The sequence below is a fragment of the Hydrogenovibrio sp. SC-1 genome (genome assembly GCF_002848135.1).
Classification (GTDB): domain Bacteria; phylum Pseudomonadota; class Gammaproteobacteria; order Thiomicrospirales; family Thiomicrospiraceae; genus Hydrogenovibrio.
The window spans coordinates 1-57,671 of record NZ_PKGB01000004.1; the positions used below are offsets into that span (position 1 = coordinate 1).

Sequence of the window (57,671 nt, forward strand, 5' to 3'; positions counted from 1 at the left end):
CTGGAACCGTGGTGATTGGTCAGCATGTTACGGTAAGTGCAGCGGCAGTGACTCACGGAAATCTAATCGTAAAGGTGACTGAGCGTTCAGCCGTTTCACAACCTAATCCTATGGCTGGTGGGGATACCGCTTTGACGGAAGAATCCGATATCTCGATTGAAGAAAGCGGCAATGGACGTATGTTTAAGTTCCCGAAAGGGGTGTCTTTAGACGATATTGTTCAGGCCGTGAATAAAGTGGGCGCTGCACCTGGTGACTTAGTGGCCATTCTGGAAGCGCTAAAACGTTCCGGTGCTTTACGTGCCGATCTAATGGTTATTTAGAGGGCAAGAAGATGTCGAGCCTTGACTTACAAACGCCAAAACTTGAAGCCTATCAACAGATTTATGGTAGTGGTAGTGCCTTTAGTGATTTAAAGAAAACGGCGCGTGAAGATCAGCAAGCGGCTCTGCGTCCGGTTGCTGAGCAATTTGAGGCCATGTTTTTAAATCAAATTTTAAAACAAGCGCGTCAAGTTAAATTTGATGATGGCTTTATGGACGGTGAAGGTACTGAGTTTTATAAAGACTGGTATGACAAACAGTTGTCGCAAGGTTTGTCCACTAAAGGTTCTTTAGGTTTGGCCGATAAAATTGTAGAGCAGCTGTCTCAAAAGTTGCCAACCATGACTGCTGAGCAGTATCATGAACAATTGATGAATAAAAATAAGCAGCAAACCGAACTTGAAAAACCGCCTGCAAAACAATATACAACAGCAGAGCGTTTAGCTTTAAGAGCAATCCAATAAAATGATTGGAATGACTGGATCAGAAAAAGGAGCCTGCTATGGCTGACATGTTAACGATTGGAACCAATGCAACTAACACCTTTAAACGCGCACTCGATGTGACAAGTCATAACGTCGCTAATATTGGTACAGAAGGTTATAACCGTCAGAGAGCTGAAATTTTAAGTGATGCGCCAGGTAATGCCAGTGTCGGTTTTCATGGAGGCGGCTCAAGAATTGGTACCGTTCAGAGAATGTATGCTGATTTTATCCAGTCCCAGCTTGTGGATGCTAATAGTCAAAGAAGTCGTTACAGCGAGCAATTGAGTGTGGCCAAACAGCTGGAAGGGGTGGTTGCAGGTAACGATGCGGGTATTCAAGACTTTATGCAGCGTTTATTTGACTCATTTCACAATTTAGCCAATAATCCGACTTCTTCAACGGCGCGTCAGCAAGTTATCAGTGAATCAAATAACATGGAAAGCATGCTTTCCAATATGAGTGGCGTACTGAGTGAAACGCAAATTCAAACCAATGCCCAGATTGAAAATATTGTGCTGCAAGTTAATGAGCAACTGACGTCGATACAAGCGATAAACCAAGAAGTCGCCAATTCAACAAACTATGGTGGGCAACCACCAAATGATTTGTTAGACCAACGAGATGAAGCCATAAAGCAATTTGGTGCTTTAATGGACATAAAAACGTTCAAACAGCCTGATGGCCGAATTGAAATTTATACGGCTGATGGGCGATACCCACTATTAAACGATAATGTCAGAACCAACTTGTCAGCATCTTATAGCGATTATAAGAATGAGCAAAAAATGGAGGTCTATATTGACCTGAGCGGCAATCAAAAAATGATCTCTGACAGTGTTCAGGGAGGACAGTTAGGTGGTTTATTGGACTTCCGTAACAATATGTTAGATAAATCTATGAATGAGTTGGGGGTTGCCCTCAACGGCTTAGTCGCATCGGTTAACTGGCAACACTATCAAGGTTTTGACTTGAATGGCGATCCTGGACAGGATTTCTATCAGCCCTTAACGGTGAACGCTAATGAACGGCTGACGAATACAGGGGTAGAAGATGGTACCAATATTAAAGTCAGCTTTAATCCGCTTTATAACCCAAGCACACCTGTACAAGGAACCAATCCACCCTTTGATCCAGCTGCTGTTGCGCCAGCAGCCAATGCGCAGCCTCCGACTTATGGTGATAAGCAAACCAATTTTCAAACGGCTATGGCAGAAATTGGGAATTTTAAAGCTCGGGAATATGAACTGACTTTTATAGCGGTAAGTAACAGTTATGAAGTTCGCGATTACAAAACGGGTGAAGTGCTTAATGATGCGGCAGGTAACCCAATATCCGTAAGTTTAGGCGCACCCGATAACGGAGTGAAAAATATTGATGGGTTGCAATTTGATTTTTCTGTAGCACTGGTGCCAGATGATGGTGACCAATTTATCGTTAAACCGCATCAGGAAATATTGAATAATTTTAATACGATTTTGGATGCGCCTGAAAAGCTAGCGAGTAGAGGGCAATCATCTCAAGATACTAATAATGATGGTGTCTTAACGGATGAAGTCCCAGCCGCCGCTGCGTATGGTGACAATGTGAATATGGCCAATATCGCTAGCTTGCAGTCAAAGAAAATCTTATACTCCGATCAAAACGGCAATCCGTCGGAAACTATTTTGGGTGGCTATTCAAAAATGGCGACCAATGTCGGGATGTATGTAAGTGGTACACAAATTCAATTAACGGCACAAGAAAATGTATTTAATCAGGTTAATGACAGACGAGAAGCTTATTCTGGAGTAAACTTAGATGAAGAAGCGGCAAATTTATTAAGATTTCAGCAGGCATATCAAGCGTCTGCTCAGATTATTCAGACATCACAATCTTTATTTCAAAGTTTGTTAGGTGCCGTTAGGTTATAAGGCATAGGGGGTATATATCATGAGAGTTTCTAGTAATCAATCTCAGTTTCAAAGCTTTAGTGCAATCAACAAGCATCAATTAGCGATTATGGACGTACAGGAAAAGATGTCTACAGGAAAGCGTGTTAACCGTCCTAGTGATGACCCTATCGCAACGAATCAAATTCATTCACTTAATAAGTCGATTAATACGCTGGCGCAGTATGAAAAAAATGGACAGTTTGCTAAATCCCAGCTGGTTCAAGAAGAAACGGCCATTGCCGGAACCATTGACAGTATTCAGCGTGCGCGAGAACTTGCAATTCTAATGAAAAACGATACCTATGGTACGAATGATCGAAAAGCAACAGCATTAGAAATCGGTCAGATTATTGAACAAGTTAAAAATACCATGAATTATACGAATTCTGAAGGTGAGAAACTGTTTGCGGGTAACAGTGTCAATGCAGCGGAGGCCTTTGTTCCTGACCCTAATAACCCTGGATATTATGCCTATATTGGGAGTAATAACTCTACAGTCGGTGCAGCAACACCTGCAATCGATTCTCAAGCGAACTTTGGTGCACGTTTTGTACAGATTGGGTTTGACGCTAATAACCAGTTAGATGCTGGGGACTTGGGAGACTCCAGTCGTGTCAGAATTACCGATAACGGAGATAGGGTTTTTCAAGTACCTGGCGCAACGACACAGTTTGTTGATGACCCAGCTGGCGCGCCACCCGTCGCACTAACGCCGCAACCAGATGCAAATATCCTCAATATTTTGGTTGAGTTTCAAAAAACATTACAAGCGGGTCAAGCACCATCTGATAATTTGGTGACGGATATGGATAAATCACTAACACAGTTATCGGATATTCGTGCTGAAATTGGCGGACGTCAAAATCGTATTCAGGCGCAATATGATGCAGGACAGACTTTTAAAGTCACCCTTGAGGAACGCAAAATGAATATTGAACAAATGGACTTGGTACAAGGCATTTCAACTTTAACTCAGCATCAAAATGCCTTGCAGGTTGCTCAGCAAATCTTTTCAAAAGTTCAAAGCAATTCTTTATTTGATTTCATCAGATAAGCATGAATAGATCGCCTTAGAGGCTTTGGCCTCTAAGTTGCTTTAGTCAAAATATCCCAACCGTTTTTTGACAGGAGTAAGCGTGTCTTTATACAAAACAGCTTTTTATGTGGTAACGGCTGCATTGATTTTGATGGCGGTGAATAGTGCAGCCATGATGGAGGTGCAGCGCTGGGTAACGCAAATGTCAGCCAACTATTACCAACCACAAAGTGCGACAGAAAAACCCAATAGGACGCAATTGCTTCAAGCACCAAGGATGATACAAGCCGGGTCTAGTCGGCAGCTAGGAACCCAACAAAAACACAATGAATCTCAGTCGACCAAACAGATTTCTAAGCAGCCATCAACACCGCAAAAAGTTTCAACAGAACGTTTGGACTTGGTCGAACCAGTTGTCAAAACGGCTGTTTATTTCACTCCTCCATCACATCAAAAAACGGTACCATTAACGTTATCAATTCGTCAGCAACCTGATAAAAAAACACCCACACCTTCTAAAGTTGACATCGAAGATAACGATGCTCCTGTGGCTTTGCCTGAATTGGTTTTATATCCAGACGAAATCGTCATCGCATTTCCAAAAAAAATAGCTTCAACTGAAAATATTCAAAAAGTCGTTAGTCGGGTATTATTATCGAATACGCCTCTTGCAGAAGCAGATTTACTAAAAACCCAACCAATTGATTTAAAGCAGCGTCCTTATTTTTTTCGTCGGGTCTTGGATCAAAATAAAGCGCCTGTTCGTTATCCTCTGCAAGCCTTTAAGTATGCTGATTATTTAATGGAACATCATGTTGAAGAACACCAGGATGAAGCTGGCAAGTTTATTACGTTGCATATCCCGCTTGTTGAATATGGCATTACGGGGCCCGCTAAAAATTACCAGGCCTGGGTAGAAAATTATGCAAAAGAGTATCAAATTCCACCGTCTTTGGTGTACGCAGTTATGGAAACCGAGAGTGCATTTAATCCCAATGCCGTCAGCCGCTCCAATGCGATTGGTCTAATGCAGTTAAAAGCGGATGCAGCGGGTAAAGATGTTTATCAGTACGTTGACGCCAAACCTGGCCAACCGAGTTTGTCCGAGTTGTTTGATTCAAAAAGTAATATTCGTATGGGAACCGCATATCTTGGGCTGCTTACGCACGACTATTTAGCGGATATTAAAGATGATCGAATTAAGCAAATGGTGACCATTTCATCTTATAACGGTGGCTTAAGCACTGTGCTTGAATTATTTGGCAAAACCCCTAAAACGGCAACGCAACAACTGAACCGAATGAGTCCAAAGCAAGTTTATCGAAAGTTACGATTTGAGCATCAATCAGATGAGACTCGGCATTATTTAGAAAAAGTGTTAAAGGCGGAAACAAAATATCGTGATTTACTAAAGGCGGCTTAATTCGTCATTGGTTTGGTTAATGAGCGATTGAATTCGTTGATAGGTCGTTTTCGGGGCTTGTTGATGCAATGCGTTTAAAGACGCAACCAAACTGCGGGTATCATCTAATGCATTATGCTCGTGAACCTCTAGAGCCAAATTAAACTGCTGAAAAAGCTCGCCACTGGTGACGCTTGTATTGACGCCAAACGGTTCAAAGACCTCAATTAGATCATAAGATTGAATCCAGTCAGGACTGAGCCGATTGAGTGTGGCGGTTTCTTGTAAAACATGCAGGTCATTACCCCAACTTGCCATTGCAATTTTACCGTTTCGGGTAAAGCTGGCGAGCTGTTGAAAAAAGTCTTTGGGCGTGAGGCCATTATCAACATCCGCTTGTGAAATACCAGTCAGGTCTTGAATATAGTCTGACAGTTTCGGGTTTTTGTTGGGTTTTATAAAATGGTTCAAGTCTGTTTCAACCGATAAACCCTGTTCGGTGATTTGAATGCAAGAAGCCGAAAATTGAATCAGTTCCCGTGCCTCCCAGGGTAAACCCCAACCTCGGTGCTGAGATCCTTCCCAGGCCGTAAATTCTGTATCGTAAATAATTAATCGCATAATAAGCGTATTATAAAGCTCGGTTTCCATTTAATTTTCAACACTATAACCGATTCAGGCATGGTTTGAGTTAAAAAAGCTGCTTTTTATGGGTTATGAAATAACGGTTTTGGCCGATTAAATAAATATAAGTTACGCAGTGTAAAGGCGTTTCAATCAGTGGTATGATTATTCCACAAATTTTTTGCATCAATTTGCGCCAGTGTTAGTGCATGACTGTGTACTCAATAAGTAATGAGTTTGTACTCATCACCAGTGGAACAGTTTTCTTTATTATGACCGTAAGTTAATGTTTTCTTATGCAGCGGGTTTTGGTGAGTGTCGTTTGGCTAAGCCAGGATGTTAGATAGCTAATTGGGTTTGAACTCTAGTCAAGAATCAATGTTCTGTGGCAAGGCATGAATGAATTTATAGAGATGAAAAAGAATACGTAGAATGTTAGCCAATCTAATAACCATCATCATGCACTTCAAACAAGGAATAACTGGATGATTCCCTACGGTAAACAGTTAATCAGTGAAGATGATATTGACGCTGTTAAAGCGGTTTTAAAATCTGACTATTTAACTCAAGGCGAACAGGTGCCAGCGTTTGAGCAGGCGATTGCACAAGAGTGTAAAGCACGCTATGCCGTTGCAGTCAATAGTGCGACTTCAGCCTTGCATATTGCTTGTCTTGCCTTAGGTGTTTCGAATGGCGATTGGGTTTGGACTTCACCGAATACCTTTGTCGCTTCGGCGAATTGTGCACGGTATTGTGGCGCTGAAGTTGATTTTGTTGATATTGATCCGCAAACGTACAATATGTCGGTTTCGGCTTTAAAAGAGAAATTGCTTGTCGCAGAGCAACATGGTAAGTTGCCGAAGGTCGTGATCCCCGTCCATTTTGCTGGACAGCCCTGTGATATGAAAGCAATTTATCAGCTTTCCCAACAATTTGGTTTTGCGATTATCGAAGATGCAGCACATGCCATTGGTGCCCAATATCAAGACCAACCAGTCGGTAGTTGTCGCTATTCTGATGTTACGGTTTTCAGCTTTCATCCCGTTAAAATTATCACCACCGCAGAAGGCGGTGTAGCGATGACAAATCAACCAGGCCTGGCAGAAAAAATGAAATTGTTACGCAGCCATGGTGTGACGAGAGAACCCCAATTAATGTATGACTGCCCCAGCGTCGATGCGGAAAGAGGTGCTTGGTTTTACCAGCAGGTTGATTTAGGGTTTAATTATCGAATGACAGATCTACAAGCAGCTCTAGGCTTGAGCCAGTTAAAGCAATTAGAGGCTTTTGTCGAAAAACGTCATCAGTTAGCACAGGTTTACCATCAGAGTTTAAAAAATTTTCCACTTAAGTTGCCTTTTCAGTCAGAGGGAAATCGTTCTTCTTATCACCTATTTCCAATTCAGTTGGAAACGGAAGTTGTTTCGCGCCAGCAATTTTTTGATCGTCTGAGAGAGAAGGGTTTGGGGGTTAATGTTCACTATATTCCCGTTCATACTCAGCCCTATTATCAACAACGAGGATTTCGAGTAGGAGATTATCCGGTTGCAGAGGCGTATTATCGTAAAGCGATCAGCATTCCATTGCACCAGGGCATGACAATTGCTAATCAGGCGACGGTTATTAAAGCTATCAAAGAGAGTTTAATATGAAAATTTGTGTTATCCCTGCTCGAGGAGGCAGTAAACGCATCCCACGAAAAAACATACGTCCTTTTTTAGGAAAACCTGTTATTGCATATCCTATTGAAGCCGCCATTGCTTCTAGCTTATTTGATGCGGTGGTGGTGTCCACTAATGATTCGGAAATTGCTGATATTGCTAAACAATATGGTGCGGAGGTGCCGTTTATGCGTCCAGAGGCGCTATCAGATGACCACACGGCTACGGCACCTGTACTGATTCATGCAATTGAGTGGTATGAAAATAAAGGTTATTCGGTTGAAGAAATGACTTGTCTATATCCGTCAACGCCTTTTATAAATCAAAATTTATTGCAAGACGGTTATAGACTATGGAAAGACGTTCAGTCGCCTTATTGCTTTGCAGTGAGTGAGTTTCATTCAGCTCCCCAAAGGGCTTTAAAGTTAAGTGATCAAGGTCGTGCAGTGAGCTTATACCCTGAGTTTCAGCAAACCCGAACTCAAGATCTCCCACCCACTTTTTTTGATGCGGGCATGTTTTATTTCTGCGATGCTCAAATCTATAAAAGTGGTGTGTCAATACATTCAGATTCTGCCGTACCATTTGTGTTACCAAGACATTTAGCGCATGATATAGATACTCTTGAAGATTGGGACTTTGCCGAAAGATTTTATAAATTTTTACATATGAAGTAAGTTGTCTCCGACTACCTTAACTTACTAATACAAGTAAACTCAAAGGATATTGGAAAAATATGATTGCACAAAAATATCAAGCATTATTAGCAGTGATGCAGCAGAATAATGTCTTATATCGTCCCTCGGCATTTTGGGCCGAGGCTTCATTGGAACTGGTTAAAGAGTTTGAAGCCAATGGCATTGAAAATTTTCGGCGGTTAATGGCGTCACTTTTATTTTTCGTACCGACTTACGGTTTTCCGGGTAATGCCTTATCAGAGGAAATTGTGCAGCAGCTTGAAACCGCGTTAGAGCAGGTAAATGCTTCTGAAAAACAACAGGAGATTGTGAGTCAGTTCACATCAGGTTATGTGGCGGCGTTAGCCGATTATCGTGTGTTTATGGCAACGAATGGACCCCGACCATCAATCGAAGGATGTGTGGATCTACGCAGTTTTTCAGAAAGCCAGGTAGGGAATCCCGTTGAACAGTTTGAATTTGACAATCATTTCTATAGTCGTTCGGCTTTAAATTATTTGTTAGGACTGTCTTTTTTACAGCAATATGTTCCATTACATACGATAAATACGGTACTGGAAATTGGCGGTGGATTCGGTACGTTGGGTGAAATTGTGTTAAAAACTTTCAATAGTGCACAGTATATTGATGTGGATATTCCACCAACGTCAATGGTTTCAGAGTATTATTTGCAAAAGGTCTTTGGCGCAGACCAAGTGAGTACCTATGAAGATACAGCCACATTAACCGATATTGCCGTCAATTCGCTTCAAAAAGCTAGTGTGTTAAATTCCTGGCAAATTGAGCAGTTGTCAGGGGATGTTGATTTATTCGTCAATTTCATTTCATTTCAAGAAATGGAACCTGAGATTGTTCAGAACTATTTAGCGCATGTCAAACGCTTAAATGCAAAATGGTTGTTATTACGCAATATGCGCGAAGGTAAACAATTACGATCTCAACATCGTTTTGGTGTTGAGACACCAATCTTAACGGAAGATTATATCCGTATGGTCGGTGGCTATGAACTAGTCGACAGTAATGTTATGCCATTTGGTTATAAAACGGTCGATCATTTTCATTCTGAGATTCTGCTTTTTAAACGGTGTGACGCTTAACCTTTAGTATTTTAAAGATTGTTTCAGAGTTTTTTCAACCCTTTTGCAGAGGGCTGATTGAAGCTATTATCTGGCTTAAGCACTTTTACAGAAAAGAAAACTGGTCCTCTTAGTACACTATCAATCCGTCGAACTCTTAGCTTTCAATTTTTTTACCAACTTTTATTAATCCTTTGCAAAGGAAGTTACAGAAATTAAAGAATCATTGAGTTCATCAGTGACGTTTAATGAGACTTGTATATACAGGCAATGATTATTTACGAATAATTCCGATTATTAAGCATATGATTGAATGCTTCTAACAATAATGTGTAAAACCAAATACAGTTTATTGTTGGATTCCTTTTTCAAAGCATTTCGTTTTAGAGGCGGCTCTGCTAATGCTATTTAGTAAAAAAGGTTCAGTTGAAGATTGGAAAAAGCCAAAACTGATGTATAAAATGCTAAAACAAGAAAGGGATATTGAATGAAAGTCGTGTTCCGAACTGATGCTTCAATTCAAATCGGCACAGGGCATGTTATGCGCTGTATGACTTTGGCCAAAGCATTGTCTGAAAAGGGAGCAGAAGTTCAGTTTATTTGTCGGAACCATATAGGCAATTTAATCGAAAAAATTCAAAACGAAGGCTTTAAAGTTTATACACTAAATACCAGCTATGATGAAGTTCTATGTCATTCCGTGCAAGGCGAGTCAATGAAGTCATTACCGTGTGGAGCAGAACAACTTTGTCATTATTTTCAAACCAACGAATCTCCAGTTCCCAAGCTCAGTCACTCTGATTGGCTTGGCGCCACACAACAAGAAGATGCAATAGAGTGTCATTCGATATTACAACAAATACATCCAGATTGGTTAGTTGTAGATCATTATTCAATTGATGCATCATGGCAGAAAATCTTAAAGAATTTATATCGAAAACTCATGGTCATTGATGATTTAGGAGATAGACGACATATTTCTGATTTATTACTGGATCAGAATTATGGTTCAACTGTCGATAAGTACCAAAAGCTTGTGCCCAAAAACTGTAAAATCCTAGCAGGAGCACAATATGCATTGTTAAGACCAGAGTTTGCAAAGTGGCGACATTTCAGCTTGGAACGTAGAAAAAATAATCAGAAGGTTAAAGGTATTTTAATCACGCTAGGAGGAGTCGATTCAGGTAACATTACTGGGCAAGTTCTTCAACAATTGTCTAAAGCAGAGTTGGACTCCGGTATTGAAGTAACAATTGTTATGGGGTTAACTTCACCTCACTTAAAAGCCATCGAACAACAAGCTGAAAGCCTGAATTTCAAAACCAGTGTTAGAATCAATGTCAACAATATAGCTGAGCTTATGGCTAATGCAGACTTGGCTATTGGCGCAGCTGGGGCTACAACTTGGGAGCGTTGTTGTCTAGGCGTTCCTACTATTCAATTGGTAATAGCTGAAAATCAGCGCCAGGTGGCCGAACGTTTGGCGATTGACGGTGTTGTTAAGTCGATTTATCAACCGAAAGAACTGGTTTCGTTGTTATCGACCGCACTGGATTGGATGCCTTCGTTAGGCCAGATAGCAAGTGGTGTTTGTGATGGACATGGTTGTGATCGCGTGATAAATACAATGTGCTCGTAAAATCAAGTATACATCTAAAGTGATTCAGAGCTTTGAATGAGAGCAGAAACGAATAGCTAATATGATAGTGATTAGTGAATTTACGTAATAAAATGAAGCGCGTTCTGAGTGAGAATTAACGATTTTCTAACTGATCTAAGGAAATCTTACCTACGAAAATTTTGCACAAGTAAAATTAAATTGTTTATGGGTAAAGGATATAACCTGTATTGAAATTGTGAATGTTTTTTATTTGTAATCAAGGCTTGTTATTGTGATATGAGAGAATGTAGGCTGATATTTCTTTTTCATTTTTTTAGCGGAATGAAGTGGTACAGAATAATTGGAAAAGATAAGTAGTTTGCGCTGAATAAAGTATTGTTGGAATGTATTTATGTGTTTTATAATCGTAAAAATTGGCAATAAATATTGGGTTATATTCAATCCAATAGAGTATGCAAAATCATTTGCATAGCGTGCCAAGAATTTGGGAGGGAAGATTAATAATGAGTATTAATGTATTAGGTGGGTCAACGACCGAAGAAAAAAATAACAAGACGCACTTGGTAAAAACCTTGCGTAGTAGTGCTATTCCAGATAGCGAATTATTAGATAATTTGGGTTTGTTTTTAACTCGCCAGAGTTTATCTCGAATTAATTTTATGCAAGAGCTATATTCTAAAATCATACAAACTCACGGTTCAATTATGGAATTCGGTGTACGTTGGGGGCAAAATTTAGCTTTATTTTCCGCATTGCGAGGCATTCATGAGCCGTTTAACTATAATCGACAAATTATCGGTTTTGATACCTTTAGTGGTTTTACTTCGGTGGATGAAAAAGATGGCGAGTCAGTAAAAGCAGGCGATTACGGGGTCAGTGATAATTGGAAACAAACACTCGAGAGTATTCTAACTTTTCATGAGAATAATTCACCGATTGCGCACAAAAAGAAAGTCCACCTAGTAGAAGGTGACGCGACTCAAACATTACCTGATTATTTAAATTGTCATCCAGAAACCATTGTTGCTCTAGCATATTTTGATTTTGATATATATCAGCCGACTAAAGTTTGTTTAGAGGCTCTATTACCACATTTAACCAAAGGTTCGGTTGTCGCATTCGATGAGTTAAATTGTGCTGAATTTCCAGGAGAGACATTAGCAGTTAAAGAAGTCTTGGGGTTGTCTCGTTATGCTATTAAACGCTCGCAACATAGTCCGCTGACATCTTATATTATTATTGATTAATTATTAAAAGAAGGTGTGAATATGGGTTTGACATACCAAACAGAATTGGGGTTTTATACGCTTTGTGATAAGCCTACGCAAGCAGAGCTAGATGAATATTATGCGCAGAAATATTTTCAACAACTGAAAAGTAAAACCTATTCTGCTAGCTATAGCGATCAAGAGTTAAATTTATTTGAACAAAAATTAGAACAGCGCTATGCAGCCATTTGTGAGAAACGAGATACAAAGACATATGAGCGTTTTCTAGATGTTGGTTGTGGTGAAGGTTTTGCTTTAAATTTTTTTGAACAGCGCGGATATCAGGTTAAAGGCTTAGATTATAGCAGTGCTGGTATTAAGCAACATCACCCAAAACTACTAGATAAGTTGGTCGAAGGTGATGTTTTTAAGTCATTACAAAATGAGCTAGAGTTAAAAAATAAATATGAAATAGTTTGGCTGCAGAATGTCTTGGAACATGTTTTAGAGCCAGTTGATTTGTTAGAGGATTTAAAGGGATTGCTATCAAAAAATGGCGTATTAGTTATAACTGTACCTAATGACTTCTCAGAGTTACAAACATATGCCTTAAATAATAGTTATGTAGATAGCGAGTATTGGGTGGCTATACCAGATCATATCAGTTACTTTAATACATTGAATATTAATGAAGTAATTGAAAAAACGGGTTGGAAAATGCTCGATAAACTAGCTGATTTCCCTATAGATTGGTTCATATTTAATAACCACTCAAATTATATAAAAAATAAATCTGTTGGAAAAGAAGGGCATTTTGCACGTTTAACTATTGAAAATTTAATTTCAAAAAACGGCAGTGATAAAGCAAATGCTTTTTATCGAAGTTTAGCTGATTTAGGAATGGGTAGGAATACAACCGTTATTGTAGGTTTGTAATGTTTTATTAATCAATTTTTGAGGGGGCGGTGTGTTAAAAAACAGAAATTTATTAATAACTAGTGTCTCCAAAAAGGTTGGATTAGTTAAAGCATTTATTAAAGAGGCAAAAAAAGAAAATATAAAAGTTTTTGGGGCAGATGTTACTAAAGATGCTGTTGCCTTGTATTTTTGTGATAACTTTTTTATTTTACCGCATAGAAACGATGCTGATTTTTTATGTGATTTAGTTAGAAACTGTAAAAAGAGAAGAATTAAATTTATTTTGCCTACTAGTGATGGTGATTTAATTTTTTTTGCAAAAAATAGAACGATATTGAGTGAAAATAATATTGAAGTTTTAATGAGTGGAAACACATCCATTAATATTTGCACATCAAAATTAGCTTTTAATCAACACTGCAAGCAGAATGGCCTTCCTATACCTTATAGCTATGATAGCTTAAACTTAGTTAAATACCCGGTAATAATAAAAGAAGAGTTTTCTCAAGCTAGTAAGGGTGTTTATATTGCAGAGAATAAGGATCAAGCCATTGAAATAATTAAAGTCCTACCTGTTGAAAAGTACTTGATTCAGGAATTTGTTTTAGGGCAAGAATATTCAATTGATGCGTTTTTCGATAATGAAGGATGCGTAAAAGCAGTCTTACCAAGAAGTCGGGATTTGGTTGTTGGTGGTGAATCAGTGATTACAACAAGTGTTGATTTACCAGAACTGGAGATTCTAGTTAAGGATTTAGGTGAAACTTTAAATCTTTTTGGACATATTGTTGTTCAGGCATTTTTCCATGATGGAGTTGTTAGCCTTGTAGAAGCTAATCTTAGATTTGGTGGTGCATCAGGTCTTGCTTTTGTCACTGGTGTAAATTCTCCGAAGTGGCTAGTAGAATATATGGTCGGAAAAAAATCATATTCAGTAAGTGATATTAAGTATAACGTTAAAATGTTTAAATATAGTTCTGAATATATTTTAGGGGCTGATATTGATTAATGCTGTTATTTTTGATTTGGATGATACATTATATTTGGAGTCAGAATATGTGTTGAGTGGTTTCAATGCAGTAGCAGAATATTTGTCTGTTAAATACGGAATAAGCAAATATGAAATATATATTTTTTTGAAAAATCAATTTTTAACACATGGTAGAGAGAAAATATTCAATTACCTATACCATTATTTACTAGCTAAAATAATACCTGATAATGAAGCTGGTTTGGTTGAAGAATTGGTAACTGTTTATAGAAATCATGAGCCAACTATAGTTCTGGAAAAAAATATAGTCACAGGTTTGTTGGAGTTAAGAAATAACTATGACTTAAAGCTAGGTTTGTTGACTGATGGGTTGCCTTTGATGCAAAAAAAGAAGGTATTGGCCTTAGGTATAGAAGATTATTTTGATGAAATCGTATATTCATGGGAGATAGGTTGTCCTAAGCCCCATGTGGATGGTATCAATTACCTGCTTGCTAAGCTTGGAACGACGAGTAAAAACACTATTATGGTTGGTGACAACCCGAGTCATGATATTGAGCCAGCAGTAACTTTATCTATGCCGAGTATAAGGGTATTGACAGGTAGGTTTAAGTGCGTAGCTTCTAATGCTTGTTATGGAGCTGATGTTGAATTAAGTTCAATGAGTCAAGTTTTTATTGAGATTAAAAAATGCTTAAAATAAATGATCGTTTGATTAGCAGTACTAACCCTCCATATGTTATTGCAGAATTATCAGCAAATCATAATGGTAATATTGAGCGAGCTATTGCTATTATTGATGCCGCTAAGCGTAGTGGGGCTGATGCAGTCAAATTACAAACTTATCGCCCTGATACTATCACTTTGGATAGTAATGCTCCTGAGTTTATTATCGAAGGAGGTCTTTGGGATGGTAAAAGTTTGTACGATCTTTATGAATGGGCTCATACACCTTGGGAATGGCATAGGCCTTTATTTGAGTATGCTAGAAAAATTGGTATTACAATTTTTAGTTCTCCTTTTGATAATACAGCAGTTGATTTACTTGAGGACTTAAATACACCAGCTTATAAAATCGCAAGTTGCGAAGCCATTGATTTACCATTAATTAAGTATGTGGCTCAAACGGGTAAGCCGATGATTATTTCTACCGGCATGGCAAATGCAGAAGAAATTCAAGAAGCTATTGACTCGGCTAGAGAAGGTGGTTGTACTCAATTGGCAATTTTACACTGTGTTAGTGGTTACCCCGCACCACCTGAAGATTATAATTTATTAACAATACAAGACATGAAAAATCGTTTCGACTTACCCGTAGGCCTATCTGATCATACCTTAGATAACACTACAGCAATTACCAGTGTTGCATTAGGTGCCTGTATTATTGAAAAGCACGTTACTCTGGATCGAAATGGCGGAGGTCCAGATGATAGCTTTTCACTAGAGGAACCAGAGCTTAATGCTTTATGTACTGATGTTTATACAGCGTGGAAAGCATTAGGACAAGTTGATTATGGGCTAAAATCTAGCGAGCAAGGAAGTGTTAAGTTTCGTCGTTCCCTATACTTTGTAAATGATATTAAGCCTGGTGAAGTGGTTTGTGCCAAGCATATCAAAAGCATAAGACCTGGTTATGGTCTAGCGCCGAAATTTTATGATGATGTGATTGGCAAAGTTGCAAAAATTGAGAGAAAGTCTGGTGACCCAGTAAATATTGAAGCTTTTAAGTGATTAGTTTTTGAGAAATATCCTAGATACAAACATTTTCGATATTGCACTTCATGACCGACTGTAATTGCATTAAAAAATTGTTGTACTGTTACATGAGAGGCGCTTGATAATATTTTGATTTCCCATCCCCATAATTTACCGATACTAGATCGGCTTATGATAGCTACTCTTCTTGATGCCAGTCATTTCGAAAAAAAATTTAAATAACAATTTCTATGTCGATACTTTCATTATCATTAAAACTTTGGATATTTGGCTAAATTATGATGGGGAATACTAGTATTCGTAACTGAGAAATAGGTTAATCAGCAGGCAAATAAAAGTGCTCAGTAAAGCTTGATCAGTTTGACGAAATATAAAAAAGATTTAAAGGAATTTGCCATGCAAAAAATGGAACATTTGGAGTTAACACAAAATAAATTTGGTGAAAGTTACTTTCCAGAGGTCAATCGACTGTCCTTTGAAAAAAACGCCTCAGATGATGTTTTAACACCTCATTATGAATCCTTATTAAACGAGGAAGAGGCATTATTTATTGTTGTTGGGTCAGATTCGGGCTTGTTATATCAATATATTCAAGAACATATACGTCACAAACATAGTCAGTTTGTATTTATTGATTTTGATGAGGTGATTGAGGCGGCCCAGTTGGCAGGTGATGACAAAGAAGTTTGGGAGGGTCAGGTTCGTCTAGTCAATCAAAACTTTGAGTTTATACGCTTAACCGCCGAATTTAATAGCTATATTATGCGACGTCGGATTCATCTAATTAAGTCCCTCGCTGTGATGGATTCAGAGCCGAATACGCCTTACGCGGATCTTTGGGAACAGATGGAAGTTAAGTTTGTTAGTTATTTGCGTTCGGAATTTAATGTTCAAAGTAATAAGGTCTTTGAAGAACAGCGTTTACTCAATGCGGTCGATAACTGGATGCCAGCTGTTGAAATTGAAAAGAGTCTAGAGGGGCGCGAAGCCATTATTTTGGGAGGTGGGCCGACACTAGATGATGCCATTGATTGGGTGAGAAAAAATCAGGATAAATTGATTGTATTTGCTGCAGCAAGGATTGCAAAACGCCTTGAAAGAGAAGGCATCTTGGTAGATTTCTTTGTGACAGTTGATCCTTTTCCTTGGAACTTTGATAATTCAAAAGCGGTATTAGGTGCTTCGGACTACAGCATTTTAGCGCATAGCTTCCATGCCCAGCATCGTTTGTTAAGTCAGTGGAATGGGTTAGCAATTTATATGGGTGAGAAATATGCATGGAGTGATGAGAATGCTAAGACGAACATTGACACTCTTGGACCAACGGTGACCAACTCTGCCTTGCATTTAGCCTGTAGCCTGGGGGCAACTCGGGTGTTTTTTTCTGGTGTAGATTTTTGCTATGCAGGCGGTTTGACGCATGAGTCCAGTAGTGATGAAGCCAAGCATTCCGATACGGTATCTCATTATGGTAAAGCACGCCTATTGGATAATGCGGGTCAATTAACTGAAACAGGGGATGATTTTTTCTCGGCAAAGCAGGCGATGGAAAATATGATTAGCTATTACTTGTTGCATAAGCCGATCGAGTTTATTAGTTTGGGATTGCATTCCGCCAAAATGGACAATGTTGTCTTTATCGACTGTAATGAGGTTGAATTGCATTCAGAGTCCAAACAGGCGTTAATGACCGAAATAAAACTCAATATTACGCTGACTTCCCAAGAAAAATTTTCACTGGCTCAAGACACTCAAAAACTGCTGAAAAAGCAACATAACCGTTTTAAAAAATTATATAAGCAGGCTAAAGAAACGCGTATGTTAGCCAGTAAAATATATGATGCAAAAACAGGTCTGCCAAATGAAAAAAATGCGGTAAAACTTAAAAAATACCGTAAAAAAATTGATTATTTAGTTGGCCGAGATGGCGATATGTTAGCCAGTTTTCAATCGGCTTTTTTTGCTGATGTTTTTAAGCCAATTGATGATGAAGGAGCGATGACTGAGGCAGAAGTGGTGCAACAGCTGGAAGCCTTTTTTGGTGGTGTAGAAAAGGTCAGTGAGCATTTAGTGAGCTTATTAAAGCAAGGATTGGAAAGAGCCGAGCTTCGTTCAGATGAACTCAATACTCAAAGCTGGCCTTCACAGTGTATTGATCGTTGGCGCAAATGGGATGAATTTGGTCGTGCTCTTCAATGGAAGGCATGGCATCCAGTTGAATTACCAGATGCTGAAGAAGCTATTTTGCAAGGTGCGATTCAACAATTCCAATCCGAATATGAAAAAACGGATCATATTTATACTCAGATGTTACAAAAAAATGTGTCCAATGTATCGGCATTAATGGCACGGGCGAATAATGCATTTGCGCTAAAAAATTGCGAAGAAATTCAAAAATTGATAGAACACGTTGAAACCCTTGATTCAGCACAAGCGGAACAGAAGGAGAGCTTTTTAACTTTATTAAGAGGAATGGTTGAAGAATTGAATAACGACCCTGTTACTGCATTTAATCTTTATGAAACCATTTCAGCGCCTGTGTTAAAGCATATGGCATTGAAAAAAATGCTTCCTATTGCTATGGATTTAAAGGATTTTGATGCCGCATTAATTGTACTGGAACGTTTATGCGGCATTTCTATTGATTATATGGTGTCCTATGCCGATATGTTGAAATTACTAGGGAATACGGCGGCAGCCATTGAAGTATTAAAAATGTACCTAGATAACCAACCTAATCGTTTGTCGGTTAAAAACAAGCTAGCGCAATATTATATTGATGACTCGAATTTTTCTGAAGCTAAGTTGGTTTTAGAGGGGGTGTTGGCAGAAAATGCCGAAAACCGAACTGCTCAACATTTATTGAACACGATTACTGAGGTTTAAATGACTATTGGTTTAAAACTTGAATCTGTTGATTGTGTGTGGGACAAGGGTGCTCATAATGCGTTCACAGATCTAATTTTGTTTGATGGATACTGGTACTGCGCCTTTAGACAAGCACAACACCATATGTCATTGGATGGTCAGATTGTAATTCTATGCCGTCAAAATGACCAGGCCTGGGTAAAATCTGCAGAAATAAGTTGGGCAGGAGGAGATTTACGTGATCCTAAGTTTGTGGTCACACCACAAGGGCAATTAGTGCTGATGGCCGGTGTCCGATGGGCTGTGCCAACCTCTCCAAGTTCAGTGCTTTGTTCAGTGACCTGGCAGCTTAAAAAGGGCGCCGTATCGGATCCTTTTGTCACTGATCAAGATGAAGGTACTTGGCGTTGGAGTGGCAGTGCTAATCCAAACCATATTTTTAGTATTGGTTATGCGGGTAAAGATATGGATGGGTGTTTGTATCTTTCAGAAGACGGAAAATATTGGCAGCCCCATCTCAAACCGTTCTTTCCAAATCCTGATTGTTTTAGTAATGAAGCGTCTTTAGTTTTTGCGCCGGATGCGACTGGCTACTGTTTACTGAGACGGGATGGTGAAGAGTGTCCAGGCCTGTTCGGTCAAGCCAAACCGCCTTACCAAGTTTGGCAATGGCAACCTTTATCGGTGAGAATTGGTGGGCCGAAACTAATTCAATTAAGCTCCGGAGAGTTGATTGCGGCTTTTCGTGTATTTGAGGAAAAACAACCGAAGGTGATGATTTATGAAATCGAAACCGAATCGGCACGACTTAACCATTTAATCACCTTGCCATCGGAAGGCGATTGTAGCTACCCAGGCCTGGTTGAAAAAGATGAACACCTCTGGGTCAGTTATTATTCTTCTCATGAAGGCAAGGCTGCGATTTACTTAGCAAAATTGTCGAGAACTTGACCGAATTATCGCCAATGATTTTATTTGATGGTTTAGGCCGCAGCTAAGCTTTGTAATGTTTGATTAGCCCAACCATTGGCATTCATATAATCGGTTGAAATAACCATGATATCAGCCCCTTCAAAACCAGATAAAATCATGTGGGTATTGCCTTGTTCCAAGGCTCGAGCAATCAACAAAGCTTGCCCCATGACGCCTTTCTGATCAGTTAATGCTTCTTTGATTCTATCCGTCAGAGGCAGTTGATCGACAATATCAGCCATCGGCGTTTTTAAAAAGGCATTTAGGGTCGAAAACAGTCCAACCATAAAGAAACGTTCTTTAAGCACGCCTTGACCAATGCTAGTCGCGAGGGATTCTAAAAACTTAGCACGAACCAAAGCGGTCACTAGGAGTTCGGTTGGCACTTCATCCACTTCTGACAGCATGAGCATATTCACCCAAAACTTAAGTCGTTTCAGTCCCATGAAATTAACAGCTTGTTTTAAGCTATCAATTACTTGAGGCAAATTATTTTGAGGATGATTGATCGCCGAAAGTAATTTATGGGTGAGACCGACATCACTACCAATGGTTTTCGCTAATACGTCAAATTCAATATCAGGGTCATTGACTTCGGCTAGCAATTTAAGCATTGCCAGCTTATTACCAGCTACTTCTTTTTGGGATGAGAGTATGGGGTTGGTGAAAAAATAGCCTTGGAAGTACTGAGCGCCTTTGTCTTTTAATACACTGTAGGTTTCTTCCGTATCTACGCCTGTCACGATGACTTTGAGATTTTGCTGGTGCAGCTTGTCAAACAGTTCGTCCAAGGATTGATCGCTGATATCCATGACTTTGAATTTCACCAACTTGGCAATCGATAACAGCTTGTCATGTTCGGTGCTGGGTTGATAATCCTGCAGTGCGATTTGCACACCTTGTTGCACCATCTCTTTGATCGCCATTAACGCCGTTTTATCTTTCAAGATGCTAATGTCAACTTCGACAATCAGTTTTGATAAGGGTTCTATTGGTGGTAATAATGCCAGTTTCAGTAGTGGAATAGGGACTTGGTAAAAAACCGGTTTGTTGGCCGTAAGGACTTCAAATCCAATATTTTGTTGGATCTGTTGCCATTGATCTTGAATGGCACTTTCCCATTGTTCCGTTGACAGCGTCTTACCTGGGAGGGCTTCAACCTTAAGTTGGTATGCATAGAGGCTTTTTGTTGCATCCAGTACAGGCTGTTTATTGATAAGCAGAGGTAGTGACATGGCGTTTATTCCTATTAAAGCGTTTCAGAGTACAAAAGCATGACAACCCTTGCAGTATTTGCTATTTTTTATGGTTGTCATGAACCACACAGTATTATCTTTTATTGCATTATAGGGTAAAAAATGCATTGAGAGTAGTCTTCATCTAACCGATGCTAATCAGTAATTTTTATCAATATGAATAGTTTTTTTTAAAGTCCTAATTTGTCCAGCAAAAATGGGATAAGCTCGGCTTCGGCAATGTCTTGTGAATCACTGTCACGACGATGTTTATACTCAATTTCACCTTTATCCAAACCGCGTTCACCAATGACAATCCGGTGCGGAATCCCGATTAACTCCATATCGTTAAACATCACGCCAGGACGCTCTTTACGATCGTCTAACAGAACATCAACTCCTTTTGACTTTAAATCCTTGTACAAGGCTAAAGTCGCTGCTTCAACGCGAGGGGATTTATGCATTTGCATCGGCACAATACAGACCTGGAAAGGGGCGATGGCTTCAGGCCAAATAATGCCTTTTTCATCATGGTTCTGCTCGATGGCAGCAGCCACCACACGAGTAACGCCGATGCCATAGCAGCCCATTTCTAAAATTTGCGCACGGCTGTTTTCGTTTAAAACGTTTGCGTTTAAGGCTTTTGAATATTTATTGCCAAGCTGGAAAATATGGCCAACTTCAATGCCGCGGCGAATTTCAAGAGTGCCTTTCCCACAAGGACTTGGATCACCTTTAACTACGTTACGAAGATCTGCAACTTCTGTGATATGCGCATCGCGTTCCCAGTTAGCCCCTTGATAATGAAAGCCATCCTTATTGGCACCACAAATAAAGTCCGTTAGGTGTGCTGCAGAACGATCTACTATCACAGGGATATTTTTTTCAACTAAGTCAATAGGGCCAATTGAACCTGTATGGCAGCCTAATGTATCCATGATTTCGGCATCGGTTGCCATTTCGAGTGGAGACGCAATCTGAGGCAGTTTCTCAGCTTTAATTTCGTTTAACTGGTGATCACCACGAAGCACCAAGGCAATAATGGGTGCCTCAGGCTGAGCGCCTTTGACAATCAGCGTCTTTGCCACTTGAGTTGGCGAAACGCTTAAAAATTGACACACTTCATCAATGCTATGTTGATTCGGGGTCGCAATTTCGGTTAAGTCTTGACTGGCCTTCGCGCGGGGAGCACTCGGTGCCATGGCTTCCGCTAATTCGACATTGGCGGCATAATCCGATTCGGTTGAGAAAGCTATATCATCCTCACCAGAATCCGCCAGCACGTGAAATTCATGAGACCCCTCTCCGCCAATTGAACCGGTATCGGCCTGAACGGCTCTAAAATTCAAACCAATACGGCTGAAAATGCGGTGATAAGTCTCAAACATTACATCATAGGTTTGTTGCAAACTGTCCGTATCCATATGGAATGAATAGGCATCTTTCATAATAAATTCTCGAGAGCGCATCACGCCGAAACGCGGGCGAATTTCATCACGGAATTTGGTTTGAATTTGATAAAAATTCGCAGGGAGCTGTTTATAACTGCGAATTTCTTTACGAACTAAGTCGGTAATGATTTCTTCGTGGGTCGGGCCTAACGCAAAGTCCCGTTGATGCCGATCTTTAAAACGCAATAATTCAGGGCCATAATCGTCTGCTCGCCCCGATTCATCCCACAACTCCATCGGTTGAACCACTGGCATCAAACACTCTTGTGCGCCTGCAGCATCCATTTCTTCACGAATAATGGCTTCAACTTTACGTAAAACCTTGACGCCTAAGGGCAACCAGTTATAAAGCCCACCAGCCAGCGGGCGAATAATGCCCGCTCTCAACATCAATTGGTGACTAATGACAACCGCATCAGCAGGGGTTTCACGAGTGGTAGCAAGCAGTAAGGAAGAGGTTTTCATAGCAAACAGGTGGCCTTTCAAAAAATGAGAATTCAAAAGACGCTATTTTAGCATGAAATTTCCTTCAGGTTTGCGGATGGCTGTAATGTCTTAATTAATCAACCAGCCAGTGCCCGACATAGGAGAAGATGCCAATCATAATGCCTGTGACAAACTGAGCATGGACGAGATAGGAAAACTGTTTTAATTGGCGGGGAGAAAAGCGCCAGCGTAAGAAAAACCCAAAAAGTCCTTGCCAAATTAATAATCCCAAAACGACTTGAAATAATAGTATTTCGAGATGCCAACCCACCAAGGCAATATGTAACAAGATGACAGCTAAGGTTGCGATGCCAACATAAGCATGGGTTTTGTTTAATGGAATCAGCACCGTGCGAATAAGCGAGTTGGAGAGGTCGTTAATAGAGCCTGGAATCAGTCTTTGGGCAAAGCTACCTTTTGCGGACATGAGTTTTAATAGGGTTCGAGCATAAATAAACACTAATAACCAAAGCGCCACTTCTCCTATTTCTTCACCGACTTCATTTAAAAAAGTTTCAGGATGATCAGGGTGTGAATATCCTTGCATTGTCCAATAATAGCCAATGGCAATTAAAAAGGTGATAAAGGTGTAAACGACAAGTTTATGAAGCGATGACATGGGTATTCTTTAATTGCGCTTCAAATTCTATCTGAGGTTGCGGTTTACCAAAATAATAACCTTGGTAGTTTTGGCAGCCCATTCGAGCCAAAGTTTGTTGGTGTTCACTGGTTTCAACCCCTTCGGCAATAACACTCAAATTTAAACTATCGGATAAGGCAATAATGGTTTGGGCAATGGCCTTATCATTTTCATCAACCAGTAGGTCACGAATAAACCCTTGATCGATTTTTAGTTGATCTAACGGAAGTCGTTTTAAATAGGTCAACGAAGAATAACCCGTGCCGAAATCATCTAACGAGAAGCTAACGCCTTTGGCTTTTAAAGCGGTCATTTTGCTAATGGCCTCATCTACCGATGAAAGAAACAGGCTTTCGGTTAACTCCAGTTTTAAGTGGTGGCTGAATTCAGGTTCAAGTAACTCGCTTACTTGAGACTCGAACTCAGCAAGGTGGAATTGTTTTGCGCTGACATTGACGGCAAGCGTTAAGTGATTTAAATCAGGATTACTTGACCATTGTTTTAGAATGTCACAAGCTTGGGTGAGTACCCAATGACCAATAGGAACAATCAGCCCCGTTTCTTCAGCTAAAGGGATAAAGCTGATAGGGGAGATTAGACCCTTTTCGGGGTGTCGCCAACGAATAAGTGCTTCCGCGCCAATAATTTTTGCTTGTGAATTCACTTGCGGTTGTAAGAACAGTTCAAATTCTTGGCGATTAATGGCTTGTCTTAAAGCGCTTTCAAGCTCGGTTCGGGCACTTAGCAAACTTTGCATTTCCGGATCAAAGAAACGTAGGTTATTTCGTCCATTCTCTTTGGCTTGATACATGGCTAGTTCGGCATGTTTAAAGACTTCTTCTTGAGTGTTTGGACCGCCATTAAACAAGGTGATCCCTAAACTACAACTGGTTTGGTATTCATGTTCGCCAATATAAAAGGCTTGCTGAATCAAGCGGAGTAGCTTTCGCCCAAACTTTTCGGCGAGTTCCAGTGCGGAAGCTTGGGTATGATTGAGCATCGATATTAAGACGACAAATTCATCTCCACCAAATCGGCCTAAGGTGGCATCTTCTGGCAAAATAGTATGAATACGTTCCGCAAGTAGCTTTAATAAAGCATCGCCCACTTCATAGCCTTGGGTGTCGTTGAGTTGTTTGAAATTATCTAAATCAATTAAAATTAACGCGCCAATAGTTCCTTGGGATTTGCAGCTATCGATCGCATTGGTCAATTGCGTTTGCATCAGTCGCCGGTTAGGTAGTTGAGTTAACACATCATATTGTGCTAAATATTCGGCTTCAGATTTGGCTTCTTTGAACTCAGTAATGTCCAGACAATGACCAATAAATCCTGAAAACTGGCCGCTACTATCATAGTGTGGACTGGCTTCTTCCAATATTGAGCGTATTTGTCCATCATGGCGCTTCATGCGATAAACCAAACTAAACTTTTCGTGTTTGCTATAGGCTTGGGAAAGGGTTTGCTGGTAAAAACTTCGATCTTCGTTGTCGATATTTGAGGGTTTGTCTTGGGCAAGGGCTTGTTCAAGCGATAGGTCAACAAATTCTAACCAAGGCTGGTTAAAGAAGGTGTAGCGCCTTGAAGCATCTGCTAACCAAATCATGACTTGACCGTTATTGGTAACAGACCGATAGAGCGCTTCATTTTCTAATAAAGCTTTTTCTTGCCGGTCATGTTCAGATTTGAGCTTCGATTCTCTACGCCAACCAAAAGTAAGCCCCATGACACCGATAATCCATACTGCAAGATGAGACAGTTGCATTTCAAATTTACGCTGGGTTTCTCGCTCTAAAAAAGGAGCCATTGGCACAAAAGTACTGATGCCACCACGGATTTGCCCCACTTGATAACCTTGGTGAGCATGGCACTTCATACAGGTCTTTTCAACCATTAGTGGCCGAATCAAGCGCATATACGGTTGACCCTGTATTAAGCTAATTTCTTGAATGGGTTCTGCATTTTGTTCAAATTGTTTTAGAGCCGTGATTTCCCAGGCATCAGCTTTATTGTGTGGGTTTAACAAATTTAAACTGGTGAGGTGGGTTTTAATGCCATATTCATCGCCAAATTGCGATTGCATATCTCTTAACATATAGGCAGGGTTGACTAGGGTTAATTTTTTACCACTGGTGGTAACCACATCCCGTTCAGGGATATCAAGGTAGGGGTTGGGTGGGGTCTTATCTGTCGGTGGGACATAGACGCCGCCGTGAGATGCCCCCCATTTTCTAAAGCTAACGTCCTTATTGACCGTCGCTAGAGCTGCAGAGCTAGCAGCTTGCCAAGTAGCATGCTCTAAACCATGGAGATTATAAAACCAAGACCCTAGAATCAGACCGCTCCAAAGCGCCACAATGAGGCTATATTTTTTGACTAAGGATCTAGGCAAGCGACCTTCAATTTGCCAGTGCATACCAATTCCTTTCAAGCGCTGCTCTGTTGGCAGTTGCATTGATAATATCTAACATTGATATGGGGTATCGGTAAGGGCTACTGATACTTTTCTTTGCACTTTTCAATGGCTTGCCAGTAGGCCGCATTATTATTGGTAGGCTTATCACTGTTGTCCCAAAGGGCGCTGGCTTTCTCTTTACAGTCTCTGAATTCGGAATTTACACAGCCTGAAAGCCACAGAAAACTACTGAGTAGGGCGAATAACCCCAATTTGCTTAAACTTTTCATAAAACCTCACTGTCAATTGCGGGCGCTAAAAATAAAAGGCATCCTTTGCAAATGTCAGAGTGCTGTCGGGCGTTATGGAATTGAATTTTCTATAGCCTGACTTTTTTAAGTGCAAGTTTAGCAAATTCTCATAAAAAGCAAAGCATTTATCTCATCATAACTTCCAGAATGCTTGTGATTCAGATGACATCGCTTCATAATGACCGGGGTTTTCAGCTATTTGTTCAGGAGTCGTCATGCATCAAGCACAGTCAGAATCACTAGATTGGACACAACGCTATACTGATTTTTTATCAAATCAACCTTCACGTGAGCCGAGGATCGTTTATCAACGAGATCGTGCAAGAGTTATTCACTCGGCTTCTTTTCGACGATTGCAAGCAAAAACGCAAATTTTTGGATTGAACGAGTCGGATTTTTATCGCACCCGTTTAACCCACTCTATGGAAGTCGCACAGATTGGTTCTGGGTTGGTTGAACAATTGATTACGGTTGGACAGGGGAAAGCCTATTTGGATTGGCTCCCGTCATTCTATTTGATTGAAGCGATTTGTTTGGCGCATGATTTAGGCCATCCACCTTATGGCCATGGCGGCGAGGTTGCACTCAATTATATGATGCGAAATCATGGCGGCTTTGAAGGTAATGCACAAACATTACGGATTTTGGTGCGGTTAGGAGAATATACACCCAAAAATGGTATTGATCTATCACGACGCGCCACTTTAGGCGTCTTAAAATATCCTGCAATTTATGATGATGTGGTCTCTCATAACATCGAATATCAACCATACTTGGCAACTCCTGATGCATTCGATTTTAAAACCCTAGATATGAGTCGTTGGCATCCACCCAAAGCCAGTGTCTACCAGGAAGAAAAAGCACAGTTTGATTGGGTGTTAGCTATATTTTCTGAAGCCGATAGAAAGCGCTTTACCCAACTACAAGCACCGAAAAGTGGCTTTCCAAAAACGCAATATAAAGCGCTTGATACCACCTTGATGGAATTGGCCGATGATATTGCCTATGGCATTCACGATTTAGAGGATGCGGTGGCAATGGGGATGGTGTCGAGAGATTTATGGCAAACCGAAGTGATGGAGCAACCTGAGTTTAAAACCTATGCGCTTTGGGATGAGACGATGACGCAACGCTTGTTTAGTGATCGCTCTAAAGACCGTAAACACGCCATTAGCAAGATGGTCGGTATTATGGTCGAAAGCATTTATATGGATGAAAACAGCGCATTTGAACATCCTTTGTTGCGTTATCAGGCGCGGTTGGGGAAGGCAGAAATGGCCGTTTTGGAGTTGCTAAAACGTTTCGTTTATCAACATGTGATTACCCTGCCAGAAGTGAAAGGAATGGAATATAAAGGGCAATTGATTGTATTGGATTTGTTTAAATCCCTAAGAGCCAATCCGCAAGCTTTATTGCCGAGAAATACTTTTGAGCGGTTTGATAAAGCAGAATCGGAAAGAGCGCAACATCGTATTTTATCCGATTATATTGCAGGCATGACCAATACCTATGCCTCACGATTGTATGAAAAGTTTTTTACTGCGTCTCAAGGTTCGATTTTTGATCGTATTTGATGGATTGGAATGGCTTTAAGTGATTTGGGTAAATAGTATTTAGCCGCTACAGCAGGGCGATTAGGCGTGCTAAAATGACCAGGCCTGGTGGTTTTGGGTGGTTTTTTTTGTTTTTGCTTTTGGACGTTTAGTGCCCACAGTCGATGGATGTTGACCAGGTCGCTATCGGTTTGTAATTCGGAAAGAGCCGAGATGTTTTCGGCACGATACTCATCATTGCCAATTGCAATACATAAATTCCTAAGCCATTTTAAATAGCCGATGCGCCGGATAGGGGACCCCGCCATTTCGGTTAAAAATTGCGCTTCGTCCCATTGGAGTAACGTCAGCAAGTCAATTTCGTCAAGGGGCGCTTTGGCTTTAAAGGCAGATTCCTGAGTGGATTCGGTAAAACGATTCCAAGGGCAGACTAACTGACAATCATCGCAGCCATAAATTCGATTACCAATCAACGGACGCAGAGCTTCTTCAATCACACCATCATATTCAATGGTTAAATAAGAAATACATCGTCGCGCATCAACCACCGCATTATCGACAATGGCTTGGGTTGGACATTCGTCCATACAAGCGGTACAGGGACCACAGCCTTGACGCGTGAAAGGAGGGTCAGCAGGTAGCGATAAGTTGGTGTAGAGTTCGCCTAAAAAAAACCAAGAGCCCGCACGAGGATGGATTAACAGACTGTTTTTGCCAATAAACCCCAGCCCGGCTTTTTCAGCAACAGGTCTTTCAAGTACGGGAGCCGAATCGCTAAAGGCACGATAATGAAAAGGTGACGTTGCTAATGGTGAGATTTCTTCAACGGCGGTTTCAATTTTTTGTGCCAGTTGTGCCAACCGTTTGCGCATTAGCTTATGATAGTCTTTGTGTAATGCATAACGCGAAATATAGGCTTTGTCAGGCGATTGTAATTGTGAAACGGCAGAATGTGCGTCGCCATCAAAATAATTCATGCGAACTGAAATTAAACTAAGCGTACCGGGTTCTAGTTGTTCTGGACGACTTCGCTTACGCCCGTGTTTCGCCATATAATCCATTTCACCGTGGTATTGATGAGATAGCCAATCTTCAAACAGAGGCTCATAATGCGATAAGTCAATGTCGGAAATGCCAATATCTGCAAACCCGAGTGAGCGTCCCCATTGTTTGATTTGTTGTGTCAGCTGGTATAAAACCGCTTCATCCACTAAAATAGCTCCTAATATTGTGCTGGAAATGGTTGTGATCGTTGAAAGGCTGTTCAACTTTAATTGCTCGTCATCATACCAAATCCGCTGGATTGTCGTTAAAGGATTCTAAAAACTGTTATGACCTTGAATACCGCTTTGCAAATAGACCTGCTTGAAGAAGCCGATACGACCGCGGTAGCTCAGCAGTTTGCTTTGCAACTAGTTGAAGAACCGATGATGGCGCAAGGTATGATGGTCTATTTAGAAGGGGATCTTGGCGCAGGTAAATCCTTTTTTTGTCGCGCATTGATTCAAACCCTTTTACCGGGACAACGGGTGAAAAGTCCAACCTACACCTTGTTGGAAAGTTACGAAACATCGGTTGCAACGCTACTGCACTTTGACTTATACCGTTTATGTGATGCGGAAGAACTCGAGTTTTTGGGAGTTCGAGACTTGTTAACACCGCCTTATTTAGCGTTAGTGGAATGGCCATCTAAGGGGGAAGGGTATCTGGAAAAGGCAGATGTTTTATTGCAGTTTAAAGTTGACGCGCATGGTCGAAAATTGTCGATTAGCGCGCAAAATATGCGTGCTCAGTACTTTGTCAATAAATTGACGAAGAAAATTGGCATGGAACTTGATAATAAGGCTAGCAAACAATAAAACCCTTAGAGGTGTGCAATGACTAGAAAACAAAATATCTCATTATTTCAGCCAGCGTCAATCATTTTATTCGGTATGCTATTGAGTTTGTTAGCGACCAGCGCGTGGTCTAAAATGTCCTTAGAAAAGATGCGCTTGGGTCAAGGTAAGGAAAAGACCCGAGTCGTGTTTGAAGTCAAAGATAATCACCGATTTGAAATTTCAACCCTTAAAAATCCTGCCAGAATTGTGGTGGATTTTTATCAAGCAGACAATAAACTCACTTTTTCAAAAATGAAGTTTTTGGATGCACGTTTGAAACAGGCTAGAGTCAAAAACCAATCTAATCGAGTGCGCGTGGTGCTGGATCTACGCAAAGATTTTGAGTGGGGGTATTTTACGCTTGCCAAAAACAAATCAGGGAACGAGCGTGTTGTGGTGGATATCAAAAATGTTCCATCAAAACCCAAAACCGTTGTTCAGGCGAAAAATACCACGAAGACCATTACGGTTGCTTCTCAGAACCCCAGTGCAAAAGGCCAAGTTGCACTGAAAACATCGACTAAATCAACATCAAATGATATTTCAAAGCATTCAAGCACTCAGGCAATGATGGATAAAAGCAGTGCGGTTTTTGATTACAAGAATCATGATTTAATCGTGGCGATTGATGCAGGTCATGGTGGAAAGGATACTGGCGCCATTGGTTATGGTGGACTTTATGAAAAAGACGTTATCTTAAACTTGGCTTTTAAGTTGAAAAAACAGATTGATGCCCAGCCTGGAATGCGTGCTGTATTAACGCGAGATGAAGATGTGTTTATTCCATTGCATAAACGTGTTAGAAAAGCCCGTGAGCAGGATGCTGATATTTTCTTGTCATTACATGCCGATGCGTTTCATGATAAGCGTGCACGCGGTGGCTCTGTCTATATTTTATCAACCACCGGTGCCAGCAGTGTGATGGCTCGCATTCTTGCACAATCAGAAAATGCGTCTTTACAAGATGTGAAATTGAAGGGGCGGGATGCTGATGTGGCCTTTGTGTTATCAGATTTAACGCGTTCAGCTAATATTCGTGCCAGTAAAAAGTTGGCTAAGTCTGTATTAGGTGAAATGGGTCAGGCGGTTTATTTACATAAAAAATCTGTGCAATCTGCTGACTTCGCAGTACTCAAGTCAATCGATATGCCATCTTTATTAATTGAAACGGCTTTTATTTCAAATCCGAGCGAGGCGAAAAAACTGAAATCGGCATCTTTCCAAACGCAAATGGCGAAATCCATTGTTCGAGGGTTAGGTCAGTTTGTGAAACAAAATGGCAACCAACCACGTTGGGGAGAGCAGCTTTATGTTCATTATCGCGTGCAAAGTGGCGATACCTTGTCAGAAATCGCAGCCAACTATAATCTTTCAACCTATCAGTTGAAAAAAATTAACCGCCTACGCGAGGCCAATAATTTGAAAGTTGGCCAAAAAATACGCATTCCATTATCGGAAGATATTGTTGCCAGCTTGTAAGGTATAAATGGGTACGTTATTCATCTGTATTGATATGGGTGACATGAGGTGCTCATCATCTTAAAAAACTCGTGGCACAAAACGTTATAATGACGCCATCTTAATTATCTAAAGAAAATGCTGTGCCGACTTCCGAACCTTCTTCTCAAATAGACGCTTTCTCTAAACCTTCAAATATGGCAACTGATATTGCCTTGTTGCCATCGCATCTAGCCGACCAAATTGCTGCTGGAGAAGTGGTGGAAAGACCCGCTTCCGTTGTCAAAGAATTATTAGAAAATGCGCTAGATTCTGGCGCAACCCAGATAGAAATTACGATTGAAGAAGGGGGTGAAAAGTTAATTCGCGTGGTCGATAATGGGCGGGGCATTCGTTCAGAGCAGCTATTATTAGCTGTGAGCCGACATGCGACCAGTAAGATTCAGACAGTCGAAGATTTGGCTGCCGTTACTTCATTAGGGTTTCGTGGAGAAGCTTTGGCCAGTATCGCATCGGTATCACGATTTACTTTGATCAGTCAGTATTTTGATGAGACGCATGCATGGCAAATTCGCGGAGAGGGCGAAGGTGCCTGGCAGGAACCGAAGCCAGTAGCGCACCCGAAAGGAACATTGGTCGAAGTTAAGGATCTCTTCTTTAATACCCCTGCGCGAAAGAAATTTTTAAAAAGCGCGCGTGCCGAGTTTATGCAGATTGATCAGTTGGTTAAGCGTGCGATGCTTAGTCGTTTTGATGTTGGCTTTAAATTGGTCCATAACCAGAAAGTGGTTCGTCAAGTTCAGATCTCGGATACTGAAGCGGCAACTCGATTGCGTTTGCAGCAATTGTTGGGTGAGTCATTTGTTGACCAAAGTTTGGCATTAACGTTTGATGCACAGGATATCCGTTTAACGGGTTGGGCGGCTCAGGCAACTTTTAACCGTAGCCAAACGGATATGCAGTTTTTATTTGTCAATGGGCGGATCGTTCGGGATCGACAACTCTCCTATGCGGTGAAACAAGCCTATGCCGATGTGTTATATCATGGCCGTCATCCAGCCTACTGTCTGTTTCTAGAAATTCCCCCTGCTTTAGTGGATGTAAATGTCCATCCCGCAAAATATGAAGTACGCTTTGCCAATGGACGATGGGTTTATGATTTTCTACGACGCTCAGTACGGGAGGCGGTGACGCAACCCCTGGGACGTATGCCTTCGGCGACCAATATTGACAGTCCCGATGAAGTCCCCAAAAATCAACCGGATCATTTTCAAGCAGCTATGCAATTTCAACAGCAGTCGCCAGAAACGGTTGAGCCAATTCCCAGTGTTGAATCGTTGTTTGGTCATGAACTGTCAGACCCACAGCGTCTAGCAGAACCTTCTCAAACCTATCCGGTGGGGAAGGATCAAAAAACTGAAGATGGTGGTGCCCCGCCGTTGGGTTATGCTAAGGCTCAAATTAAAGGGGTCTTTATTTTGGCCGAAAACGACGCTGGCTTGGTACTTGTTGATATGCATGCCGCTCACGAGCGCATTGTTTACGAGCGCTTAAAACAACAGTGGTACCAAGACCGTCTGATTTGTCAGCCGCTATTAGTGCCAATGGTGGTGCCGTTAACTGCCTCAGAAATATCCATCTGGCAAATGCATCAACCTGAGTTTGAAAAACTGGGGTTTGAAGCGGAATCGTTTGGACCAGAACAGTTAAAATTAACGACCGTTCCCAGTTTATTGGTTAAGTCTAATGTGGTTCAACTATTTCACGATATGTTGGCGGACTTTGCGGTTATGGGGCGGTCACAGAGAGTTGAAGAGCATCTAAATGCTCTTTTAAGTACCATGGCCTGCCATGGTTCGGTTAGAGCGAATCGTCAACTCACTTTGGCTGAAATGAATGCGTTATTGCGCGATATGGAAGCCACCGACAGTTCTGCACAGTGTAATCATGGGCGTCCGACTTGGATTCAGTTATCTATGGGGCAACTGGATAGTTTATTTATGAGGGGACAGTAGGTGTTAAGCACGCTAGCAGTAGAGAAACTCATTGAGAATAAAATCTGTTTGGCGATTATGGGGCCAACCGCTTCAGGCAAGAGTGGATTATCTATGGCGCTCGCGCAGCAGTTCCCGATTGAAGTGATTAGTGTTGATTCCGCATTGATATATCGGGGGATGGACATTGGCACGGCGAAACCGACAGTAGATGAGCTAAAAGCGGTACCTCATCATTTGATTGATATTTTGGAACCGACAGAGCAGTATTCAGCCGCTGATTTTATTGAGGATGTGACTCGATTGGTGGCCGAAATTTTTCAACGAGGTCGGTTGCCCGTCTTGGTTGGCGGTACTATGATGTACTTTAATGCCTTGCAGCAAGGCATCGCGCAATTGCCATCCGCCAACCCTGAGATTCGGCAAAAAATCTACCAGGCCTGGCAGCAAAACCCACAAGCGGTACATGAAAAATTACAAGCCATAGACCCGGTTGCCGCAAATCGAATTCATGCCAACGATTCTCAAAGATTGGTTCGGGCATTAGAAGTGTATGAGTTAACGGGGCAATCGTTAACCGAAGCGCAAAAAGCAGGGAAACAAACCATGCTTGAAGCTTTCCAGTTAGCGAAGGTGGCGTTACTTCCTGAAGATCGCAAGCAATTACACGCTAAAATCGCTCAACGGTTTCAGCAAATTTTGGCAGATGGATTTTTAAAAGAGGCCGAACGGGTGTTTTCTGATCCGGGTATGCATGCGGATTTACCCGCTGTTCGTAGTGTCGGCTATCGTCAAGCCTGGTTATTTTTTGAGCAGGTATATGACTATGACACCTTTGTTGAAAAGAGTGTCGTGGCGACCCGCCAATTGGCAAAACGCCAAATGACTTGGCTTCGTAAAGAAAGTGATTTACTGACATTGGATCCTTTTCAATTGTCTATAGAACAGCAAGTTGAAACTGTTATTGAGTATTTGCAAACGTTCTGCGGAACGCCAAGCTGAATGACAGGTTTCTCCATTATGAATTAGCGCTTTGTCATTCAGTGGTCAATGGGATTAGATGCAGCCGTCAACGGGTATCGGTTTTAAAAAAATATGATATGAATAGTCATTATGGTATGATTTATAGGTTTTAAAAGCAGACTAGACAAGAGATCCATCTGTCAGTATTGTTCATAACAAAAAAAGCTGAAGCATCAGCTTAAATAAATGTAAATGATTTTTTAGGGGATAAACAATGGATAATAAAAAGCCAGCAAAGGCGTTACCGATACAAGATCCGTATTTGAATGCATTGCGGAAAGAACGCATCAATGTCGCGATTTATTTGGTGAATGGGGTTAAGTTACAAGGTCGAGTCGATTCTTTTGATCAATTTGTGGTTTTATTGCGAAGCAATGTGACGCAAATGGTTTATAAACATGCGATTTCAACTATTGTTCCAGCCAGAGACCCAAAAGCCTATGAGTTTGAAACAGCTCATGCAGATACTCATGCTGCTGGATAATCCATTTTTCATCTCATAATTGTTACTGTTCACTTAAGGGTGAACGGTAACGACCCTTCACAATATCAAGTCATTACTTTCTATCCCACCGTTTGTCATTAAGGTCTTTTAATAAACGAATTTATGGAATTATTTGGAAAACTCGAACAAAAGTTGCTCGAAAGGGCTGTGCTGGTTCATGTGGATTTTTATCATTCAGCCGATCAAGAAGTGTTAGCCGAATTCTATGAATTAGTTGATTCTGCTGGCGCCGAAGTCTTGGAACTGATCACCACTAAACGGGATACGCCCGATGCAAAATTTTTTGTAGGGAAAGGCAAGGCAGAAGAAATTAAAGAAGCGGTCATGACCCATGAAGCCGATGTCGTGATTGTTAATCATGCCTTAAGTCCAGCTCAAGAGCGGAATTTAAGTCAGCTCTTGGACTGCCAGGTGTTGGATCGTGTCGGATTGATTTTGGATATTTTTGCGCAAAGAGCGCGATCTCATGAGGGTAAGTTACAGGTTGAACTGGCACAGTTACGTCGAATGTCAACGCGCTTGGTCAAAGGTTGGACGCATTTGGATCGCCAAGGAGGGATTGGCGCAAGAGGCCCTGGTGAAACACAGTTAGAGACCGATAGACGTTTGGTACAAGGGAAAATAAAACAGCTTGAAGCCAGAATTGAAAAGGTACGTAAACAGCGGAGTTTAGGTCGACGTTCTCGGCAAAAGTCGGATTATCCAACGGTGACCATTATTGGCTATACCAATGCCGGAAAGTCTACTTTATTTAATCTGCTGACACAGGCCAGTGTTTATGCGGAAGATCGCTTGTTCGCAACCTTGGATTCAACGCTTAGAAAAGTTCATTTGCCAGGTGCCGGCCCCATTATTTTGGCCGATACAGTCGGATTCATTCGTCATATTCCCCATGATTTGGTTGCGGCCTTTCGGTCAACTTTAGAAGAAACCCGGGAAGCAGACTTACTGATTCATCTAGTGGATGCAGCAGACCCACATCGCATTGAAAAAATGGCGGATGTCGCAGAAGTCATTAAAGAAGTGGGTGCTGATGATGTCCCGCAGCTAGAGGTGTTTAATAAGATTGATTTATTAACAGAAGGTCAAGTTGAACCTCATCTAGAGTTGAATGAATTGGGTTTGCCGGAAAGGGTTTGGTTGTCAGCTAAAGCTGAGCAAGGAATCCCTTTTCTATTAGAAGGTATTGCCGCGCATTTTAGAGGGCGTTTTATTACCGCAAAGCTGACTTTATCTATGCAGGCTGGAAAGCGACGATCGCAACTCTATCACTTAGGCACCATTCTAGAAGAAGGCTTTGATGAGCAGGGGAATAGTGAATTTAAAATGTGCTTAACAGAAAAGGAATGGCATCAAGTGAGGCAATGGCAAGATGTGTTGAGCTATGAAGAACTGGAACTGGATGAGCATAATCCGATACAAATTGAAGAAACCTGTGTTTCGGGTGATTAAAAGATGACTTTTAACACGATAAAATTTAAAATGTTGTATTCGTTTTTAACCTTTGGAGAAAATAATGGCGTGGAATGAGCCGGGCAAACCAGGACAAGACCCGTGGGGCAATTCAGGCGGTAACAATCGTCCGAATGGTTCTAAAAATCCCAATGGATCGAACCAGGATCCAGATTTAAATGAACTCCTAAAAAAGGCACAAGATTTTTTAGGGGGCGGCAATAATCAATTTGGGGGCGGAAAAGGTACTTGGATTGGCGTCGTTGTTTTAGCCATTATTTGGTTGCTCAGTGGTATTTATACAGTCGACTCTCCAGAAAGAGGGGTGGTAAAACGCTTTGGTGCCTATTCCGAAGAAACTAAAGCCGGGTTACACTGGCACTTGCCTTGGCCAATCGAAACCGTCACCATTGTTAATGTGGACAGAATTCGAACGGCTGAGATTGGTTATCGATCTGATTCCCAAAATCGAAGTGGTAGCGTTTTATCAGAATCGTTAATGCTTTCTAAAGATGAAAATATTGTCGATATTCGGATAGCGGTTCAATACAAGGTTTCAGACGCGAAAAAATATCTTTATGATGTTGCTGAGCCAGATATGACCTTGAGAAGCCTAACTGAAAGTGCATTAAGAGAAGTTGTCGGACGCAATAAAATGGACTTTGTGCTAACGGAAGGTCGTGATGAGGTCGTTTCTAAGGTTCAAAATATTACCCAAAAAAACCTAGAACGGTATAACACTGGATTAATGATTACGTCCTTAAACTTGCAGGATGCACAACCACCTGAACAAGTTCAAGGTGCTTTCTCTGATGTTGTAAAAGCACGAGAAGATCGAGTCCGTTTGATTAGTGAAGCAGAGGCGTATGCGAATGATATCTTGCCTAAAGCAAGGGGGATGGCAGCTCGTCAAATTGAAGAAGCACGTGCATATCGGGATCAGGTTATTGCGAGAGCAACAGGTCAAGCCAGCCGTTTTGAAAGTGTGATGACAGAGTACCAAAAAGCACCCGTAGTGACTCGTGAACGTCTATATCTTGACACTATGACTCGAGTACTGGGCGCAACGTCAAAAGTATTTGTGGGATCTGAAAGTGGGACGAATTTGCTTTACTTACCTTTGGATAAGATGATGTCGAACCAACAAGCTTCTGTTCCGTTTAGTTCTGCGGATCAATCTGCGGTGAAGCCCTCGCCAAATAGTGCTGGAAACATACCTAGTTCTTCCTCTGGCAAAGGAACAAATATTCGTGATCTATTAAGAACAAGGGAGCTTCGTTAAAATGAAAACCGTATTTTCAATATTAGTTGCCGCGCTCCTATTTGTGGGTGGGAATGCTATTTTCACCATTCAACAGGGTGAAACCGGCGTGGTTTTTCGCTTTGGTGAAATTGTGAAAACCGATTTAGAACCAGGCTTGCACTTTAAAATGCCTTTTGTGAACAATGTGCGTAAATTTGATGCGCGTTTGCAAACGTTGGATTCCAGTGCAGAACGTTATTTAACCAGTGAAAAGAAAAACCTGTTGGTTGATTCTTTTGTTGAATGGAAGATTAGCGATACCAAGAAGTTTTATACTTCAATGAATGGGGATATTCGCTTGGCCAATATGCGTTTAGCGCAAATTATGAAAGACAGTTTGAGATCTGAGGTTGGGAATCGAACGGTTCAAGAAGTGATTTCACAGGATCGTAATGTCATTGTTGATAAAATTATTGAACAAACGCGTGTTTCTGTATCTGATTTTGGGATTGATGTGATTGACGTAAAGGTGAAACGGGTTGATTTGCCGCAAAATGTTAGTGAATCGGTTTATCAAAGAATGGAAGCAGAGCGAAACCGAGTGGCTAAAGACTTGCGTTCGCAAGGGGCGGAAGCAGCTGAAAGAATTCGAGCGGATGCGGACCGTCAGAGAACGGTGATTATTGCCGATGCGTATCGAGATGCTGAAATTATTCGCGGGGAAGGGGATGCTCAGTCTGCTGAAATCTATGCGAATGCCTATTCAAAGGATTCGGACTTTTATTCTTTTTATCAAAGTTTAAATGCGTATCAGGAATCGTTTAACAATAAATCTGACATGATGATTGTTGATCCAAAATCTGATTTCTTTAAGTTTTTTAATCAGAAAAATAAGTAAAGTTTGTTTTTAACAATTCTGTATTAAAGGTGGTGATAACCACCTTTTTTATGTCAACTTCATTTACTCGGAGGCCAAAATGGTTGAGACCTTAATCAGTGCATTAGCCTTGGTCTTCGTAATCGAAGGCCTTTTGCCGTTTGCTTTTCCAGCAGTGTGGCGAAGAGGCATGATGGAATTGGCGAAAATGAATGATGGAAAAATACGAGTGATGGGGTTGTTTAGCATTGCCATCGGAATGATTTTATTAATGATGTTCAAGTAAGAAGCGTTTTATGCAACAAAATATTTGGTTTACCCCTGACGGTATTGAAGACTTATTGCCTGATGCGGCTAAAAAATTAGAGTTTTATCGTCGTCAATTGCTCGATCAATTTGAACTCGCGGGCTATGATTTGGTGTTACCGCCTTTAGCAGAATTCACGGATTCTTTGCTGACTGGAAAAGGGCAACATCTCGCCGTTGACACTTGCCGTTTTACCGATCAAGAAAGTGGGAAAATGATGGGTGTACGTGCGGATATGACCCCGCAAGTAGCGCGAATTGCCATAAATCGTTTAAAACAAAGTGGCATAGTACGCCTATGTTATGTGGGCGAGGTTCTTAAGACTCGTAACAATAAAGCGAAAGGTTCTAGAAGTCCAATTGAGATAGGAGCGGAACTCTTTGGTCATTCTGGCGTTGAAAGCGATATTGAAGTGATTGAGTTGATGTTGGCTTCGTTACGTAGCATTGGTTTAAGTGAATTAACCCTAAGTCTAGGGCATGTGGCAATTGTCGATGAGCTGATGCGTTTAGCGGATTTATCTAAAACGCAGCAGCAATTATTGGTCGATATTTTATTGCGAAAGTCGCTTCCTGAATATCAAGCGTTTATTGGTAGTTTAAGTGTTTCGGCGGAGCTTGAGCCCTTCTTTGATGTTTTGCCATCAATGTGTGGTGATGCTAAGACCGTCATTGAACAAATGCAAAGCATGAAAGTGCTTTCAGAAAAAATGAAAACACACTTATGTTATCTGGAAGACGTTTTGCAGTGGTTTGGTGAGTTTACGGGTTTAACCATTCATGTTGATTTAGCGGATTTACGAGGGTATCAATATCATACTGGTATGATTTTTAGTTGTTATGCTTCTGGTCGTAAACTCTATCAACTTGCTCGTGGTGGTCGTTACGATGGTATAGGGTCGGAGTTTGGAACGGCGCAGCTCGCCACCGGATTTAGCCTAGACCTGAGAGGGACACTGGATTTGTTGGCGCTTCCAGAAGCGCAAGCAAAGCGTGTGGTGTTTGCTCCGAATCAATATGATCAAGCATTGAATGACATCATTGAATCGTTGAAACAGCAGAACTGTGTGGTCAAACGCATGTATCAGTTTGAAGACTGTCCAGAAGGTGGTGAGTATTTAACATTGAATAATGGTCAGTGGATTCTACAGACGAAGAATTCCGCTGCATAAGCGAGTATGAGTGTGGGGCGGCAAAGCCCTTCTTCAGATAAACAGAATTTTAAAGCCCCTTTAAATAAGCATAAGAATAAAGAGAAGTATTTATGTCAAAAAAGAATATTGTCATTGTTGGAACCCAGTGGGGAGACGAGGGAAAAGGAAAGATTGTCGATCTCTTAACCGATAGAGTTGCCGCAGTGGTGCGTTTTCAAGGGGGGCATAATGCCGGACATACTTTAGTTATTGACGGTCATAAAACGGTTTTGCATTTGATTCCATCTGGTATTTTACGTGAGACGGTTGAATGCTTTATCGGTAATGGGGTGGTTCTCGCACCAGATGCTTTAGCTAAAGAAGTTTTGCAATTAGAAGAAAGTGGGTTGCAGGTTAAGCATCGTTTAAAGATTAGTGATGCTTGTCCATTAATTTTAGATTATCACGTGGCGTTAGATCAAGCTCGAGAGTTGGCTAGAGGCAATGCTGCGATTGGAACGACAGGCCGAGGTATTGGGCCGGCTTATGAAGATAAGGTCGCACGACGCGGTTTGCGGGCAGGTGACTTTAGAAATATGTCGAAGTTTAAGAAACAATTAGAAGCTACCTTGGCCTATCATAATTTTATGCTCACAGAGTATTATCAGGTTGATCCGGTTGATTTTGACCTGTTGTGGGAAAAGTGCTTAAGTTATGCTGAGCTGATTGTCCCTATGTTAGCGGATATTCCAAACTTGATTGACCAGTATAATAAACAAGGCAAGAACCTTATGTTCGAGGGGGCTCAAGGGACTTTGCTTGATATCGATCATGGAACCTATCCTTATGTAACCTCGTCAAATACTACTGCTGGTGGCGCATCAGCAGGTTCAGGAATTGGCCCTTGCCAGCTAGATTATGTGTTGGGCATTACCAAAGCGTATGCAACACGTGTCGGCGGAGGTCCTTTCCCAACTGAGCTAATCTATGATGTGGCGACTGATAAAGGTGATAGTGTTGGTAAGGAACTCGGGACACGCGGCCGTGAGTTTGGCGCAACAACGGGTCGACAAAGACGTTGTGGTTGGTTTGATGCGGTGGCACTCAGAAGAGCCGCTCAGGTGAATGGTTTAACAGGAGTTTGCTTAACCAAACTCGATGTATTGGATGAGCTTGCGGAAATAAAAGTGTGTACCCATTATCTCGTAGATGGGCAGAAATCATTGCTGCCGCCCTCCAGTGCGGACGATTATGATTTGGTCGAACCTTGCTATGAAGTGCTTCCAGGTTGGCAATGCTCAACAGTTGGTGTTAGCAGCTGGCAAGATTTACCGGCTGCAGCGCAACAGTATATTCAGTTTTTAGAAAAAGAAATGGGAGTAAAGGTCTCGATTTTATCGACGGGTCCAGATCGTTCTGAAACCCTTATTTTAGACGACCCTTTTGTCTAAGCAAGTCTATTAAGCAATCGAAAAAGCAGCCAGGCTTGGCTGCTTTTCCTTAAACAAGCTTTCGAATAATACCCGGTAATTTGTCGGGATCAAATGGCTTGACAATCCATCCGGTTGCACCAAATAACTTTCCTTGTGCTTTCATCTCCGCGCTAGCTTCAGTCGTCATCATCAAAATTGGTGTGAATTTATAACATTCTAAGGCTCGAGCATTTTTCAAAAAGGTTAAGCCATCCATAACCGGCATATTAATATCCGAGATAATCAGGTCAAACTGCGTACTGTTGATTCGATCGAGTGCATCTTGTCCATTTTCAGCAAGGGTCAAATCGAAATCTTTTCCAAGAACCATGGTCACCAGCTTGCGCATTGATGAGGCATCGTCAATATAGAGTACTTTTTTCATTCAATTTGTCTCGTTACGGTATTCGATAAACTTTAGCATAGAATAATGGTTATATCCGCATAAATATCAAAAATTATCTGAAAGCACTGACAGAGATTGATACAATAAATCCTTTATTTTTTATGGGTTAGAAACTGATGTTACAAAGTATTAGAGACCATGCTCAGGGCTGGATTGCTTGGGTGATTGTAAGTTTGATTATTTTAACGTTTGCCTTATTTGGTATTGATCAATATGCACAGGGCGATAAAATCGTTGTGGTGGCAGAGGTCAATGGTGAAGAAGTGACGGCAAATGAGTTTTTATCCCTATATGATCGTCAGAAAAATCGTCTTAAGAATCAATTTGGGGACATGTATGATCAGGTGGTTGATGATGCAGAACTCCGTGATCAGGTGATGGATGCTTTGGTTGAATCTGAAGTGATTCAACAATGGGCATCAGATCACAATATGCGAGTTTCTGATGCGCAAGTCTTTGCCATGATTGAATCTGCTCCGGTCTTTCAAAAAGATGGTCAGTTTGACAAACAACTCTATCAAGATATTTTGATGCGTAATGGTTTGAACATCGCTCGGTTTGAGTATGAGCAGCGTCGATTTATGGTCGAAACACAAAATCGTCAATTAACTATGGCATCTGCGATTGCAACGGATCAACAAGTCAAAAATCTTGCGGCATTGCAATTTCAGCAACGCCAGGTAAATACGCTTCGAATTGATCAGCGTCCATTTATGGAGCAGGCAGTCCCGACAGCTGCTGAAATTGAAAATTATTATCAAGCAAATCAGGATCAGTATCGGGTTCCGGAAAAGGTCAGTATTCAGTATGTTTTGCTGTCACAGGCTGATTTGGCGGAGAAAGTTGAGGTGAACGACCAACAACGCAAAGCTTTTTATGACAATAATAAGGATCAATTTGTTCAGCCGAAACAACGACAAGCTAGTCATATTTTGATTCAGATTAATGAAACCACCTCTGAAGCAGAAGCGAAGAAGCAGATTACCGATATTGCTTCAAAAATTGAAGCGGGAGAGGACTTTGAAGCTTTAGCAAAGGCGCATTCTCAAGATCCCGGTTCTGCGAATATTGGTGGTGATTTAGGTATGTTTCAACAGGGTATGATGGTGCCTGAATTTGACAAAACCGTCTTTTCAATGCAACCTGGTGAAGTGAGTGAACCAATCAAAACCGATTTTGGCTACCACCTAATCAAACTGACTCAGATTCAACCCAAACAAACCCCTGAATATGATGCCGTCAAAGCGGATGTAGAAGCTCAGTTACGTCGCCAGTTAGCTGAGAAGACTTATTTTGAAAAGCTTGAACAATTGAGTACTGTAGCTTATGAGCAAGCTGATGCGATTGAGCCTGCCGCTGATGTAACCGGTTTAAAGGTAAAAACTTCTGAGTTATTTAGTCAGCAAGGTGGAACGGATGAAGTCACTTCCAATCCGAAGGTGATTACGGCCGCTTTTTCAGAAGAGGTGAAGCAGTCTAAATTAAACAGTGCAACGATTGAATTATCGCCGACAGAATCGGTGGTGATTCGAGTTAAAGAAGTCGTTCCTGCGCAGCAGCAGTCATTAGATGACGTGAGTGCTAGTATTGAAAGTGACTTGAAGCGTCAAGCCGGTATTCAGGCTTCTGCTCAAAAGGCGGCAGAGTTACAAGCTCAATTGCAATTGGGTAAGGTCAAAATGGCAGAGTTGGAAGAGGAGGGCGTTGAGTTTGCTCAACTGGGTTGGTTGTCTCGTGAGAATCAATCGGTATTGCCTCAGGTAACGGCAGCTATTTTTAAAGCCCCTAAGCCGCAGGGACAACCGATTTATACCACCTTTGCTATGCCTACTGGCGATTCGATGGTGCTTGAAGTGATGGATGTTAAAGAGGGGGAGCTGCCGAAGCAAGCCGCTTCCCTTTCTCAATTGAAGTCAGCTTTAGTTGAGGTATCGAGTGTCGCAGAGGCCGATGCTCGGGTAAAAGCAATGGTGGCTTCTGCAGAAGTGGTCATTCGTGATAATTATAAGACGATCAATCTAAGATAAGTTTTGATTTTTGATGGGCACTTAGAGTGCCCTATATGAAATCTTCAGTATCTATGCCCAAGCCCACCAGGCCTGGGCATTTTTTTTACTCTGCGAGGTAAATATCCCCTTTAGCGTCAACTTTGATGGCAATCGGTGTTAATTCATCATTTAGGCAAGGCCCCTCAACGCATATCCCTTCTTCTATCGTAAAATAAGCATCGTGTACAGAGCACTTCATGGTTTTATCAAAAGGGTTGATGTCAATCTTATAAGCCTCATCAAGTGGCACGTCTTGATGTGGGCAGTTATTCGCATAGGCCTTAACGGAATCTTGATATTGAACTAAAATAATTGAGTGGGTCAAAGCTTCGCAAGGAACAACAAGCGCTTTAGCATTATTCACTTGTTTGAGATTGGCAAGAGGTCTTTTTGAAGGCGGTGTTGATAATAAATTATCAAACCCTTGTTGTTGGCACTTGCGTGCCGCTAATGCACTGGCAGAGCGAACGGCTTCATCTAATGGTTGTCGTCGAATCAGCGCATCAATGAGTCCGGCATTAAATGTATCTCCAGCCCCTAAGGTATCAATTGTGTGTTCTAACTGAAGGGCTGGTTGATGTTGGATTTTTCCATCGGCTGCTCGAAACCAAGCGCCTTCTGTGCCCCAAGTACAGATTAATTGGCTGTTTGGTGCCAGTGTCTGTACATGTTTCAATAAGGACTCAGCCGTTTCATAACCTGTCTGTTGAGCATAATGATGAGAAAAAATCAGGACATTCGCTAACGGAAACAAGGCTTCAATCCCTTCACGTGCCTTTTCAACTTCAATGGAAATTGGTTGATGGGTCAAAAAAGTACGTGCGATATTGAGCATGCCTGATAGATTTTCAATATTTCGTCCTTCAAAGTGAAGCCAATCATATTGTTCAATTTCAACTTTTGCAAAATAATCAAAACTCAGTTCTTCTAACGATCGAAAATGGGTAATGGTACGACTTCCCGTTTGATTGCTCTGCAATACATAAGAGGTCGGGGTTTGGCCTTTAATAAAACGTTGAATGTGCTGAGCATCAATTTTTCTCTGTTTGAGACCCTCAACCAATTGTTTTGCCGCTGTATCTGCAGCAAGACTCGCCATAATACTGCTTTCATGTCCTAGTTGTTGCAATACGTAAAGGCTATTGCAAACATTGCCACCCACCTCATATCGCCTAGATTCCGCTCGCATCTCTTCATCTTCTAACGGGTAATGTGCGGTTTGTAAGATAATGTCTAATACGACATTGCCGATGCCAAGAATTTTTGCCATATAGAATCCTGTGTTTAATTTAGCAGTGGGAGTGTTGTTACTGAGTTTAATGCTTTCACCCAACAAATAGCTTTAATTTTATCATAAAGTGCATTTGGATCTGCCTTGCAAACCACTCATCTTGTTTTGAGTGTTTTTGATGAGCCAATTGATATTTTTTGGGTCAAAATGGTAAATAGAATAAGTTGAATTCACGCAAATGGATATTAATTGTATCGGTTCAGTGGGTCAGGGAAAGTGTGATTAAAAAACTACTTTTGACTGGAAAATCATAGAAAATTGCGATGGATAGGGCATTTCAAGAAATGCAACAAAAAAAGTGAATAATTTTAAAAAAGATTTGGCACCCCTAAAGTCTGGGTTAGTTTTTTAACTTTATAATCTAGATTCATAATATTGTATAAGGTGTTGATATTGTATCAATAATGTTAATTGCTGTACCATTTTGTACATCTGGTGTTTTTGATTTTATAATCCACAGAAGCTGTGGATAACTTTGTGAGCAGTTTTGTTAGTTGAGGGGTAAATCCTTTAAAAGTGGTGGACTTTTTTAGAATGATTAAAAATTAAGCACCGGCAGAATGTGACAGTTGGTTTAAATATTTTCGATGCTTTTTGGAATAAATTCGTGCATTCTAGTTTCGGTTGAAAATTTTTTGTTAAAATGCATCGAATTTAGCTAAAAATTGATTTTGTAAATTATGACTGAAAAATATTCAAGCTTTCAAGCCAGTTGTGCAAATTGTGGCCTTAAAGGGATTTGTTTTGCACAAGGGTTGCATGATTCTGAAATGCAGGTGTTAGATGAGCTTGTTGATCGTACTCCTTGTACATTAAAGGGAGAATTATTATATTCAGCAGGAGATCCGTTCACTAAACTGTATGCTATTCGTGCAGGGGGTGTTAAAGTTTTTTCATGCTCAGACACGGGTGAAGAAATTATTCATGGATTCTACCTTCCTGGCGATATCATTGGTTTGGAATCAATGGCGTTTGAGCATCATCAGTATAGTGCGGTTGCACTAGATACAACTTCAGTGTGTGGACTGCCTTATCAGCGTTTGGCGGCATTGGGGGCGAAAATTTCAAACTTGAATATTCAGCTTTTTAATTTAATGAGTTACGAAATTGTATCCAGCCGGCAACACGCTAGGCTTTTGACTCAAAAATCGGCAGAACAGCGACTGGCTGAATTTCTATGGAATATGTCTCAAAAATTTCAGTCTAGAGGGTATGAGCATTTGCAATTTAGGTTAAATGTCCTTCACCGAGAAGTCGCCAGCTTTCTGAATTTAACACCAGAAACCATTTCACGTATTTTAGGAAAATTTCACCAAGCGCAGATATTAACTTGGAAGAGAAAAGAAGTGACTATTCATCAAGAGCGGCTATTGAAAGCTTGTGCCACTGGCCAAGAAACGCAAGCGTGCTCTGGACATTAGCACTTAAATCGCCTGTAAAAAGGTCGTAAAAATATTCTTTAGTTAAAGCTTTCAATATTGGTAGATTTCTTTTAGAATTAAGAACATTAAATTAATTTATATAAAATCAAGAGGATTCATCTATGTCGTTATCTGGTCTTAAGCAGCTATTTTTGGTTGGTATTTTAGGAGTCTCTTTAGTTGGGTGTAGTTCTACTCCCACAAATGATGAGACAGCATCAAATACATCGGCTGCACAGGCTAAGGCAGATGCTGAAGCAGCTGCACAAGCTAAGGCAGATGCTGAAGCAGCTGCGGCTGCTGCTGTTCCAACTAATGCAGCAGGCATGACGGCAGATGAACTTTTTGCAGCTTTACAAGGTAAAGTGGTTAACTTTGAATTTGACCGTTCTGAAGTGCGTTCTGAATTTTATGATGTCATTAAACTCAATGCTGATTATATGGCCTTAAACAGTGCAGCCAATATTACGATTGAAGGACATTGTGATGAGCGTGGAACAAGAGAGTACAACTTAGCTTTGGGTGAGCGTAGAGCCAATGCCGTCAAAAATGCATTGATTGCAGAAGGCGTCAGCCCAAGTCGAATCAATGTCATTTCTTACGGTGAAGAGCGTCCGGTTGATGCTGCTCACAATGAAACTGCATGGTCAAAAAACCGTCGCGCGGAATTTAATTATTAATTATTGATTCGTACTGTTAAAAAAAGCCTTTCTGCTTCGGGTAGAAAGGCTTTTTTTTTATCTCAAGCTTAGTTAATCCGTTTGGTAAAAGACCACCAAACTTAGGATACTGTGAACAACCTACTGTTTAGAATTGGAATGGACTGCATGACAATCACCACTCAACCAATGGAAAAGTTTTTAAAGGACTACCAACCGCCAGCTTTCTCAATTGATGCCATTGACTTAACATTCGAATTGCAACCGGAAAGAACTCGTGTCGTTAACCGAATGCAGATTACCCCAATCGGTTCGGAAACGAAATTGGTTTTAGATGGTGAACACCTTCAACTGATCTTAATTTCACTCAATGGGAAGTCATTAGCATCGGGTGAGTATCAGTTGACAGCAACGACCTTAATGTTAAAGGTACCGTGTGTTGCATTTGAATTAGAGGTGGTAACTGAAATAAATCCGCAAAGTAATACGCGATTGGAAGGGTTATATCGCAGTAGTGGGAACTATTGCACTCAATGTGAAGCAGAAGGGTTTAGGTCCATCACATATTTCTTAGACAGACCCGATGTATTAAGTCTGTTTACTACTAAAGTTATCGCCAGTAAGTCAGAGGTGCCAATTCTATTATCGAATGGTAATTTAATTGAGTCTGGTGATTATGATGCTGATAACCACTATGCCATTTGGCAGGATCCTTATAAAAAGCCTTCCTATTTGTTTGCATTAGTCGCTGGTACCTTGGATAAGATTGAAGATCGGTATTTAACTGCGGATGGACGATCGGTCTGCTTAGAGATATATGTCGAGCCTCACAACTTAGATAAGTGCTCGCATGCTATGACGTCGCTTAAAAAAGCCATGCGTTGGGATGAAGAACGTTTTGGCCTTAGTTATGACTTAGACCGCTATATGGTTGTTGCCGTTGATGACTTCAATATGGGGGCAATGGAAAACAAAGGGTTAAATATTTTTAACTCTAAGTTTGTTTTGGCAAATTCTAATACAGCAACAGATCATGACTACGAAGGAATTGAAGCGGTTATTGGTCATGAGTATTTTCACAACTGGACCGGTAATCGTGTAACTTGTCGGGACTGGTTTCAATTAACTCTCAAGGAAGGGTTGACGGTCTTTAGAGATCAAGAGTTTAGTGCTGATATGCTGTCACCAGCCGTAAAGCGTATTGAAGATGTGCGACAACTACGAAGTTACCAGTTTCCAGAAGATACGGGACCTATGGCACACCCGATACAGCCACAGTCCTATATCGAAATGAATAATTTTTATACCTTGACTGTCTATGAAAAAGGGGCAGAAATTGTTCGTTTGTACCATACGTTACTTGGAGAGTCTGGGTTTCAAAAGGGTATGGATGTTTATATTGATCGTTTTGATGGTCAAGCCGTTACCATAGAAGATTTTAGGCATGCGATGGAAGAAGCCAATCAACAAGATTTATCTCAATTGCAGAATTGGTATGTTCAAGCTGGCACCCCTTGTTTAAAAGTACGTTCAGAGTTCGATGAGGCTTCTTGTCGGTTCCGTCTCCACTTTTCTCAGATGCTACATAATCAACAAACGCATTTACCATTCTTGATTCCTGTTTTGATCCGTTTTATGGATGAGTGTGGCCAGGATTTGCCTGTTGAGTTAGACATCGCGTCAGATCATTTATTTCTAACTGAAAAAGGTTGGTTGTTAAAAGTGACTGAACTAAACCAATCGTTCGACTTTGTTGGCCTATCACAAGAACCGATTGTTTCCTTGTTACGCCATTTTTCAGCACCCGTTCAATTAGATTTTCCACAATCTGCCGAGTCAACGATTGCATTAGCAAGTTTTGATAATGATCCATTTGTGCGGTGGGAGTCGATCCAAACGTTGGCAATGGCTAATTTGAAATATTGTATTGAGTGTTATGAAGAAAATCGGTCAATGGTATTTACGACCGCTTATCAAACGGCTTTTTTACAGGTGATTCAAGATGCATCAATGGATAAGGCGTTAAAGTCATTGGCATTGGCTTTGCCTGAATTAAGTTATCTTGCAGAACAATATACTTGTAAAAACATTGATGCGATATTGGCGGCACATAATTTCTTGAAAGTCGCCATTGCCGATGCCTTTGAAGTGGAATTAAAGCAACTCTATTTTCAGCTACAAGATCAGCAAGCGCCTGATTACCAGTATTCTGCAACAGAAATTGCAAACCGAAAACTAAAAAATATTTGTTTAAAATATCTATTGCACCACTCTCATAACCTAGATATTGCGGTTGAACAATATCAAAAAGGTCATAATATGACAGATGTTCTAGCCGCATTAGACGCAATGAATTGGCATACTTCTGGGGCTAGAAATGCATGTTTGGAAGATTTTTATCATCATTGGCACGAGGATCAGTTGGTTTTAGATAAATGGTTTGCACTGCATGCGAGTGCACCGATTGAAAACAGTCTTGAAGTCGTTAAGAAATTGATTCAGGAACCCAAATTTAGTTATAAAAATCCAAACCGGGTTCGAAGTGTACTGGGCGTTTTTGGACGACAAAATTGGGTTGGTTTTCATCATGCATCTGGTGAAGGTTATATTTTTTATGCTGAACAAGTTCTGGTTGTGGATGCAATCAATCCTCAGATTGCAGCAAGACTTGTCGGTGCTTTTTCAGCATGGCGAAGCTTAGCAGAACCTCGGAAGACTCAAATGAATCAGGCATTGCATCACATTTTAGATACCCCTGATTTATCTAAAGACGTCTATGAAATTGTGTCAAAAACACTTGGCAGGTCTGTATGATTCGATCAAGGTTAGAGAGGGCGCTGAATGTTATGCCACTATTTTACTAAATGCGTACAAGATAAATCATAATGAACCCCGTCGTTAGTTTTATTGCTAATTCCTTAATCTTGGTTCTATTGGCAATTATTGCCAGACCCGCAATAGCTGTTACAGCTCAAAGTATAGCGGTCGATTCGGAGAAGGGTCCGGATTTTGATCAGCAGATACAGCTTATTGATGCAGAAATATGGTTATTAAAGGCAGAACTGGCTCAAAAAAATGGGGATGTCGTTCGTGTCAAACATTATTTAGAAAAGATAGACGTTTTATTTAGCTCTAATCGTCTTCCAAATCAATTTATCTCTAGAATTGAGCAGTTAAAGCACTATTTGACTTTGATAGATCAGGCTTCCCCATCAGGTCCCAAAAACATCCCTTACCGGTTTGCCCCCCACCGTATGTTGGCTTTGCTGCCGATGACAGGCCTTTTCGCACAAGCTGGTCAGGAAATTTATCAGGCAATGGTGACTGAATTTCAGTTAATTGCTCCACAGTATTCAATAGAAGTACTGGATACCAATATTTATGACTCAATGCAGGCTGTCTGGGAGTGGGTAGAATTATATCAACCATCGTTTATTTTTGGACCCTTACAAAAAGACAATGTTCATCAATTAGCCAGCTTAAAAATTGACATTCCGGTACTGGCGTTTAATGAGGCAGCCTTTTCAAAGCCTTATGTTAAGTTTTTGACACCACATTCTTCACTGAGTCTGGTTCAAAAAATGGTGTCTTTAATGGGAAATGGCGTCTACCGACGCGTTATGGTGCTAACGGATGATTCGACCCGTTCGAAAACGATGTACCAACAGCTCCTTCAGACATGGGCGGCAGAACAATCACTAGAGGATGAAGTGGTTGCTCAAATTTTTCATCAGCAGTCAGTTTCATCTCATGTTGATAAAGCAATGGAGAAAGTCGTGCAGGGTGACCAGTCTGAAATAAGACGCAATTGGTTACAGAAAATACTTCAAACCTCTGTTCATTATGTCCCTAGGACACGGGGCGATATTGATATGATTATCAGTTTCTTACCTTATGATTCAGCTATGCAGGTAACGCCATTACTCGCTTATTATCAGCTGAATCACGTTCCTCACTATTGGGTTCCATCCAAACTTCCAGCAACAGGTGAATTAATTCGCAGTTTACCTTTTTGGCAGGGAACCAGTGCTATCTTTCCTTCCTACTATACTAAGTTCCTAAATACAAAAAATGATGACAAGGATTATTTAAATAATCAAGTTGGCATTTTTCCTGCTTTAGGATCTTCAGCAATAAAAGCCGTTACTCGGTTATCTTTAGAACAACCCAATGCGATTCAAACAGAGCTTGGCATTTTAAGTTTGGATGCAATGGGTAGGCTTCACCTGTCTCCCGACTTGGTCTGGATTGATAAGGGTGGTTTTGAAAAGCTGGATTATTGATTTATATCACTAACTAGCTCTATCCGTGTAATGATTCGTTTAAATAGAAATACATCAAGATGTCATGTTTTGCTTTGTATTTAATTAAGAATTCTGTTTGAGGAGTGTGAGCGTGGCTGAACCAGGCAGCACAATTGACCCGAATGATCTAGACAGTATTGATGCTTTACTTGACGAAGCTGAGTTAGAAGCAGCAGAAGAAGAGGAGCCGACTGTTGAAGAACTGTCTGAGTCAAATACAGAGAGTATGGTCGATGCACCGGATAATGACTCGAAAAATAATGATGAAGAGTTGGATACGATTCCGGAAACACCGCCCGCTGAGGAACCTGAAGAAGAGGTTGACGAAGACGCTTCTGATGACGTCGCTGATGCAAAGGACGATAGTGAATCAGTTGAAGATGATCTGAATAACTTAGATGAGGATTTTGGTGTAGAGGATCCGGCTGAAAAAGAAAGTGACTCTAATCAAAAAATTGAAGAAGAGGTTTCTATTAGTGAGCCAGAACCCAAGGCTAATTTCGATGAAGAACCCATTGAAAGGGGTTTAAATAAGCCTGAAAAACCAGACGTGACCGAAGATCTTGCAGAAAGAATTTTACAGAAACGTGCATCAGTACAAAAAAAAGAACCCAGTAATTTAACGGTGGCAGAAATGGATTCAATTAAGAAACTTATCATTATATTTAGTTCAACCATTATCGTTCTCGTGGTCACTGCCATAGGAATTGGTTTGTGGGGTGCTTTATCTTCGAGTAGTAGCCTTGATGATGAAACGATGACCTTAATAAAAGATACCCATGAAGGGGCAATGCAAAGCATGGTTAAGTCAGCCTCTACGGAAGAAGTTGTCAAGCAAGTGGGCAAAAAACTGGATGCACTCAGTTTTCAACTGGAACAGTTGAACTCAGATTTGGTACAGGTAAAAGAAGCCGTAACTGTTGCGCCATCAAGTGCTAAAGACTCAGTTGCCGTGCTAAATTTAGAAAATGAGCAGGCAGCTCCTAAAAGTCAAGCCCCGGCTTCGACTAATGCACCAGTGGTTATGGATGCAGGTATGGGCAAAAAAATTGATAAAGTGAATGCACAAGTGGTCGTTACACAACGCAGACTTGCTGAAGTCAATAATCGTGTCAAACAACTTCAATCGCAATATAAGACCTTTATAAAGGGATTAAAAGAACTCGAAAAGGCTCAATTGACAGGGCAAGCCAATATTAATGATTTATTAGAAGCAACAAAAGCGCAAGTTAAAGCCGAAAAGTTGAAACAACAGGCAATGGAAAAGTCCCGCTATGAGTATAGCGCACCAAATAGCCCATTTTTTGACTATGTTCGTTAGTGATGCCGCTTAAGACTTGTGAGTTTAGGGAGTCACTATGAATACGAGCAAGTGGATTTTAATCATAGGAGTTTGGTTGTTGGTCTCTAGTTGTTCGACTCAGTTTCAAAGACCTGATTATTACGCCGCCGAAAAACTAAGTGTAACGGATTATCAGGTCGGTGAAACCTATGATGTTGATGATCTGCGGTGTAGTGATAGTGGGGGGGGCTGCATTGAGGATAACAGAAATTTACCTGAAGGTTGGGTGGCACATCGTGCCTATAAGAAAGCATATTATTTTGAGTAAAATGGAGAAATGGTCATGAAAAAACCAATGATATTAATGAGTGCATTGTCTAGCGCAATGTTTTTATCGGCTTGTACAGTTACACCTGCTGGCCCACAAAATTATCAACCACCAGTACAGACCCCGGAAAAAGTCACAAAAGTGGTACCGATGCCGGTTAAGAAAGAAGCGCCAAAACCTGAGTTGATTAAGATTTCAGGTGTCGGCTATGGCGCAGAAAGCACCTTCGAAGGTTATACGCCAGGTCAAAGACGTTTAATGGCTATTCGATCAGCAAAATTGGATGCCTACCGTTCTTTGGCAGAGCAATTATATGGGATTAAAATTGACAGTAATACCTCTGTAGCAACGCTCACAGCACAAAATGATAGCTTTCGTGCTCGAGTTAATGCATTGGTTAGAGGCGCACGAATTGTCAGTATTACGCCTATGTCAGATAACAACTATGAAACCGTTCTAGAAGTGTATGTTGATAAAAGTTTCTTTGATAATGCCTTTGTTTATACCCATCAAGAAGCTAAAACAACGATGACAACTGATGACTTATGCCAATCTCTGAATTGCACCGGAGCAAGTGACCGTTAATTCTGGCTCTCGATAAATGAGAGGCTATGAGGAGAATAGGATGATAAAAATTGCCAACATTATTAGTGTAAGCTTGCTTGTTGCTTTTGCCTTACAATCAACTGCAGATGCCGCCAGTATCAGTACACGCGTGCGGATATTGGAAGGAAAGGTTTATAAGCAAAGTAAGTTACTAGAGCAGCAATCGAGTCAAACTCAATCCTATTCAAAGGAACTCAAAAGAGGTCTTCAAGAGCTTGAAATACTTAAACGTGAAGTGAAGGGGCTTAAACAAAAAGAGCAGAAGACGACTAAAAAGAAGAAGCTTGATCCTCAAGTGTCAAAGCCGTATTCATTTCCATGATTGTTTTTAGACTTACTCAAAATAAAAAACCGGCTTTTGCCGGTTTTTTTTAACGATTCAATGAGGATCTAATGAGGATTTAATGACTGGATTTATTTTGTTGTCTTGCCATTTCAATTTCTTTATTTTGAATAAAGTAGACTAGTTTTCGTCTATCCTCTTCAGAAAGGTTTTCATACTCTAATGCAACAGTCGTTTCATTTGAGTCATCTTCGCTGCTAAAAATTTTAACGATCTTACACCGAACGAGAATTGGCGAGTCATTCGACATTAGCTGAAAAAACAAATCGACCTTATCTTTTGGGTTGATATCTGCTTTGCGAATGTTAATGGCAATCCCGCCAGCACTAATATTGACCATTTGTTGTGGCATGGCATGCCCCAGTTGCTTTTTATCGATAGTCTGGAGAACAAAGTTCAATTTACTATTCAGTGTTGTGAGTGCATTGGCAAGAACGACACTTTTTTGGCCGATCTGAACAATATAGTCGTGGAGTTGCTCGTCCAGTTGACTTAAGTTTTCCATAAAATATTGTTCGATATAGGTGGAATCTGGTGTTAAAGGTAATGGTGTATCTTCAATTTTATCTTCAGGAATGATGCGATAGCTACATGGCAGCATTACATCGATTCTAAAAAAAGAGCGACCCTTTTCTAAATACATTTTATTTCTCTCTTTAGTGAAAATAGCCAAACACGCTGGCAGTTATTGCCGTGTGAGTCACTACCTCCTTCAATTAAAACGAGGCATTTCTTCCGACAAAGTATAGATCAGATTTTAGACCTGTGATTTGTCTGCAAAGGCATCAATTGCAACAAGCAATGGCTTTCCGGTTTTTTCAAATGGTGTAAATAGGCTAATAGTAAACCATCTCACCAAGGTAAACAATAGACTGGCTACATTTGACACAACATAGGGTAAAGCAGGAATTGCGCCATTTAGAAGGCGGTTTGAGTTTAAGCTTTTCCCAAAGGCTGAGTCGTCGACTTTCCTAGCGTTGCTTTGCCAGATGCGCTGTAGGTTTGGTTGCTTTTACTTTGGCCTTTTAACAAACCTAATACAGATTCATTCATGTTGCTTAAAGCATGAACGGCGACACCATTCGCTGTATTTTTTTGGTAACAATTGGTCGCAAGCATGTTCGCATCTTCAAGCTGTTGGATGATAGGCTTTGGTAAGGATTGAACCGATTCCATCAGGAGTAACTCTTTGAGTGAAAGTGGTTCGTTTGCGTTTGGAGATAAAGAGTTCGAAAGTTTTTGAAATTGGTTGGAGACTTCTTCTGATACCGATTCCTTCTTTTCGAGTAGTGCAAGTAATGAATCGGGGTCAACTTTATGCAGATGAATGGCTTCTTGATCAAGAATGGTTTCAAACAGAGTTAAATTTTCCAGCAGTAAATCTAGTTGATGGGAAATGTCTTTTGGATTTACAGCTGGTATCATAACATTACACTTTTTTTGTATTAGCGAGTAGCGAAAAGCACCTCAGTTTGAATCAGCTTATTTGCAACGCTCTGGGCATCAACTTGATAAGAGCCATCTTGTATCGCTGCTTTCAGTGCGTTGATTTTTTCTTGGTTGTCAACCGTACTACTGGCTGCTTTCTCTTCCAAGTTTTTCACCTGAGACGAAACGCTGGTCAAAGTTACTTGATCAGTTGTTGTGTCCGAAGCTTTACTATTGTTCGCCGCATTCGGGTTTTTAGCAGTCGTTTGGCTAGACTCGTTTAACCGACTATTTACCAAACCTGAATTTAAATTTTTAATATCCATGACGACATTCCCCAATAATCATTTACAGTATTCTAGCAATTAAATGTGCTTTTTATAATATATATAACGGCTGTTTTTAGAAAACTTTAGTATATTTTAGCTTTTTTTATTTGCTCTAATAGACCGATACGGTATTCGGAGCAATAACTATGCCTTTTATCTCTTTTTCAGAAGAATCATTTTTTACCGTAATTTGTTGATTTAGCGTTCCGCTTTCTAATGCCGTACCAACAGAGCGGACTTGAATGCTACCAATTTGTGACACAATTTTAACGCGATTCCCTTTAAAGACCAGGTAAGGGGGTTGTAACTGTTGGACGCTTAGCTGTGAGTTAGCAGCGATACCCCGTTTAGCGCGCATTCCGATCGCACTGTCAAGTTGGACCAATGTCCCTTTACGAATTTTGCGATAAGGCAAATAGACCAGTTCAACATCTTCACTTTTTATAACGGCCTGTTTGAGGATTACTTTAGTGGTGATAACGGCGGGCAAGTCACCATCGACAACCGCCGTAATATAAACCTTCCATGAAGGGGTGCTGCAAGCGGCTTCGAATGTCATTCGGCCAAAAAACTTATCTGGCGCTCTATCTTCAAGTGAAACGGGGTGCTCACATTGAGGGAGTTGCAAGCGCTCACTTAATTTCCGCACTTCAATTTTAGGGTTAAATACTTTTTGGTCGGTTTTTTGCTTTATTAGCTCAAGAGTCTGCTGATAAATTTTTTCCATTGGCTGTAAAGCGCTGGTGGCGGGTTGGGCAGCAGTTTTTTGAGCAAAAATAGTCAGCAAAAAAATAAAGATAACCTTGTTGTGAAAGTGAACGGCTTTTTTAAAGTGCATGGTTTCCTTTTTATTTCGGTTGGTTTTTGCTTGCATTCGTGTTTTCAGTTATATTAACTGATATTGTTTTTTTTATCATGTGTTGGCTTCAGTTTCTGAGCCAAACACCGATTTTGAACCCATTGAAAAAGGGTGAGGGTGGCTATTCATGTCAAGTTTTTTAAAAGGGGTTGATCAACGTACTTCATTAGCGGGTATGAATCGCATGGAGTTATTGTTGTTTAAAATTCATGGAGACCAATTATTTGGAATCAATGTTTTTAAAGTTCGAGAGGTCATTCGCACGCCTTTTATTTCGCCTGTGCCAAAATCAGACTCTCGTATTGTAGGGGTGTCAGATATTCGTGGCCATACCATGCCGATGATTGATTTAGCTAAATCACTGGGGTTGCCGCCAGTACCGCATGAAAAATACCGAGATTCTTTAACGATTGTGACCGAATTTAACAGTTCTGTTCAGGGGTTTTTGGTTGAAGATGTAGATCGAATTGTTCACCTAAGATGGGAAGATATACTCCCCCCACCAGATACGCTAATGAACGTTAATTACCTCACCGGTATTACTCGAGCACAAAACCAAATTGTTGAAATTGTGGACGTTGAAAAAGTATTGGCAGAAGTCTCCGGGATGCAGGAAGAGATGTCTGATGAGTTCTTAAACCAAAATCAATCCAAAACACAAGGGCATGATTTCTTTGTGCTGGCGGCAGATGATTCAGTGGTCGCTCGTAATCAATTAAAAACCACCCTGGAAAAACTCGGCATTACCAATAAAATTGTGACCAATGGCAAGTTAGCATTGGAGTTTTTGAAAAAATGGGCAGATGATGCCGATAAAGAAATCAGTCCACCTGTATCAGATCGGGTATTAATGGTGATTTCGGATATTGAAATGCCTGAAATGGATGGGTACACACTCACCACCAATATTCGTAAAGATCCTCGCTTAAGTGATCTGTATGTTATTTTAAGCTCATCGCTTAGCGGAGGGTTTAATGACTCTTTAACTGAAAAAGTGGGTGCGAATAAATTTATGTCGAAATGGCACCCAGAAGAGTTAGCTCAAGCTATTGTCGATCGTATTGATGAGGTCACACATGAACGGATACAACAAGCCTCTTAATTGCAATAAGGTAACCAGTTTCTATTGCGTAATTTGGCAAATAAAAGAAATGAGACGTCAGGCTGTTTCAATAATTGAGTACTGACATAGGAACAAGTAAATATGAATCGAGTGGGTCATAATCGACTGGTTTTATTGGGGCTAAGTTTGATTTGTTGGTTTGGAAACGTCCAGGCGCAAACGGCACCCAATAGGTGTGTTGTGGTAACGGGTACGGCTTCTTTAGATGGCGTTACTGAAGAGTTCGCAAGACAAATGGCGATTCGTAATGGCCTCAAACTCGCGAGTATGCAGAACAACCTGAGTATTTCATCTGATCAA

At 40.8% G+C, this 57,671-nt stretch carries 52 protein-coding genes (1 of these 52 running past the window's edge); 39 read left to right on the forward strand and 13 right to left on the reverse strand.

Annotated elements, in window-relative coordinates; all coding sequences use genetic code 11:
• The 5 genes from CYQ88_RS02965 to CYQ88_RS02985 form a co-directional block, all read left to right on the forward strand.
• On the forward strand, positions 1–323 hold a 323-nt coding region (locus CYQ88_RS02965), incomplete at its 5' end, for a flagellar basal body P-ring protein FlgI (RefSeq protein ID WP_199170152.1).
• Positions 324–334: 11 nt separating this feature from the next.
• Positions 335–787, forward strand: coding sequence for a rod-binding protein (locus CYQ88_RS02970; RefSeq protein ID WP_101839864.1), 453 nt, complete (start codon positions 335–337; stop codon positions 785–787).
• Between the two features lie 38 nt (positions 788–825).
• A complete protein-coding gene (flgK, locus tag CYQ88_RS02975) occupies positions 826–2,718 on the forward strand; it encodes a flagellar hook-associated protein FlgK (protein WP_101839865.1) in 1,893 nt (630 codons plus the stop codon).
• A gap of 19 nt (positions 2,719–2,737) precedes the next feature.
• Positions 2,738–3,793: a flagellar hook-associated protein FlgL gene (flgL, locus tag CYQ88_RS02980; protein ID WP_101839866.1), complete on the forward strand. Its 1,056-nt coding sequence runs from the start codon at positions 2,738–2,740 to the stop codon at positions 3,791–3,793.
• Between the two features lie 82 nt (positions 3,794–3,875).
• A complete protein-coding gene (locus CYQ88_RS02985) occupies positions 3,876–5,198 on the forward strand; it encodes a murein transglycosylase domain-containing protein (RefSeq protein WP_101839867.1) in 1,323 nt (440 codons plus the stop codon).
• Here CYQ88_RS02985 and CYQ88_RS02990 read toward each other — a convergent pair.
• Positions 5,184–5,828 carry a 3'-5' exonuclease gene (locus CYQ88_RS02990; RefSeq protein WP_101839868.1) on the reverse strand — a complete coding sequence of 215 codons (645 nt, stop codon included), beginning with the start codon at positions 5,826–5,828 and terminating at the stop codon, positions 5,184–5,186. The two genes, CYQ88_RS02985 and CYQ88_RS02990, sit on opposite strands and share 15 nt — an antisense overlap.
• 458 nt (positions 5,829–6,286) lie before the next feature.
• Between CYQ88_RS02990 and pseC the strand changes: the two genes are divergently transcribed.
• From pseC to CYQ88_RS03045, 11 genes are all read left to right on the forward strand, one after another.
• Positions 6,287–7,453, forward strand: a complete 1,167-nt coding sequence (gene pseC / locus CYQ88_RS02995) for a UDP-4-amino-4,6-dideoxy-N-acetyl-beta-L-altrosamine transaminase (RefSeq protein ID WP_101839869.1) — start codon at positions 6,287–6,289, stop codon at positions 7,451–7,453.
• On the forward strand, positions 7,450–8,139 hold the full coding sequence (gene pseF / locus CYQ88_RS03000) for a pseudaminic acid cytidylyltransferase (RefSeq protein WP_101839870.1): 690 nt from the start codon (positions 7,450–7,452) through the stop codon (positions 8,137–8,139). Before pseC ends, pseF begins: the two co-directional genes overlap by 4 nt.
• Before the next feature lie 59 nt (positions 8,140–8,198).
• Entirely contained in the window at positions 8,199–9,257 is a 1,059-nt protein-coding gene (locus CYQ88_RS03005; RefSeq protein WP_101839871.1) for a putative sugar O-methyltransferase, read from the forward strand.
• A gap of 466 nt (positions 9,258–9,723) precedes the next feature.
• Positions 9,724–10,875 (forward strand): UDP-2,4-diacetamido-2,4,6-trideoxy-beta-L-altropyranose hydrolase, encoded by a 1,152-nt coding sequence (gene pseG, locus CYQ88_RS03010; protein WP_101839872.1) that lies wholly within the window; start codon positions 9,724–9,726, stop codon positions 10,873–10,875.
• A gap of 485 nt (positions 10,876–11,360) precedes the next feature.
• Entirely contained in the window at positions 11,361–12,104 is a 744-nt protein-coding gene (locus CYQ88_RS03015) for a TylF/MycF/NovP-related O-methyltransferase (protein ID WP_101839873.1), read from the forward strand.
• 21 nt (positions 12,105–12,125) lie between these two features.
• Positions 12,126–13,001 carry a bifunctional 2-polyprenyl-6-hydroxyphenol methylase/3-demethylubiquinol 3-O-methyltransferase UbiG gene (locus CYQ88_RS03020; RefSeq protein ID WP_101839874.1) on the forward strand — a complete coding sequence of 292 codons (876 nt, stop codon included), beginning with the start codon at positions 12,126–12,128 and terminating at the stop codon, positions 12,999–13,001.
• A gap of 31 nt (positions 13,002–13,032) precedes the next feature.
• On the forward strand, positions 13,033–13,992 hold the full coding sequence (locus tag CYQ88_RS03025) for an ATP-grasp domain-containing protein (RefSeq protein ID WP_101839875.1): 960 nt from the start codon (positions 13,033–13,035) through the stop codon (positions 13,990–13,992).
• Positions 13,985–14,677 carry an HAD family hydrolase gene (locus tag CYQ88_RS03030; protein WP_158235996.1) on the forward strand — a complete coding sequence of 231 codons (693 nt, stop codon included), beginning with the start codon at positions 13,985–13,987 and terminating at the stop codon, positions 14,675–14,677. The genes CYQ88_RS03025 and CYQ88_RS03030 overlap by 8 nt, the downstream gene beginning before the upstream one ends.
• Entirely contained in the window at positions 14,665–15,705 is a 1,041-nt protein-coding gene (gene pseI / locus CYQ88_RS03035; RefSeq protein ID WP_101839877.1) for a pseudaminic acid synthase, read from the forward strand. The genes CYQ88_RS03030 and pseI overlap by 13 nt, the downstream gene beginning before the upstream one ends.
• Positions 15,706–16,086: 381 nt before the next feature.
• Positions 16,087–18,576 (forward strand): 6-hydroxymethylpterin diphosphokinase MptE-like protein, encoded by a 2,490-nt coding sequence (locus tag CYQ88_RS03040; RefSeq protein WP_101839878.1) that lies wholly within the window; start codon positions 16,087–16,089, stop codon positions 18,574–18,576.
• The gene (locus CYQ88_RS03045; RefSeq protein WP_101839879.1) at positions 18,577–19,509 is read left to right on the forward strand and encodes a hypothetical protein; all 933 of its coding nucleotides are present in this window, start codon (positions 18,577–18,579) and stop codon (positions 19,507–19,509) included.
• 32 nt (positions 19,510–19,541) lie between these two features.
• Here CYQ88_RS03045 and CYQ88_RS03050 read toward each other — a convergent pair whose 3' ends face one another.
• The 5 genes from CYQ88_RS03050 to CYQ88_RS03070 all read right to left on the reverse strand — a co-directional run bounded on the left by CYQ88_RS03050 (position 19,542) and on the right by CYQ88_RS03070 (position 26,027).
• Positions 19,542–20,765 carry an EAL and HDOD domain-containing protein gene (locus tag CYQ88_RS03050; protein ID WP_101839880.1) on the reverse strand — a complete coding sequence of 408 codons (1,224 nt, stop codon included), beginning with the start codon at positions 20,763–20,765 and terminating at the stop codon, positions 19,542–19,544.
• A 191-nt stretch (positions 20,766–20,956) separates the two neighbouring features.
• Positions 20,957–22,681 (reverse strand): proline--tRNA ligase, encoded by a 1,725-nt coding sequence (locus CYQ88_RS03055; protein ID WP_101840015.1) that lies wholly within the window; start codon positions 22,679–22,681, stop codon positions 20,957–20,959.
• Between the two features lie 94 nt (positions 22,682–22,775).
• Positions 22,776–23,321 carry a hypothetical protein gene (locus CYQ88_RS03060; protein ID WP_101839881.1) on the reverse strand — a complete coding sequence of 182 codons (546 nt, stop codon included), beginning with the start codon at positions 23,319–23,321 and terminating at the stop codon, positions 22,776–22,778.
• Positions 23,305–25,758: an EAL domain-containing protein gene (locus tag CYQ88_RS03065; protein WP_158235997.1), complete on the reverse strand. Its 2,454-nt coding sequence runs from the start codon at positions 25,756–25,758 to the stop codon at positions 23,305–23,307. Before CYQ88_RS03065 ends, CYQ88_RS03060 begins: the two co-directional genes overlap by 17 nt.
• Positions 25,759–25,835: 77 nt before the next feature.
• A complete protein-coding gene (locus tag CYQ88_RS03070) occupies positions 25,836–26,027 on the reverse strand; it encodes a hypothetical protein (RefSeq protein ID WP_101839883.1) in 192 nt (63 codons plus the stop codon).
• A 236-nt stretch (positions 26,028–26,263) separates the two neighbouring features.
• Here CYQ88_RS03070 and CYQ88_RS03075 point away from each other — a divergent pair, with 236 nt between their 5' ends.
• Entirely contained in the window at positions 26,264–27,622 is a 1,359-nt protein-coding gene (locus tag CYQ88_RS03075) for an anti-phage deoxyguanosine triphosphatase (protein WP_101839884.1), read from the forward strand.
• Here the strand turns inward: CYQ88_RS03075 and queG are convergent.
• Positions 27,595–28,812: a tRNA epoxyqueuosine(34) reductase QueG gene (gene queG, locus CYQ88_RS03080; protein ID WP_101839885.1), complete on the reverse strand. Its 1,218-nt coding sequence runs from the start codon at positions 28,810–28,812 to the stop codon at positions 27,595–27,597. The genes CYQ88_RS03075 and queG overlap by 28 nt on opposite strands.
• Before the next feature lie 120 nt (positions 28,813–28,932).
• Between queG and tsaE the strand changes: the two genes are divergently transcribed.
• The 11 genes from tsaE (at position 28,933) to CYQ88_RS03135 (ending at position 40,923) form a co-directional block, all read left to right on the forward strand.
• Entirely contained in the window at positions 28,933–29,460 is a 528-nt protein-coding gene (gene tsaE / locus CYQ88_RS03085) for a tRNA (adenosine(37)-N6)-threonylcarbamoyltransferase complex ATPase subunit type 1 TsaE (RefSeq protein ID WP_101839886.1), read from the forward strand.
• Between the two features lie 18 nt (positions 29,461–29,478).
• Positions 29,479–30,960, forward strand: a complete 1,482-nt coding sequence (locus tag CYQ88_RS03090; protein WP_101839887.1) for an N-acetylmuramoyl-L-alanine amidase — start codon at positions 29,479–29,481, stop codon at positions 30,958–30,960.
• Between the two features lie 176 nt (positions 30,961–31,136).
• Positions 31,137–32,954 carry a DNA mismatch repair endonuclease MutL gene (gene mutL / locus CYQ88_RS03095; protein ID WP_101840016.1) on the forward strand — a complete coding sequence of 606 codons (1,818 nt, stop codon included), beginning with the start codon at positions 31,137–31,139 and terminating at the stop codon, positions 32,952–32,954.
• Entirely contained in the window at positions 32,955–33,935 is a 981-nt protein-coding gene (miaA, locus tag CYQ88_RS03100) for a tRNA (adenosine(37)-N6)-dimethylallyltransferase MiaA (protein ID WP_233188796.1), read from the forward strand.
• Between the two features lie 235 nt (positions 33,936–34,170).
• The gene (gene hfq / locus CYQ88_RS03105; RefSeq protein ID WP_101839888.1) at positions 34,171–34,440 is read left to right on the forward strand and encodes an RNA chaperone Hfq; all 270 of its coding nucleotides are present in this window, start codon (positions 34,171–34,173) and stop codon (positions 34,438–34,440) included.
• Positions 34,441–34,563: 123 nt separating this feature from the next.
• Entirely contained in the window at positions 34,564–35,913 is a 1,350-nt protein-coding gene (hflX, locus tag CYQ88_RS03110; protein WP_101839889.1) for a ribosome rescue GTPase HflX, read from the forward strand.
• A 64-nt stretch (positions 35,914–35,977) separates the two neighbouring features.
• Entirely contained in the window at positions 35,978–37,195 is a 1,218-nt protein-coding gene (gene hflK, locus CYQ88_RS03115; protein WP_101839890.1) for an FtsH protease activity modulator HflK, read from the forward strand.
• Position 37,196: 1 nt separating this feature from the next.
• The gene (gene hflC / locus CYQ88_RS03120; RefSeq protein WP_101839891.1) at positions 37,197–38,054 is read left to right on the forward strand and encodes a protease modulator HflC; all 858 of its coding nucleotides are present in this window, start codon (positions 37,197–37,199) and stop codon (positions 38,052–38,054) included.
• A 79-nt stretch (positions 38,055–38,133) separates the two neighbouring features.
• Positions 38,134–38,319 carry a DUF2065 domain-containing protein gene (locus CYQ88_RS03125; protein ID WP_101839892.1) on the forward strand — a complete coding sequence of 62 codons (186 nt, stop codon included), beginning with the start codon at positions 38,134–38,136 and terminating at the stop codon, positions 38,317–38,319.
• 10 nt (positions 38,320–38,329) lie between these two features.
• Positions 38,330–39,511 carry an ATP phosphoribosyltransferase regulatory subunit gene (locus tag CYQ88_RS03130; protein WP_101839893.1) on the forward strand — a complete coding sequence of 394 codons (1,182 nt, stop codon included), beginning with the start codon at positions 38,330–38,332 and terminating at the stop codon, positions 39,509–39,511.
• Between the two features lie 92 nt (positions 39,512–39,603).
• Positions 39,604–40,923, forward strand: coding sequence for an adenylosuccinate synthase (locus CYQ88_RS03135; RefSeq protein WP_101839894.1), 1,320 nt, complete (start codon positions 39,604–39,606; stop codon positions 40,921–40,923).
• 49 nt (positions 40,924–40,972) lie between these two features.
• Here CYQ88_RS03135 and CYQ88_RS03140 read toward each other — a convergent pair whose 3' ends face one another.
• Positions 40,973–41,329: a response regulator gene (locus CYQ88_RS03140; protein WP_101839895.1), complete on the reverse strand. Its 357-nt coding sequence runs from the start codon at positions 41,327–41,329 to the stop codon at positions 40,973–40,975.
• 137 nt (positions 41,330–41,466) lie between these two features.
• Here CYQ88_RS03140 and CYQ88_RS03145 point away from each other — a divergent pair, with 137 nt between their 5' ends.
• Positions 41,467–43,377, forward strand: coding sequence for a SurA N-terminal domain-containing protein (locus CYQ88_RS03145; RefSeq protein ID WP_101839896.1), 1,911 nt, complete (start codon positions 41,467–41,469; stop codon positions 43,375–43,377).
• An 85-nt stretch (positions 43,378–43,462) separates the two neighbouring features.
• Here CYQ88_RS03145 and CYQ88_RS03150 read toward each other — a convergent pair whose 3' ends face one another.
• Complete coding sequence (locus tag CYQ88_RS03150; protein WP_101839897.1) at positions 43,463–44,668, reverse strand: PfkB family carbohydrate kinase; 1,206 nt, start codon at positions 44,666–44,668, stop codon at positions 43,463–43,465.
• A gap of 701 nt (positions 44,669–45,369) precedes the next feature.
• Between CYQ88_RS03150 and CYQ88_RS03155 the strand changes: the two genes are divergently transcribed.
• The 8 genes from CYQ88_RS03155 (at position 45,370) to CYQ88_RS03190 (ending at position 53,611) form a co-directional block, all read left to right on the forward strand.
• Positions 45,370–46,110, forward strand: a complete 741-nt coding sequence (locus tag CYQ88_RS03155; protein ID WP_101839898.1) for a cyclic nucleotide-binding domain-containing protein — start codon at positions 45,370–45,372, stop codon at positions 46,108–46,110.
• A gap of 122 nt (positions 46,111–46,232) precedes the next feature.
• Complete coding sequence (pal, locus tag CYQ88_RS03160; RefSeq protein ID WP_101839899.1) at positions 46,233–46,790, forward strand: peptidoglycan-associated lipoprotein Pal; 558 nt, start codon at positions 46,233–46,235, stop codon at positions 46,788–46,790.
• Positions 46,791–46,937: 147 nt separating this feature from the next.
• Entirely contained in the window at positions 46,938–49,583 is a 2,646-nt protein-coding gene (gene pepN / locus CYQ88_RS03165; protein ID WP_101839900.1) for an aminopeptidase N, read from the forward strand.
• A 71-nt stretch (positions 49,584–49,654) separates the two neighbouring features.
• Complete coding sequence (locus CYQ88_RS03170; protein ID WP_101839901.1) at positions 49,655–51,052, forward strand: penicillin-binding protein activator; 1,398 nt, start codon at positions 49,655–49,657, stop codon at positions 51,050–51,052.
• 112 nt (positions 51,053–51,164) lie between these two features.
• Positions 51,165–52,394, forward strand: coding sequence for a hypothetical protein (locus tag CYQ88_RS03175; RefSeq protein ID WP_101839902.1), 1,230 nt, complete (start codon positions 51,165–51,167; stop codon positions 52,392–52,394).
• A gap of 37 nt (positions 52,395–52,431) precedes the next feature.
• Positions 52,432–52,683, forward strand: coding sequence for a hypothetical protein (locus CYQ88_RS03180; protein WP_101839903.1), 252 nt, complete (start codon positions 52,432–52,434; stop codon positions 52,681–52,683).
• Positions 52,684–52,698: 15 nt separating this feature from the next.
• Positions 52,699–53,268 (forward strand): LPP20 family lipoprotein, encoded by a 570-nt coding sequence (locus CYQ88_RS03185; RefSeq protein WP_101839904.1) that lies wholly within the window; start codon positions 52,699–52,701, stop codon positions 53,266–53,268.
• Positions 53,269–53,308: 40 nt separating this feature from the next.
• Positions 53,309–53,611, forward strand: a complete 303-nt coding sequence (locus CYQ88_RS03190; RefSeq protein ID WP_101839905.1) for a hypothetical protein — start codon at positions 53,309–53,311, stop codon at positions 53,609–53,611.
• Positions 53,612–53,690: 79 nt separating this feature from the next.
• On the opposite strand, the gene CYQ88_RS03195 is transcribed toward CYQ88_RS03190, so the two are convergent.
• The 4 genes from CYQ88_RS03195 to flgA form a co-directional block, all read right to left on the reverse strand.
• The gene (locus tag CYQ88_RS03195) at positions 53,691–54,275 is read right to left on the reverse strand and encodes a PilZ domain-containing protein (RefSeq protein ID WP_101839906.1); all 585 of its coding nucleotides are present in this window, start codon (positions 54,273–54,275) and stop codon (positions 53,691–53,693) included.
• Positions 54,276–54,568: 293 nt separating this feature from the next.
• Positions 54,569–55,057 carry a flagellar protein FlgN gene (gene flgN / locus CYQ88_RS03200; RefSeq protein WP_101839907.1) on the reverse strand — a complete coding sequence of 163 codons (489 nt, stop codon included), beginning with the start codon at positions 55,055–55,057 and terminating at the stop codon, positions 54,569–54,571.
• A 20-nt stretch (positions 55,058–55,077) separates the two neighbouring features.
• Positions 55,078–55,386, reverse strand: a complete 309-nt coding sequence (flgM, locus tag CYQ88_RS03205) for a flagellar biosynthesis anti-sigma factor FlgM (protein ID WP_101839908.1) — start codon at positions 55,384–55,386, stop codon at positions 55,078–55,080.
• A 115-nt stretch (positions 55,387–55,501) separates the two neighbouring features.
• The gene (gene flgA, locus CYQ88_RS03210; RefSeq protein WP_101839909.1) at positions 55,502–56,263 is read right to left on the reverse strand and encodes a flagellar basal body P-ring formation chaperone FlgA; all 762 of its coding nucleotides are present in this window, start codon (positions 56,261–56,263) and stop codon (positions 55,502–55,504) included.
• 112 nt (positions 56,264–56,375) lie between these two features.
• On the opposite strand from flgA, the gene CYQ88_RS03215 reads away from it, so the two are divergent.
• Together CYQ88_RS03215 and CYQ88_RS03220 are read left to right on the forward strand one after the other, a co-directional pair.
• Positions 56,376–57,350, forward strand: a complete 975-nt coding sequence (locus tag CYQ88_RS03215) for a chemotaxis protein (protein WP_101839910.1) — start codon at positions 56,376–56,378, stop codon at positions 57,348–57,350.
• 102 nt (positions 57,351–57,452) lie between these two features.
• Positions 57,453–57,671 carry the 5' portion of a hypothetical protein gene (locus tag CYQ88_RS03220; protein WP_101839911.1) on the forward strand. 1,056 nt of this gene lie beyond the right edge of the window, so only the first 219 of its 1,275 coding nucleotides appear in the window; the start codon lies at positions 57,453–57,455; its stop codon lies beyond the right edge, outside the window.

Coding starts and splice junctions, on each gene's coding strand:
- CYQ88_RS03130 (WP_101839893.1), top strand. CDS start 38,330: ATGCAACAAAATATTTGGTTTACCCCTGACGGTATTGAAGACTTATTG.
- CYQ88_RS03150 (WP_101839897.1), bottom strand. CDS start 44,668: ATGGCAAAAATTCTTGGCATCGGCAATGTCGTATTAGACATTATCTTA.
- tsaE (WP_101839886.1), top strand. CDS start 28,933: ATGACCTTGAATACCGCTTTGCAAATAGACCTGCTTGAAGAAGCCGAT.
- CYQ88_RS03125 (WP_101839892.1), top strand. CDS start 38,134: ATGGTTGAGACCTTAATCAGTGCATTAGCCTTGGTCTTCGTAATCGAA.
- CYQ88_RS03015 (WP_101839873.1), top strand. CDS start 11,361: ATGAGTATTAATGTATTAGGTGGGTCAACGACCGAAGAAAAAAATAAC.
- CYQ88_RS03090 (WP_101839887.1), top strand. CDS start 29,479: ATGACTAGAAAACAAAATATCTCATTATTTCAGCCAGCGTCAATCATT.
- CYQ88_RS03135 (WP_101839894.1), top strand. CDS start 39,604: ATGTCAAAAAAGAATATTGTCATTGTTGGAACCCAGTGGGGAGACGAG.
- pseF (WP_101839870.1), top strand. CDS start 7,450: ATGAAAATTTGTGTTATCCCTGCTCGAGGAGGCAGTAAACGCATCCCA.
- mutL (WP_101840016.1), top strand. CDS start 31,137: ATGGCAACTGATATTGCCTTGTTGCCATCGCATCTAGCCGACCAAATT.
- flgK (WP_101839865.1), top strand. CDS start 826: ATGGCTGACATGTTAACGATTGGAACCAATGCAACTAACACCTTTAAA.
- CYQ88_RS03040 (WP_101839878.1), top strand. CDS start 16,087: ATGCAAAAAATGGAACATTTGGAGTTAACACAAAATAAATTTGGTGAA.
- flgN (WP_101839907.1), bottom strand. CDS start 55,057: ATGATACCAGCTGTAAATCCAAAAGACATTTCCCATCAACTAGATTTA.
- hflC (WP_101839891.1), top strand. CDS start 37,197: ATGAAAACCGTATTTTCAATATTAGTTGCCGCGCTCCTATTTGTGGGT.
- hfq (WP_101839888.1), top strand. CDS start 34,171: ATGGATAATAAAAAGCCAGCAAAGGCGTTACCGATACAAGATCCGTAT.
- flgM (WP_101839908.1), bottom strand. CDS start 55,386: ATGGATATTAAAAATTTAAATTCAGGTTTGGTAAATAGTCGGTTAAAC.
- CYQ88_RS03195 (WP_101839906.1), bottom strand. CDS start 54,275: ATGTATTTAGAAAAGGGTCGCTCTTTTTTTAGAATCGATGTAATGCTG.
- CYQ88_RS03145 (WP_101839896.1), top strand. CDS start 41,467: ATGTTACAAAGTATTAGAGACCATGCTCAGGGCTGGATTGCTTGGGTG.
- CYQ88_RS03055 (WP_101840015.1), bottom strand. CDS start 22,681: ATGAAAACCTCTTCCTTACTGCTTGCTACCACTCGTGAAACCCCTGCT.
- CYQ88_RS03075 (WP_101839884.1), top strand. CDS start 26,264: ATGCATCAAGCACAGTCAGAATCACTAGATTGGACACAACGCTATACT.
- CYQ88_RS03050 (WP_101839880.1), bottom strand. CDS start 20,765: ATGTCACTACCTCTGCTTATCAATAAACAGCCTGTACTGGATGCAACA.
- pseG (WP_101839872.1), top strand. CDS start 9,724: ATGAAAGTCGTGTTCCGAACTGATGCTTCAATTCAAATCGGCACAGGG.
- pepN (WP_101839900.1), top strand. CDS start 46,938: ATGACAATCACCACTCAACCAATGGAAAAGTTTTTAAAGGACTACCAA.
- CYQ88_RS03045 (WP_101839879.1), top strand. CDS start 18,577: ATGACTATTGGTTTAAAACTTGAATCTGTTGATTGTGTGTGGGACAAG.
- CYQ88_RS03190 (WP_101839905.1), top strand. CDS start 53,309: ATGATAAAAATTGCCAACATTATTAGTGTAAGCTTGCTTGTTGCTTTT.
- CYQ88_RS03180 (WP_101839903.1), top strand. CDS start 52,432: ATGAATACGAGCAAGTGGATTTTAATCATAGGAGTTTGGTTGTTGGTC.
- CYQ88_RS03020 (WP_101839874.1), top strand. CDS start 12,126: ATGGGTTTGACATACCAAACAGAATTGGGGTTTTATACGCTTTGTGAT.
- CYQ88_RS03185 (WP_101839904.1), top strand. CDS start 52,699: ATGAAAAAACCAATGATATTAATGAGTGCATTGTCTAGCGCAATGTTT.
- CYQ88_RS03070 (WP_101839883.1), bottom strand. CDS start 26,027: ATGAAAAGTTTAAGCAAATTGGGGTTATTCGCCCTACTCAGTAGTTTT.
- CYQ88_RS03155 (WP_101839898.1), top strand. CDS start 45,370: ATGACTGAAAAATATTCAAGCTTTCAAGCCAGTTGTGCAAATTGTGGC.
- hflX (WP_101839889.1), top strand. CDS start 34,564: ATGGAATTATTTGGAAAACTCGAACAAAAGTTGCTCGAAAGGGCTGTG.
- CYQ88_RS03215 (WP_101839910.1), top strand. CDS start 56,376: ATGTCAAGTTTTTTAAAAGGGGTTGATCAACGTACTTCATTAGCGGGT.
- hflK (WP_101839890.1), top strand. CDS start 35,978: ATGGCGTGGAATGAGCCGGGCAAACCAGGACAAGACCCGTGGGGCAAT.
- pseI (WP_101839877.1), top strand. CDS start 14,665: ATGCTTAAAATAAATGATCGTTTGATTAGCAGTACTAACCCTCCATAT.
- CYQ88_RS03170 (WP_101839901.1), top strand. CDS start 49,655: ATGAACCCCGTCGTTAGTTTTATTGCTAATTCCTTAATCTTGGTTCTA.
- pal (WP_101839899.1), top strand. CDS start 46,233: ATGTCGTTATCTGGTCTTAAGCAGCTATTTTTGGTTGGTATTTTAGGA.
- CYQ88_RS03060 (WP_101839881.1), bottom strand. CDS start 23,321: ATGTCATCGCTTCATAAACTTGTCGTTTACACCTTTATCACCTTTTTA.
- flgA (WP_101839909.1), bottom strand. CDS start 56,263: ATGCAAGCAAAAACCAACCGAAATAAAAAGGAAACCATGCACTTTAAA.
- CYQ88_RS03065 (WP_158235997.1), bottom strand. CDS start 25,758: ATGCACTGGCAAATTGAAGGTCGCTTGCCTAGATCCTTAGTCAAAAAA.
- CYQ88_RS03005 (WP_101839871.1), top strand. CDS start 8,199: ATGATTGCACAAAAATATCAAGCATTATTAGCAGTGATGCAGCAGAAT.
- CYQ88_RS03140 (WP_101839895.1), bottom strand. CDS start 41,329: ATGAAAAAAGTACTCTATATTGACGATGCCTCATCAATGCGCAAGCTG.
- CYQ88_RS02990 (WP_101839868.1), bottom strand. CDS start 5,828: ATGGAAACCGAGCTTTATAATACGCTTATTATGCGATTAATTATTTAC.
- pseC (WP_101839869.1), top strand. CDS start 6,287: ATGATTCCCTACGGTAAACAGTTAATCAGTGAAGATGATATTGACGCT.
- CYQ88_RS02970 (WP_101839864.1), top strand. CDS start 335: ATGTCGAGCCTTGACTTACAAACGCCAAAACTTGAAGCCTATCAACAG.
- flgL (WP_101839866.1), top strand. CDS start 2,738: ATGAGAGTTTCTAGTAATCAATCTCAGTTTCAAAGCTTTAGTGCAATC.